Annotated in this window: 32 protein-coding genes; 19 read left to right on the top strand and 13 right to left on the bottom strand. The window is 68.6% G+C overall.

The window, feature by feature from the left end:
- Positions 1-219 precede the first annotated feature (219 nt).
- A complete protein-coding gene (locus tag ABZT93_RS37425) occupies positions 220-585 on the top strand; it encodes a hypothetical protein (protein WP_356113080.1) in 366 nt (121 codons plus the stop codon).
- Between the two features lie 195 nt (positions 586-780).
- On the opposite strand, the gene ABZT93_RS37420 is transcribed toward ABZT93_RS37425, so the two are convergent.
- Both ABZT93_RS37420 and ABZT93_RS37415 read right to left on the bottom strand, forming a co-directional pair.
- Complete coding sequence (locus ABZT93_RS37420; RefSeq protein WP_356113078.1) at positions 781-1,665, bottom strand: aldo/keto reductase; 885 nt, start codon at positions 1,663-1,665, stop codon at positions 781-783.
- 14 nt (positions 1,666-1,679) lie between these two features.
- A complete protein-coding gene (locus tag ABZT93_RS37415) occupies positions 1,680-2,621 on the bottom strand; it encodes an NAD-dependent epimerase/dehydratase family protein (RefSeq protein WP_356113076.1) in 942 nt (313 codons plus the stop codon).
- A gap of 70 nt (positions 2,622-2,691) precedes the next feature.
- On the opposite strand from ABZT93_RS37415, the gene ABZT93_RS37410 reads away from it, so the two are divergent.
- Together ABZT93_RS37410 and ABZT93_RS37405 are read left to right on the top strand one after the other, a co-directional pair.
- Positions 2,692-3,597, top strand: coding sequence for a LysR family transcriptional regulator (locus ABZT93_RS37410; RefSeq protein WP_356113075.1), 906 nt, complete (start codon positions 2,692-2,694; stop codon positions 3,595-3,597).
- 635 nt (positions 3,598-4,232) lie between these two features.
- Positions 4,233-5,441 carry a hypothetical protein gene (locus ABZT93_RS37405; protein WP_356113073.1) on the top strand — a complete coding sequence of 403 codons (1,209 nt, stop codon included), beginning with the start codon at positions 4,233-4,235 and terminating at the stop codon, positions 5,439-5,441.
- Positions 5,442-5,619: 178 nt separating this feature from the next.
- Here ABZT93_RS37405 and ABZT93_RS37400 read toward each other — a convergent pair whose 3' ends face one another.
- Positions 5,620-6,525, bottom strand: a complete 906-nt coding sequence (locus ABZT93_RS37400; RefSeq protein ID WP_356113071.1) for a LysR substrate-binding domain-containing protein — start codon at positions 6,523-6,525, stop codon at positions 5,620-5,622.
- Positions 6,526-6,643: 118 nt separating this feature from the next.
- On the opposite strand from ABZT93_RS37400, the gene ABZT93_RS37395 reads away from it, so the two are divergent.
- Positions 6,644-7,642 carry a DMT family transporter gene (locus tag ABZT93_RS37395; protein ID WP_356113069.1) on the top strand — a complete coding sequence of 333 codons (999 nt, stop codon included), beginning with the start codon at positions 6,644-6,646 and terminating at the stop codon, positions 7,640-7,642.
- Positions 7,643-8,741: 1,099 nt separating this feature from the next.
- On the opposite strand, the gene ABZT93_RS37390 is transcribed toward ABZT93_RS37395, so the two are convergent.
- Both ABZT93_RS37390 and ABZT93_RS37385 read right to left on the bottom strand, forming a co-directional pair.
- Complete coding sequence (locus ABZT93_RS37390; RefSeq protein WP_356113067.1) at positions 8,742-9,335, bottom strand: tyrosine-type recombinase/integrase; 594 nt, start codon at positions 9,333-9,335, stop codon at positions 8,742-8,744.
- An 846-nt stretch (positions 9,336-10,181) separates the two neighbouring features.
- Positions 10,182-11,030, bottom strand: a complete 849-nt coding sequence (locus ABZT93_RS37385; RefSeq protein WP_356113066.1) for a hypothetical protein — start codon at positions 11,028-11,030, stop codon at positions 10,182-10,184.
- Positions 11,031-12,780: 1,750 nt separating this feature from the next.
- Here ABZT93_RS37385 and ABZT93_RS37380 point away from each other — a divergent pair.
- Positions 12,781-12,990 (top strand): DUF6243 family protein, encoded by a 210-nt coding sequence (locus tag ABZT93_RS37380; RefSeq protein ID WP_356113064.1) that lies wholly within the window; start codon positions 12,781-12,783, stop codon positions 12,988-12,990.
- Positions 12,991-13,169: 179 nt separating this feature from the next.
- On the opposite strand, the gene ABZT93_RS37375 is transcribed toward ABZT93_RS37380, so the two are convergent.
- Complete coding sequence (locus tag ABZT93_RS37375) at positions 13,170-15,959, bottom strand: GH32 C-terminal domain-containing protein (protein WP_356113062.1); 2,790 nt, start codon at positions 15,957-15,959, stop codon at positions 13,170-13,172.
- A gap of 972 nt (positions 15,960-16,931) precedes the next feature.
- On the opposite strand from ABZT93_RS37375, the gene ABZT93_RS37370 reads away from it, so the two are divergent.
- The 5 genes from ABZT93_RS37370 to ABZT93_RS37350 all read left to right on the top strand — a co-directional run bounded on the left by ABZT93_RS37370 (position 16,932) and on the right by ABZT93_RS37350 (position 22,805).
- Positions 16,932-17,966, top strand: a complete 1,035-nt coding sequence (locus ABZT93_RS37370; protein WP_356113061.1) for a LacI family DNA-binding transcriptional regulator — start codon at positions 16,932-16,934, stop codon at positions 17,964-17,966.
- A gap of 138 nt (positions 17,967-18,104) precedes the next feature.
- Entirely contained in the window at positions 18,105-19,409 is a 1,305-nt protein-coding gene (locus tag ABZT93_RS37365) for a sugar ABC transporter substrate-binding protein (RefSeq protein ID WP_356113059.1), read from the top strand.
- Between the two features lie 86 nt (positions 19,410-19,495).
- Entirely contained in the window at positions 19,496-20,422 is a 927-nt protein-coding gene (locus ABZT93_RS37360) for a sugar ABC transporter permease (protein ID WP_356113057.1), read from the top strand.
- A gap of 1 nt (position 20,423) precedes the next feature.
- Complete coding sequence (locus ABZT93_RS37355) at positions 20,424-21,296, top strand: carbohydrate ABC transporter permease (RefSeq protein WP_356113056.1); 873 nt, start codon at positions 20,424-20,426, stop codon at positions 21,294-21,296.
- A gap of 45 nt (positions 21,297-21,341) precedes the next feature.
- Complete coding sequence (locus ABZT93_RS37350) at positions 21,342-22,805, top strand: glycoside hydrolase family 32 protein (protein ID WP_356113082.1); 1,464 nt, start codon at positions 21,342-21,344, stop codon at positions 22,803-22,805.
- A 917-nt stretch (positions 22,806-23,722) separates the two neighbouring features.
- Here the strand turns inward: ABZT93_RS37350 and ABZT93_RS37345 are convergent.
- From ABZT93_RS37345 to ABZT93_RS37325, 5 genes are read right to left on the bottom strand one after another with little or no spacing between them, the layout of a single operon-like run.
- Entirely contained in the window at positions 23,723-24,904 is a 1,182-nt protein-coding gene (locus ABZT93_RS37345) for a NosD domain-containing protein (RefSeq protein ID WP_356113054.1), read from the bottom strand.
- A gap of 47 nt (positions 24,905-24,951) precedes the next feature.
- A complete protein-coding gene (locus ABZT93_RS37340; protein ID WP_356113052.1) occupies positions 24,952-25,149 on the bottom strand; it encodes a hypothetical protein in 198 nt (65 codons plus the stop codon).
- Between the two features lie 60 nt (positions 25,150-25,209).
- Positions 25,210-26,109, bottom strand: coding sequence for a carbohydrate ABC transporter permease (locus ABZT93_RS37335; RefSeq protein WP_356113050.1), 900 nt, complete (start codon positions 26,107-26,109; stop codon positions 25,210-25,212).
- On the bottom strand, positions 26,106-26,981 hold the full coding sequence (locus tag ABZT93_RS37330; protein WP_356113048.1) for a sugar ABC transporter permease: 876 nt from the start codon (positions 26,979-26,981) through the stop codon (positions 26,106-26,108). The genes ABZT93_RS37335 and ABZT93_RS37330 overlap by 4 nt, the downstream gene beginning before the upstream one ends.
- Before the next feature lie 17 nt (positions 26,982-26,998).
- Positions 26,999-28,348 carry an extracellular solute-binding protein gene (locus ABZT93_RS37325; protein ID WP_356113046.1) on the bottom strand — a complete coding sequence of 450 codons (1,350 nt, stop codon included), beginning with the start codon at positions 28,346-28,348 and terminating at the stop codon, positions 26,999-27,001.
- A 443-nt stretch (positions 28,349-28,791) separates the two neighbouring features.
- On the opposite strand from ABZT93_RS37325, the gene ABZT93_RS37320 reads away from it, so the two are divergent.
- The 4 genes from ABZT93_RS37320 to ABZT93_RS37305 all read left to right on the top strand — a co-directional run bounded on the left by ABZT93_RS37320 (position 28,792) and on the right by ABZT93_RS37305 (position 33,896).
- Positions 28,792-29,796, top strand: coding sequence for a LacI family DNA-binding transcriptional regulator (locus ABZT93_RS37320; RefSeq protein WP_356113044.1), 1,005 nt, complete (start codon positions 28,792-28,794; stop codon positions 29,794-29,796).
- A gap of 98 nt (positions 29,797-29,894) precedes the next feature.
- Positions 29,895-31,274, top strand: coding sequence for a glycoside hydrolase family 172 protein (locus ABZT93_RS37315; RefSeq protein ID WP_356113042.1), 1,380 nt, complete (start codon positions 29,895-29,897; stop codon positions 31,272-31,274).
- Complete coding sequence (locus tag ABZT93_RS37310) at positions 31,267-32,718, top strand: glycoside hydrolase family 32 protein (protein ID WP_356113040.1); 1,452 nt, start codon at positions 31,267-31,269, stop codon at positions 32,716-32,718. Before ABZT93_RS37315 ends, ABZT93_RS37310 begins: the two co-directional genes overlap by 8 nt.
- A gap of 185 nt (positions 32,719-32,903) precedes the next feature.
- The gene (locus ABZT93_RS37305) at positions 32,904-33,896 is read left to right on the top strand and encodes a carbohydrate kinase (RefSeq protein ID WP_356113038.1); all 993 of its coding nucleotides are present in this window, start codon (positions 32,904-32,906) and stop codon (positions 33,894-33,896) included.
- Positions 33,897-33,914: 18 nt separating this feature from the next.
- On the opposite strand, the gene ABZT93_RS37300 is transcribed toward ABZT93_RS37305, so the two are convergent.
- Together ABZT93_RS37300 and ABZT93_RS37295 are read right to left on the bottom strand one after the other, a co-directional pair.
- On the bottom strand, positions 33,915-34,151 hold the full coding sequence (locus ABZT93_RS37300; RefSeq protein ID WP_356113036.1) for a dihydrofolate reductase family protein: 237 nt from the start codon (positions 34,149-34,151) through the stop codon (positions 33,915-33,917).
- A 32-nt stretch (positions 34,152-34,183) separates the two neighbouring features.
- Entirely contained in the window at positions 34,184-34,819 is a 636-nt protein-coding gene (locus tag ABZT93_RS37295) for a TetR family transcriptional regulator (RefSeq protein WP_356113035.1), read from the bottom strand.
- A gap of 155 nt (positions 34,820-34,974) precedes the next feature.
- Between ABZT93_RS37295 and ABZT93_RS37290 the strand changes: the two genes are divergently transcribed.
- The 5 genes from ABZT93_RS37290 to ABZT93_RS37270 all read left to right on the top strand — a co-directional run bounded on the left by ABZT93_RS37290 (position 34,975) and on the right by ABZT93_RS37270 (position 43,161).
- Positions 34,975-37,512: a glycoside hydrolase family 3 C-terminal domain-containing protein gene (locus ABZT93_RS37290; RefSeq protein WP_356113033.1), complete on the top strand. Its 2,538-nt coding sequence runs from the start codon at positions 34,975-34,977 to the stop codon at positions 37,510-37,512.
- A gap of 75 nt (positions 37,513-37,587) precedes the next feature.
- Complete coding sequence (locus ABZT93_RS37285) at positions 37,588-38,883, top strand: extracellular solute-binding protein (protein WP_356113031.1); 1,296 nt, start codon at positions 37,588-37,590, stop codon at positions 38,881-38,883.
- 52 nt (positions 38,884-38,935) lie between these two features.
- Entirely contained in the window at positions 38,936-39,913 is a 978-nt protein-coding gene (locus ABZT93_RS37280; protein WP_356113029.1) for a sugar ABC transporter permease, read from the top strand.
- A gap of 6 nt (positions 39,914-39,919) precedes the next feature.
- Positions 39,920-40,804 carry a carbohydrate ABC transporter permease gene (locus tag ABZT93_RS37275; RefSeq protein WP_356113027.1) on the top strand — a complete coding sequence of 295 codons (885 nt, stop codon included), beginning with the start codon at positions 39,920-39,922 and terminating at the stop codon, positions 40,802-40,804.
- Between the two features lie 107 nt (positions 40,805-40,911).
- Positions 40,912-43,161 carry a discoidin domain-containing protein gene (locus tag ABZT93_RS37270; protein ID WP_356113026.1) on the top strand — a complete coding sequence of 750 codons (2,250 nt, stop codon included), beginning with the start codon at positions 40,912-40,914 and terminating at the stop codon, positions 43,159-43,161.
- The last annotated feature ends 135 nt before the right edge of the window (positions 43,162-43,296 follow it).

Raw genomic sequence — 43,296 nt, 5'->3', positions numbered from 1 at the left:
GGCAGGGGGCCGTCTTCTGGGACGCGGAGCCGGTGTTGACCGCCATACAATGGAGATGCCCAGCTCACGGCCTTGTGCAACACCCTTTAGGACGTCAGCCGCCGTGACCCGGAGAACTGATGAAGTTACCCATCACTATCCGCCAAGCACGCCTCGGATCTGTGGAGTTCAAAGTCATCCGACCAGCCCAGCCCTTGGTCCACGCCGTGCTCGCCGACCATGATCGTCACCTGGACGCCTATCTCGATCAAGGTGCAGCACGGCGAATCGGCGCTCTTTGGACATTCGCAGCCCCTTCACCACGCTCGCTGGTCCACCTTCCGATGCGCGGCAACCGCCACCGCCCGCGAGTTGCCCGAAGACGGCAAGCATCAGCTTGATCTTGTGCTGCTGCATCTCTCGCTCCAGTTCGTGCCTTCACAGTGGAAGGAGGTTCGCGGGAGACTCGGCCCGGGCCGACCGCAGACGGTGACGCTGCCCGGCCCAGGAGACACAGGCGGGGCCGTGATCGACCACGAGGCACGGCACTACCGCGAGAACGGGACCTGTTCCACCAGCATCTCCACGCCGAGACCTTGTTCATGACCGGCAGCTAAAGGTGTTCAGGGAAACCGCCCGGCACTTCCTCGACGTCGCCCGAAACGGTCCCAGCTACGTCCCGGTCCATCCGAGCTACGCGTCAGCCTCTCAAGTTGCGTGCGGTGCAACGTCCCCAGGTGTCAGCCCACGTTGGTCACCTCCGAAAACCGAGTTACCAGGAGGCCGTCAAGTGGTGCCGGCTCAGCTGGTCAGTGCGTCTTCCAACTGCGTCTGCTCCGCCCCGCTGAGCACAAGCTCGGCCGCCTTGGCAGAGTCCTGGATCGATGCGGGGCGGCTGGCGCCCGGCACCGGGATCACCGCCGGGGAGCGAGTCAGCAGCCAGGCCAGGGCTATCCGCTGCGGGCTGACGCCGTGCTCGGCCGCGATGCGGTGGAAGGCGGTGCTCGCAGCGGTCGGGCCGGAGGGTCCGTCGAGGGAGCTTCGGGAGATGCCGCCCAGCGGGCTCCAGGGCAGGAAGGCCAGCCCGAGCTGCGTACTGAGCCGCAGCTCGGGCTCGCTGTCGCGGATTGCGGGGGAGTACTGATTCTGTACGGAGACAAGGCCGTCGCCGAGGATCGTGTGAGCCTCGCGGATCTGGCCGGTGGTGACGTTGGAGATTCCGGCGGCGCGGATGGTGCCGGTGTCGAGCAGCTCACGCAGCGCGCCCACGGACTCCGCCCAGGGCACGGCCGGGTCCGGCTTGTGCAGCTGGTACAGGCCGATGGCCTCGACGCTCAGGCGCTTCAGGGAAGCTTCGGCGGCGCGCTTGAGGTGGGCGGGGGTGGCGCTGACGGTCCAGCTGCCGTCGCCGGGGCGGCCTCGGCCGCCCTTGGTGGCGACGAGGAGGTGGGAGGTGTCGCGGCCATAGCGGGCCAGGGCGCGGGCGATGAGGAGTTCGTTGTGGCCGGCTTCGCCGGCGTGCCAGTGGTAGCTGTCGGCGGTGTCGATGAGCGTGACCCCGGCGTCCAGGGCGGCGTGGATGGTGGAGATGGCCCGCCGTTCGTCCGGGCGGTGCTCGATGGAGAGCGGCATGGCGCCCAGGCCGATGGCGCTGACGGTGGTGTTTGCGATGGTGCGGTACTGCATGGTGTGTCTGTTCCTCAGGCGGTGGAGGCGGCGGATGCGTCGATGGCTTCGGCGACGGCACCGGGGAGCCAGTCCCTGGTGTGGGAGAAGGAGAAGCCCAGTTCTTTCGCGCGGGCGTTGTCCATGACGTAGTGGCGGTCGAAGGAGAACGGCGAGGCTGGCTCGTCCGCGGCGGCGCTCCGGTACATGGCCTTCCTGCCTGCCTGCGCGGCGATGACGGCACCCAGGTCGTAAACGTCGAGTGGACCGTCGGAGCAGGCGTTGATCGAGCCGGTGACGTCGGTGAGCGTGGCTGCCCACAGCAGTAGGTCCGCCAGCTCCTTGTAGTGGATGAAGACCGTGGGCAGCGTCTCGGCGTGCACGGTTATCCGCGTGCCCTGGGTGACGTGGCCGACGTAGTGCGCGAGCCGGCCGGTGAACTCCGCCGCGCCGCCCCCGAGCACGTGGGCGCTGCGCACGGCGGCGAAAGCGAACCCCTGATGTTGGGCGAAGACGGCCTCCGCCTGGCGCTTGCCTTCGGCGTAGTGCGCCTCCAGGTACGCCGCGTCGTGCCACGGCAGGTCCATGGCCACCAGCCACGTGGACGGGTCCACGGCCTCCTCCGGCACCGGTGTGCCGGGTGGGACGGTCGGCAGTGAGGCGGTCACCGGGTCGTAGACCTCGATGGTGGAGGTCATGACGTAGCGCCGGGTGCGGCTGCTGAAAGCCCGGGCGGCGATCGCGGCCTGCACGGGGGTGTAGCAGACCTGGTCGACGACCACGTCGAAGGTGCGGGAGCCGAGCGCGGCGATCAGGGCAGCCTCGTCGTCGCGGTCTGCAACGAGGTGTGCGACGCCGGGTGGCGACGGGGTCGATCCGCGGTTGATCACCGTGACCTGGTGGCCGGCGGCTTGCAGGCGTTGGACCAGGAGCTTGCCGAAGTACCGACTTCCGCCGATAACGCAGATTTTTTGCATGCCTGCATCCTGGACATCTACAGTCATCAGCAGAAGTGCCTACTTACTGGATACGTATTAAGGAATGCTGTTGATCGATGTGCAGCGGCTGCGTGTCCTGCGGACGGTGGCGGAACACGGCAGTTTCAACCGGGCAGCGGCAGCCCTCCAACTCACCCCCTCGGCCGTGTCCCAGCACGTCGCTGCACTGGAACGCAGCCTCGGCGCCCAGGTCGTGGCGCGCAGCACCCGCGGAGTCACGCTCACCCCCGCCGGTCGGATTATGGTCGGGGCTGCCGAGTCGGTCGCCGCGGAACTCGAACACGCCAAGCAGCAGGTCGACCGGCTCGGTAGCGGCCGCACCCAGCTCACCATCGCCACCTTCACCAGCGGCGGCAGGCACCTACTACCCGGCGCACTGGCCCGCCTCACCACCGTCCATCCCGACACCGTGGTCCACGTCAGGGAGAGCGAGCCCGAAGACAGTCTGCCACTGGTCCGCCAGGGCGCCGTAGACGTCGCCCTCGCCTACCACTTCGACGGCCCGCTGCCCAGCGGGCCGGGCCTGAACTCCAGCGTGGCGTGGACGGCACTCATGGACGACCCTTTGCATGTCGTCCTGCCCGAGGCCCATCCCCTGTCCGGCCGCGAGACACTCGACATCGCTGAGCTGGCCGCCGAGCCCTGGGTACTCGGCTGCCTCAAGACCGAGACCTACCTGCGCCGCTACGCCGAACGTGCCGGCTTCGACCCGGAGGTGCGCGGCACGACAACGGACTACTTCTTCGCCCGCTCGCTCGTTGCTGCGGGCACGGGAATCTCGCTGATCCCCTCCATCGCGCAGACTCCGCGGGTAGCAGGACTACGCACCGTCCCGATCGCGCCGCCGACTCCGACCCGGCATATCGGGGTTGCCACGATCCTCAGCCGCAACCACGCCCAGGTCAGGACACTGATACAGGCCCTCCAGGTACAGGCAGCGGCGCTGGACGAATAGTGACCCACACAGCACGGTCCGGCCTCACACCGAGACCCAGTTCCAGCTGAGCATCGCACGGCCGGCGGAAGCATGCTGGAACCATGCCTTCTGGTTACACGACGAACTGACCGTGATCGGTGCCCGCCTCGCCGACCCGACGGGGCCGCACACGCCGCGCATGGATCTCCGAACTCGGACTTTGGTACGAGCGGCCCACCGACCTCGACGCTGGCTGCCCATCGTCGGGCCGATTGCCGCGCAGATCGAGTGTGAGCAGGGCACCTCCGGTGGAGACGGTTCTCTTGGTCGAAAACTCATCTACCAGGGCTTCACCACGTTGTCAGCTCAACTCTGTTGGTGGCTGGGATGGCCGAGTCGCCAGCGCGTCTGTTGACGACAGCCGAGGGCTCGACCACGGCGAATCACCTGCCACTTGTCGGTTCGAGTACGGTGTTGGCCCCTGCGTCGAGGCCCAGGAACGGCATGGCGGTGTTGGGGGAGGGGCTTGTCCGCGATCTCGGCATCAGAGTTCGTCCGTGGTACGTAGTTACCCCGATGTGGTGATCCCCCATAGCCACCTACGGTCGTAGGACACCCGGACGGCGCCTGGCACCTGACGTCTCCAGTTCTCGGTCACATGTCAGGGGGGATGCGTGGAACACCAAGAGCTGGCCGCGGCTGTGGTGAACCTGCTTCTGGGGGACGGCGAGGTCACGCCGAAGGCTATCGAGACAACCGCCCTCGAGATGGTCCGCACGGACCGGCTGAAGGTCGAACAGAAAGCCGACGGCACGGTGACCGTACGGCCGATTTCCGGGACGGTCGGCCCGGCGCCGATGCGGCCCTTTGAGGAACTCTTGGTCGAACGTGTCCGACACCGCTGCGGAAACGGCGTCGACCGCGTACCGATAGGCGCTCTCGGACCGGGGGACGGTGACGAGTTCTGGGTGTGGTGGCGCGGCTTTCAGCACAGCGTCCGCGAAGAGGCGATGGCCCTGAAGCTGATACGGCCGGCGCGCAAGAGATACCAGACGTTGCTGCTGCGGTGCGCCGTGCTCGCGGCCTGGTTCGGGCCCCTGTGCGCAGTCCTGCCGTGGTGCCCCTATTTGGTGCGGGGCATCCTCGTCATTGTCCTGGAACTGAGTGTGGTGGTCCTGGTGTGGTGGACCCCGTTCCGGCTCAGGTCCGGCCCCAGGCTGACTGCCGCCGGCCGGCTGGCCGCACAGGAGTGGCGCGAAGCCGTCGACGCCGGAGAGCATCGGCTTCCGAAACGGCAGGTGGGAGCGGAAGGTCCCGAGTCGGCGCTGCCCGTACGTGAGTCGCGCCGGATCTGGTCCTCGTACGGCAGATCGTGGCATGTCGTCGACACAGAGCCGCTGGATCCGCCGCGCTGGGGCCATACCTGGCAGTTCGTCATGCTGTCCCTGACCGTCTGCCTGGTCTGCACCGCCACGGTCATTGCGACCCTGACCGTCCACTTCCCCTACGGTGGAGCTCTCGCCGCGACTCCGGTTCTGGTCGGCGCGCTGCTGTGGGTCCTGTGGCTGCCGGCCCGCCGCCGTGTCCAGGCAGTCCCTGCCGAGTTGCGGTTTCACGGTGTCGTCATCTCCCGCTGGGACTACCACACGATCTACGACGACCCGATGAGGGATGTCACGCACTACTGCTGCGCCATCGAGGACCCGGTGTCGCAGAAGGCTTGGTCCTTCGAGGTCCACCAGTGGATTCGGCCGATGTTCACAGGCGATACGAACCCGGAGCTCAGGGACCGGTTCCGGGTGGGGGACGTCGTCGATGTCCACTGCAGTCCGCGCCGGCGAAAGGTCTATCAGATCAGCGTGGTCGAGGCCGTGCCACGGTGATGGTCCGGTGCCGGAGGGGCGCGGGACGCCGACGGGAGGCCGAGCCGGGGACTGGCCCTGCCAAGGCCCTGTCTGCCCGATGGCCGCGTCCGTGGTGACCGCAGGCGACACCTGGACGATCGCCTGCGGGATCCGGCCGCCAGGCAAGCGGTCCGCGACAGCCGAGGCGTATCGCGCCTCAGTCCGCACCGATCCGCGCCCGCTGTGTGGAGGTCAGTGCTGTCAGGACCGCGGCGATCGCGGGCTGTTCCTGGGCGCCCGTGCGTACGAGTGCCTCGATGACGCGTCCCTTGCCCGGTAGCGGCAGCACCGCCGCGCCGGGCGGCGGGCCGGAGCAGAGCAGGTCGGGCAGGACGGTCGCGGCCAGTCCGGTGGCGACGATGGAGAGCGCCGAGCGCAGGTCCTCGCAATCGTGCTCGATGCGCGGGGTGAACCCGGCGTTGCGGCAGGCGTGCAGGAGCACTTCGCGGCAGGTGCTGGGCTCGGGCGCGGAAACCCACGCGAGGTCGCGCAGGGCGGCGAGGCCGTCGCGGTGCACCGCCTCGCGCAGCTCGTCCGGGACGACTACGGCCAGCGGGTCGTCGAACAGCCCGATGGCCGACGTGCCGTCCGGCACGGGGGCGCCCAACAGGTGGTAGCGGTAGCTGATCGCAACGTCGAGCCGACGCTGTTTCAGCAGGAGCACGGCGTTCTCCGGTTCGGCCTGCACGATCCGCGGCCGCAGCCGGGGATGCCGTACGGCGAGTTCCGCGAGCAGCGGCGCCGCCACCGAGGAGAGCGCGCTGGGGGCGCAGCCGATGCCCAGCTCGCCGCTGAGGTCGCCGTCAAGGGCGCGTACGGCTCCTTCGGCGCGCTCCAGAGCGGCGAGTACGTGCTCGCACTCCGCGGCCAGGGCGCGCCCCGCGGCGGTGAGACGTACGCCGCGGCCCTCCCGGTACACCAGCTCCGCCCCGGCCTCGGCCTCCAGGGCGCGCAACTGCTGTGACACCGCCGACGGCGTCACCTGGTGCAGCTCGGCAACGACCGCCACCTTCCCGTGTTCGGCCAGGTCACGCAGCATGATCAGCCGCTTCACATCAAACATGAGTTGAGCTTAACAAATGCTGAAGCTTACGTAGCTTGACTTAATAATCTTCCCCGGTGCATCGTCACCGCATCAGGGCCACGCGAACGACAGGCCCCGTCACACACAGGAGCAACTGATGCGCGCCGTCCACTTCAAGATGGTCCTGGCGACCGTGCTGCTCGGCTCGTATCTCGTGGCGAGCAAGCTGATCCTGCGCGAGGTGCCGGTCTTCACCGCCACCTTCGTACGGCTGGCGACCTCGAGCGCGATACTGGGTCTCTACGTCCGGCTGAAGTCGCCGGGACTCCCACGACCGTCGCGCCGGGACAGCGTGGTGCTGATGGTGCAAACCCTCGTCGGCGTCTTCTTGTTCAGCGTCTTCGCCATGTACGGGGTGCGGTTCACGGGTGCCATCGAGGCGGGCGTGATCCTCGGCATGGTGCCGGTCTCCGTCAGCGTGGTCGCCCTGGTCCTGCTGCGGGAGTCACTTTCCCGGCGCCGGGGCGCCGGCATCGCGTTCGCGGTCGTCGGCGCGGCCGCCATCAACGTACTGAACGCCGGATCCTCGAGCACGCCCAACAGCCACGCCGCGCTCGGCGCTCTTCTGCTGGTGTGCGCGGTGCTGTGCGAAGCCGTGTTCCTGACCTTCGGGAAGCTGCTGAAGGTGGCCATAGAGCCGGTCAAGCTCTCGCTCATCCTGTCGGTGGCCGGTGCGCTGCTGTTCGCCGTGCCGGCGGCGATCGAGTTCGACTGGCACTGGATGTCTCAGGTCAGCTGGCAGACATGGGCGCTGATGATCTACACCGGGGTGGCCGTGAACGGGGTCGCCGTCGTGCTGATGTACGACAGCATGGACACGGTGGACACCACCACCGCGGCAGCGTTCACCGCGCTCACCCCCGTGAGCGGCACGATCTTGTCCATGGTGTTCATCGGCGAGCCGCTCCATCCCTACCACGTCCTCGGCATGGCACTCGTCGTCCTTGGCGTCTTCATCGTCGCCAAGGAGCCGCGGCCCGCGACTCCTGCGAAGCGGTGCCACCCTGACACCGTCGATCCGGGCGGACACCTCGCAAGCCAGTTCCGCGGACAGATATGTACCGTCACGGACGGGGTGGATGCCAGGCCCATTTGAAGGGCGGTAACTCGGTTGTCTCCCCGGCCGAGTTGCGAGGTGGTATCCCAGGTGGACCGTCCGCAGCCGGTCCGCCATCGCCGCCCCGATCGAGCGCGGTATCTCTCCTTCTCCGCACGACGAGCCGAGGCGAACCGGGCTCGTTCTGCAACGATCGGTCAGGTACGAGAGGCGAATACCCTTCCGGCGAGGATCGTGGTGTCGAGGCGCCGCAGTGAGCCGATGTCGGACAAAAGGTCTTCGTCGACGACGATGAGGTCGGCCTCGTAGCTCGCACGGATGCGGCCCTTCCGATCGCCCAGGCCTCGGCCGCGACGGAAGTCGCGGTCGCCAGGGCGTCGTCAGGCGACATGCCGCCGGACAACCAGATTGGCGACGGCAATAGGCAGGATGCCGTGCGGCTTGCCCGGGTTGATGCCTCCATCCGTACCTGGAGGCGATCGTGACTCCCGCCCGGTGTGCGTGAGCTACCTGCTCGGTGCGGGTCTCGATATCCATCCCAGCCTTGAGCAGACTGTGGCGCAGATTCGGCGACCGGGACAACCATCGCGCTGTTGCGAGCCAAGCCCACCTGGTTCGCACCTGCCGCCGTACGTACCGCTCTGCGTGAGTGGGGTTCAAGTGGCGGCCCGGTCCCGGAAGCGCAACCGCGGATCCTCAGCGGCGCCATGAAGTACGCGATGCTGCGGCGCATCCTGCGGGCCAATCCCTTCCCAAGGGCAAGGAGTTGCTGGCCGCCACGAAGCCAACGAACGCCGTGGACAAGCGGTCCTTGCTTAATCCCGAGTAGGCGGTGGCGATCCTCGACTGGATGCGGCGTCGGCTGCGCGGCGCCAAGCGGCTCCACGCCTTCTTCGCCACGCTCTACTACTGCGGCCCACGATCCGAGGAAGCTGTGGCCATGCGGGTGGAGGACGTGACGCGGTCCCAACCTGATGCCGAGGACCAGTGGTGCGAGTTGCCAGCGGCTTGAAACTGCCGGAGATCTCCCCGCCCCGGCGGCTGACTGACCCCTCGGCCCAACTTCGACACGTATTCGACACCGCCAACTGCGCACACCCGGTGACATCCGGTCAGCGTCGGAGCCTGCCCTTGATCATTAAGAAGGAGTCCGGGGCTTCATCGCGTCTACTGTCACCGGGCCTGAACAGCAAAAAAGCCCTCCCGGAGGGAGAGCGGAGACTGGCGCCCCCGGCAGGACTCGAACCTGCGGCCAAGCGCTGGAAGGCGCCTGCTCTGTGACTCTCGAAGCGCCCGCCGGTGTGTCGATGTGTGAGAACGCGGTGCCGAACACGGTGACTGTGACCTCCTCCACAGCGAGGGGCGGGTGGGCATACGTGTCCCAGGTCTCGGAGAACTTGGCGTGCCGGGAGAGTGCTTGGACGGTCTTCGGGTCGTGTTCGCCGGAGCCGCCGAGCGTGGTGGTGTAGAAGTGCTTGAGGTCGTGGAAGCGGGTTCTTTCAGAAAGCCCGGCTTGCTTCACTGCCTTTCGCCACTTCTGGTGGAAATCGGTCTGCAGTACGGGTCGTCCGAAGCGGTTCGTGACGATCAGGTCCTCGTCCGGCGGCTCGTCGTAGCCACGTGCCCGGCGGCGGAGTTGGGCGGCTGGTGAGACGGGCTCCGGCTCGCAGAATCGTGACCTGTTGGCATCGGCGTGGCCATGACGCCATTGAAGACTGTGCGGCCTGCCCATGTCAGCTGACGTCGACCGTCGTCGACAGGTCGTCAGCCACATCGCTGGAAGCCGAAGCGCTCATGATCCGCCGAACGCATCTTCAAAGGGGGCCGATACCGAGGATGCCGTCGGGCGGCAGCGATCTCCTCAAGAAGGTTCGTACGACGGAACCCGGGCTTGCTCAACTACTGGGTGCAGCGGCGGCGTGCATCGTGACCGACGGTTGTCGAGTCGCGCCTGGGGAGCACGTTCCGCAAGCGGTACGGCCTCCTCTGATGTTGGTTAGGGTCAGGGTGATGGCCGTGCTGCACCTGCAGCGACAGCGCCACCGGTCGGTGGTCTTCCCCGGATAGGGTTCCAACGGCTCGAACCCGGCGGCGTGTGCCTCCGCGGCGGCTGTCGCGGGATCGGTTCGGCCACCGGATCGGGGGCACTTCTTGCAGCCGGTGGTTCCCGACCGGACGGATGACAGGCGCGTCATGACCCCGTTTCCGCAGGAACAGCGGCAGCGCCAACGATCCGTGGATAGTCGGGGTACGGCTCCAGCGGCTCGAACCCGGCCGCTCGTACTTCGGTGGACGCACGCCCGTCGGTTGCCGAGTTGAGGGCACAGAACCGGCAGCCCTTCGAACCGCTGTTGACGTTGGAGTAGGTGGGGCTGGTTTCGAGACCGCATGTGGTGCAGCGGCACCGCCACGGTTTTTGGCTACCCGGGTAGGGTTCAAGCGGTTGGAGTCCGGCCGCGCGCATGGTTTCTTGGGCCTTCGGCGCGTTCGTGGCGGCGCGTTTCGCCTGGGTTTCCTTTGCCCGGCAGACGCGACAGCGCTGGCCCGCGTTACGGACGGCATTGAACGTCGGACGCCCCTAGTGCCCGCAGGTCATGCAGCGCGAGGGCCAAGTCGCGTTGGTGCGGCCGGGATACGGCACGAGTGGCTCGTACCCCACAGCCCGCATCTCAGCGGCTGCGGCCTCCGCGTTGATGAGGACCGCGGCGCGGGGTCGGCCGCCAGTTCGGGGCGCATAGGGTTTTTCTGCGCTCCGTGTCTCCTCATCGACCATGGCCCAGACCTCGGCCGCCGTGATGCGGGCTGCGGAGCAGGTCTCGGTCCAGCCGTTCGGCATGATGTCGCTCGTGAGGAAAGGAATGAGTCCGGCCTGATGCAGGCGGCCCAGCACGGCCTGCTCGACGTCGTAGGCGGCTGCGCCGGTGGTGTAATCACGGGCCTGATGCAGTTGCCAACCCTGGCGTTCGTGTTGGATGAGGCGAGAGGTGTAGCCGGTGCAGGCACCGATTCCGATCTTGACGGCTTTCCACTCCTGGTGGGTGATCACGTAAACCTTCGACGGTCCTGCGAGGTCGATGCCGTGGGTGGCACAGAACTTGCATCCTCCACCAGCACGGATCTTCATGAGCGTCGGGGAGACCTCGTTGCCGCAGGCTGTGCAACGGCACCGCCACGCAGTCACCGAGGTGACGTAGGGCTCCAGCGGCTCCAGCCCAGCCGCGCGCATGGCAGCCACCGCGATGTCCGGGTCGGTCTTTCTACCCGCTGCCGCCCTGACGTCGGCACAGTGCCGACAGCCGCCCTGGCCCGCCAGAATGCCGCCCAGACTCGGTGACGTCTCACGCCCACAGCCGTTGCAGCGACACCGCCACGCCTTGTCACGACGCCCGGCGTACGGTTCGAGCGGTTCCAGGTCAGCGGCACGCATGAGGGCCTCGGCTTCCTCCGCGGGCCAGCGGCGTCGGCCACCCAGGGAGGGAGGGCAGTACGGGCATGCCCGAAGGCCGCGCCTGAGGTTACTCAGCCTGATCTCGACGTCTCGGCCACACGGGAGGTGGCGGGAGTGCCACAGCCCGCTCGGTCCCGGGTAGGACTCCAGCGGCTCGAGGTCGAAGTCCTTCGCCTCAATTGCGGCCCGGTCGCCGTCCGCGCGGGGCAGTTCGCGGCGACGCGACCATGCCCGGCTGATGCCCTGCCCGGCGTTCTTGCGCCCGCACGGGCCGCAGCCCCCTTGTCCGCCCTTGACCGACCCATGAGTGGGAGTCCCAATCGTGCCGCAGGTTGTGCAGCGGCACCGCCAGGGGATGTCGGTTCCGGGATAGGGCTCCAACGGTTCCAGACCCGCCGACCTCATGAGCGCGGCGGCCTGGTCCGGATCGACCGGCGCGTTCGGCGCGCACCATCGGCACGGTCCCCCTCCGCGCTTGATGTACGAGTAGCGCGGCTTGACCTCCCGACCGCACGGCATGTGCCGGCAGCGCCAAGGGGGTGTCGCCCCGGGATACGGCTCCAGCGGTTCCAGGCCGGCCGAGCGCATCAACGCCACCGCCGCCTCCGGCGGAATCGGAGCCGTGCCTGAGCAGTACCGGCAGCCGCCCTGCCGGCCCGCCGCAATGTTGCCCAGCCGCGGTGACACTTCTCTCCCGCACGCTTCATGGCGGCAGCGCCAGGGCTTATCACTTCCTGGATAGGGCTCCAGTGGTTCGAGCCCGGCATCCCGCATAATCAGCACCGGATCGCGTGCATCCTTCCGCGGACGTCCCGTCGCCACCCGGCCTCCTTCTGAAGTGCCAACTTCCGGGGTGAGGGTCGCACGCGGCACTGACAACAGCCCTGTTCGCGTCGCGAGCTTGGGGCGGGCTTCCTCGCGGCGGCCTTCTTGCTTGGCCCTTCCGGGCTGTCCTGTTCGTGGCCTTCGGCAGCTTGTGGACGTTGGCAGGCCCGTTTTCGCCGCGAGGAGACTTCGCTCGGGTGGGGACTCGTTCAGGGCGGTCATGAGGTCCGATGAGCTCTCCCAGTCCTGTTGGCGGTTTGGGCGCTGCTTGCGGGTATCGGCGGGTCGCTGCGCTCGTGACCGGGCGGCTCGTGGGGTGATGTGCCGAGGCGCTACTTGGTCCGCGACTGCTCCGACGGGATCTCCTTTGGATGCCAGACAGTAGCTCGAAGAACCCAATTGATTACAGTGGGTACCTATAGTGTCGGGGCGCGTGGAGCGCAAAAATACCTCCAGGCAACCCGAATGCAGGCTCTAGAAGAACCCAAGCTTCTGAGGGCTGTAAGAACAAAGGACGTTCTTCGTCTGCTGGTGGTACATGCTCAACCCGTCTCCGGGCGTCCAGTTGGTCCAGGACGGGCGCGTAAGTCCAGGTCAGAGCACTGTGACGTGAGGGTGTCCGTGGGGTTCGTGATAGGGGCGTGACAGAATGGTGCTGCAGAACCCCCGCTGGCCCGCCTCCGCCCCGGGGGCTCCGTGATCGCTGAGGGCCCGGCCGGCGCCGGGACGGCGAAGAACTTGGTGTGCGGGGCCGACGGGACCGGGTAACGTCGTGGTCATGTTCTTCCAGACACAGATTTACGAGTGAGAGCGTGACGGGCCCCTGCTGATGTCCTTCGACGTCGCCGCGCCCGTCCCCCACCGATGAATCCGTAGATCACTTCACAGCATTCCGGGAGAACCCGTGAGCAAGAACATCAACAACCCCGTGGGCATGGGCGGCGGCCAGCGCAAGAAGCTGTCCCGCGCCGAACGGCAGAACAACGGTCCGCACCGCAACCTCGACCGCCAGGGTGCCGCCGACCAGAAGGCGGAGCTGGTGCGCAAGATGCGCGAGAAGGCAGGCGCAGCCGAGGGCGCCGGGCAGACGGGCCACGACACCGCACAGAGCTGACGCACCGCCGCCGCAGGGCGGCACCGCACGAGGCAGGGCCCGGGCCGCGACGCGTGGTCCGGGCCCTGCTGCCGTACCGGGGCCTGCTGTCGTAGCGGGTGCGGCGCCCGGCCCCGCTCAGCTCTCGGCCTGTGAGGGGTCCTTTGAGCGCGTCGGCGGGTGGCAGGGCACGTGCGATGTCAGTCGGTCATGCTGCCCATCTTCCAGACGGTCATGGACTTGACGACGCTGCCGTCGCCGAAGAGTCGCAGGCCGAGGGAGTCCTGTCGGAACGGGTAGGCGCGGGTGGTGATCGACTTGTGTGAGTTCGCGTATGCCTCGATCACCGAGCGGTCGACGAACACGTCCAGTGTCAGAGTGCCGTTCGAGAGTGTCAGCGGTCCCTTCTGTATGCCGAGGTTCGGCTCGGCGCTGGAGTTGTTCCCGGACCTCGTGCGGTCCACTCCCAGTTGTCCGGCGGGCGCGTCGTAGAAAAGGCGTGTTCGTTCTTCGTCCGCCGGGCTGCGCAGCACGTCGAGACCGAAGGTGTCGGCGCTGCCGCGCTCGAGTGTCAGCTTGATGTGGAGCATGTCCCCCTTGACGTTCGTCAGGCGCTCGTTCGCGTCGGTGACGGTCGTCGGGGTGCTGATGTTCACGAGGGGTTCGCCGACGTGGAGGCGAGAGACCTCCTCGACGGGGCTGAAGCCGAGGTCGCCGTCGGGCAGCATGGACAGTTCGATGGGGAGGCCGGCGTTGTGTGCCCATCCGGCGTCGTAGTGGGCGCGCTCGGTCCGCCGGTCCTGCGCGATGCTGAAGACCAGCGAGCGTCCCTTGTCGTCCACGGTTCCGCTGGGGCCGGTGAAGTGTTCGCCGTAGTCCATCAGCTTCGGTTCTGTGGTGTCGGGTGTCCAGCGGCGGGCCTGGGCGTCCCAGGTACCGACCCAGTAGTAGACGTACTTGCTGCTGTACTCGCCGGGGCCGGCGGGGAAGGCGGGGTTGACGAGCAGGGCCCGGCGCTCGCGGCCCTGGGCGTCCTTTCCGATCGGCAGGAACGTGGGCAGCTCCCAGACCTGGCCGGTCTTGGGGTGGGCCGCCACGTCACCGACCATCAGCGGTCCGGAGTACGTCCAGTCGGTGAGGTTCCTGGAGGTGTAGAGGAGGGCCGTGCCTCCGACGTCCCTGCCCTCGCTGGTCTGGACGCCGGAGCCCATCAGCTGGAACCAGGTGTCGCCCTCCTTCCAGACGAACGGGTCGCGGAAGTCCCCGAAGCGGACCTTTCGTCCGGCGCCGACATCGAGGTCGGCGGTCTGGCTGGTGACGAGGGTGGGGTGCATCTTCCACTCGACCAGGTCGGGATCGCTGGGGTCGACGGGGCGTGCGAGACCGGTCGCCTGGTTGGGGCGCAGGGAGTCGTTGCCGGCCGTGAACAGCAGGACGGGCACGCCGTTCTCGTCGAGGGTGGCATCGCCGGACCAGACCCCGTCGGGTGCCACGCTCCCGTCGGTGGGCGCGAGTGCGACGGGCAGGTCGCGCCAGTGCACCAGGTCCTCGCTCACCGCGTGTCCCCAGCTGATGTTGTGCCAGTAGGGGCCGTGGGAGTTGTGCTGGTAGAAGAGGTGGTACTTGCCCTTGACCTGGATGGGGGCGTGGGGCTCGTTCATCCAGTGGTTCGGCGCGGTGAAGTGGTAGCCCGGACGGTACCGGTCACCGTCGTAGCGCGAACGGTCCATGTCCATCCGGGCCTTGGGAGTGACCCCACCGGCGAAGGACTGCACATCCTTCTGATGTCCGGCCATGACGGATGCCGGGGTGAGTGCGCTGGTGTGGACCTTCACCTCGTCGATCAGTCCGTTGAACATGTTCACTGCGAATGTGCCGTTGATGATGGCGGGCTGGTTGTGCCGGCCGATGATCAGCGGAACATCGGCCTTGGCCAGCCGCGCGGTGGTGGGGATGGCGGTCTGGGCGACCTGCTCGCCGTTGAGGAAGAGCCTGATCGCACCGTCGCCCGGCGCGAAGACCGCCGAGAGGTGCGCCCACTTGCCCGCGGCCAGGGCCGCCGACTTCGGGACCGTCGTCTCGTACCACGCGTCGCCGGTTCCGACGCCGAACTGCCACATTCCGTGCCGGCCGACGCCGAGGGAGAAGCCTCGCTTCGCGCCCTTGTCCTGCTGGTTGACGACGGCGGACGGCTTGCCCTCGTCACCCCACTCGAACGCGCGCGGCGCGACCCATGCCTCGACGGTCATGCCGTCCGTGGGCAGCTGCGTCTGCGCTGCGGCACGCGTGACCCAGGTGGAATAGCCGTCGAACAGGAGGGCGCCGGAGAGTACGCCGTCCTCCTCGCGCTTCGGGCGCCAGAGCGGATCGCTGTCCGGCTTGTACTGAGCGTCGTTGAAGACATAGCTGATGGGGTCGGCGGCCTGGCTGATCCTTTCCCTGGTCGTGGTGCCCTGGCCGTCAGCGAAGTCCCAGTAGGCTGCGAGTCCCTTCTCGGAAGGGTCCGGCGCCTTGTCGACCCCCACTCTGACGTCGTCGAGGTTGATGTGGCCCCAGCCGCCGGTGGCCCGGTCCACGGCGGTGATGCGCAGCTGCTCGCCAAGGTGCTCACGTGCGTCCCAGGTAACTCTGCGGTACGCCTCGTCGTCGGTTCCGGTGGCTTTGTTCAGTACGGTTCCGTCGAGCGTGGTGAGGGCGACATACAGTTCGTTGTCGTTGCGGCCGCCGGACACGAGCGCGCTGACCATCCCGGTGCCGGTCAGGGTGAACGGCTCGGACGTGACGGTCCCGATGGGTGCGTCGCCGCCGGCGGCGAAACCCCACAGGTGGTAGGCGCCCTGCTGGTTGAAGCAGCAGCCCCATCCCCAGCCCGGCTTGTCGGTGACCGCTCCGTTGAACGCTGTTCCTGTAGTGGCCCAGCCGCTCAGGTCGCCGGTCTCGAAGCCGGGATTCGACAGAGTGCTCTCGCTGGCGTCGGCGTGTGCCGTCATCAGGGGTGACGTCAGGCCGAGACATAACGTGAGCGCGAGCAGCAGTCGCAGAACGTTGAGCGGGGGCCTCGTTGTGCCCCTCGCCGGCGAGCGTGTGCGCATGCATACCTCCGGTTGTGGGTGATGGGGGAGCAGGCATGTCGGGCGCTGCGGCCGAAGCCGTCGGCGCCCCGCGGCAGCGCCCGCCCCGCGAGAAGCAGTCGAAAGCCTCACCGCCTGGGGACAGAACCGGCGGACGAGATGACTGTGTCTCTGGTGGCGGCGGACAAAGCACGCACGGACGTGACCGCGTTCAGGTGTGGGACGGCAGCCCTTCGACATCGGCTCTCAGCGCTGCCTCGTCCGCGCTGCCTCGTCCGCGCTGGGCGGTTCGCGCCAGGGGCGGAGCAGGTCAGCGCGGCGACGTGGGCGGCGAAAGCGCAGGCGTCGGTGAGGTCTTCGAGGCTTGGTCCGTCGAGTCGGCCGCCGAAGTGGTCGATGGCGGCGAGTCGGTGGAGCAGGCAGGGGTGAAAGACGTAGGCGACGGGGTGGGCGGCGCTGGATACCTCCTCGCGAGTGACCGTGCCGCCCCGCTTGTCGAAGGCCCAGCGGGTGGTGGGGTTTCCGGACAGTGCCCTGCTCCGCGCGGCGGCGGGAGCGGCAGCGAACGAGAACGGCACGCTCGCGCCGCCCACGGTGGCCGACACGACACTGTGGGCCCTTCTTCTCATGGCTGACTCCTGGGACGGTGCGGCAGGGTTCGCCGTGCCAAATCGGTTTAACCACGTGGCTCGGCATCGTTCGCGTCCCGTCCCGGCTAACGCAAGAGCTAACGCAGAGCGATTTACCGTGGTGTTACCCAGGGGCCTGACATAGAGGTACAAAAGCCAGCCGTTGCGGGTTCGAGATGTCCAGGGTGTTGACGTCGAACGAAGATGGCATCACTCTCGTCGCAACTTGCTAATCCGATTTAACAACGGAGCTGAGCCGCTGATGCCCGAACGCCGCGTGACCATGGCCGACGTCGCCCGCAAGGCGGGCGTCTCGCCGACGACCGCGTCGTTCGCCCTGTCCGGCCGCACCGACATGCGCATCTCCGACGCCTCCCGCGCACGTGTGCTGGAGGCAGCCCGGGAGCTGGGCTACCGCCCCAACGTCACCGCGCGCAGTCTGCGGACGAAGTCGACCCAGACCATCGGGTTCGTCTCCGACCAGGTCACCACGACGCCCTTCGCGGGCGACGTGATCCGCGGTGCGATGGAGGCCGCCCGCGAGCGGGACAACCTGCTCTTCATCGCGGAGGCGGGCGGCGACCGTGATGCCGAGTCCTCGCTGGTTCACGCGCTGCTGGACCGGCAGGTCGACGCGGTGATCTACGCGTCCATGTTCACCCGGTACGTCACTCCGCCCAAGGAGTTGTTCGGGCGCCGGGTGGTGCTGCTGAACTGCCTGGCCCCCGGCTTCGACGCGCCGTCCGTAGTGCCGGACGAGCTGGAGGCGGGCCGGGACGCGGCCCGTGCTCTGCTCGCCGCCGGTCACACCGAGGGCATCTGGTCGATCGGCGGCCACCAGGCCGTGCCGGCCACGCCTGAGGGGATCATCGCCGGCAACGAGCGTATGCGCGGTCTGGAGGAGGTGCTGCGGGAGGGGGGCGCCCGCCTGACCGATGTCATCGAGTGCGACTGGGACACGCGCGACGGCTACCGGGAGGTGGCCGCGCTGCTCGCGGCGGGGCACCGGCCCCGGGCGCTCGTGTGTCTGACCGACCGGGTGTCCATGGGCGCGTACCAGGCGCTCGGCGAGGCAGGTCTGTCGGTGCCCGGCGACGTGTCGGTGGTCTCCTTCGACGATCAGGACATCGCGGCGGTCCTGCGTCCGGCACTCACCACGCTGAAGCTGCCGCACTACCAGCTCGGCCGCCTTGCCGTGGAGCTGATCCTCCGCACGGGGCCGCTCGAAGCGGTCGTACACCGTGTGCCCATGCCGCTGCAGGAGCGTGCCTCCATCGGCGCGCCCGCTGAGGGCTGACGCGGCACACCCGAAGACGGTTGTCCCGCCGCCCGGACGAGACCCGGGCGGCGGGACGACCACCAAGAACAGCGACCGTGGCAACCGGTCGCCAAGGCGGGTCCGGCAAGACCCGTCTCAGTGAGATGGAGGAACCTCGTGGTGTTCAGAACCAGGCGCCTCGCTGGTGCGAGTGTAGCCGTCGCGGCGGCGACCGCGCTGGTCGCCGGATGTGCGACCGGAAGTGGCGGCGGCTCGTCCGGCGCCGATGGCGACACGATCACCTTGTGGACGCACAACGCCGGCAACTCGGCCGAGCTCGACGTCGTCAAGAAAATCATCAAGGATTTCAACGGGTCCCAGAGCAAGTACAAGGTCAAGCTCCAGGCGTTCCCGCAGAGCGACTACAACAACTCCGTCGTGGCCGCGGCCTCGGCCCGCAAGCTGCCCTGTCTGCTCGACGTGGACGGCCCCAACGTGGCGAACTGGGCCTGGGGCGGCTACCTCGCCCCCATCGATGTCTCCGGCGCCGAGGTTCCACTGTCCGACCAACTGCCCAGCACGGTCGGCCGCTACCAGGACAAGGTCTACGGGTTCGGCTTCTACGACGTCTCGCTCGCCTTCTTCGCTCGCAAGTCGGTGCTGAAGGACAACGGCATCCGCGTCCCGACCCTCGACCAGCCCTGGACGAAGGATGAGTTCGACGCGGCGCTGGCCAAGTTGAAGAAGGGCGGGAAGTTCGAGTACCCGCTGGAGATGGGCACCGGCGGCAGCGGTGAGTGGTGGTCGTACGCCTACTCCCCGCAGTTGCAGAGCTTCGGCGGTGACCTGATCGACCGCGACGGCTACAAGACCGCCTCGGGCACGCTCGACGGCAAGAAGTCCGTGGAGTGGGCGACCTGGTTCCGCTCGCTGGTGTCCAAGGGCTACATGGCGAAGAAGTCCGGGGCCGACCCCAACAAGGACTTCCTGGCCGGCAAGAGCGCCATCCAGTGGGACGGCAGCTGGAACGCGGCCAAGAACGCCGACAAGCTCGGCGACGACCTGGCGATCATCCCGCCGGTCGACTTCGGCAACGGGCCGAAGATCGGCGGCGCGTCCTGGCAGTGGGCGATGAGCTCCAGCTGCTCCAACAAGGACGGGGCGCAGGCGTGGCTGAAGTTCTCCCGCCAGACGAAGTACTTCGTCGATTACGCCAAGGCCACCGGCACCCTCCCCGGTACCGAGGCCGCAGCGAAGCAGGTCGACGGCTATCAGCCGGGCGGGCAGTTCAACGAACTCGTCGCGTTCGCCCGGAAGTTCGCGGTGGTGCGCCCGGTGACCCCGGCCTACCCGTACATCTCCACCGAGTTCGAGAAGGCGGCCCAGGACATCCTCGCCGGCGCGACCCCCAAGACGGCGCTCGGTCAGGCCGCGAAGGACATCGACACCAACCTCAAGACGAACAACTACGACGCCGGCTGACCCGCCCCGGTCCGGTTCGGGCCCCGACCGCGCTCTCCCCGCGCGCCCGAACCGGACCGGCTTCCCCTGGAGCTACCGTGACCACCATGATCGCAGCCCTCGACCGGCTGCGTCCGGTCCGGCGAACCCGAACGACCAACGCCCGCCGCCGTGAGAGCCTCACCGCCCTCGGCATGGCCACCCCGGCCGTCGCGCTGCTGATCGTCTTCCTCGTCGTACCGGTCGCCCTCGCCTTCGCCCTGGCCTTCACCGACGCGAGGCTCATCTCACCCACCCCGGCCCGCTTCGTGGGGCTGAGGAATTTCACCCAGCTCTTCGAAGACCCGGTCTTCTACAAGTCCCTGCGCAACACGGCGTACTTCGCCGCCGTCGTCGTCCCGCTCCAGGCCGGGCTCGCCCTGGTGCTGGCGCTGCTGGTCAACGCGAAGGTGCGCGGAGTCAACTTCTTCCGCACCGTCTACTTCCTGCCGGTCGTCACCTCGATGGTCGTGGTGTCCCTGCTGTGGACCTTCCTCTACCGGCAGGACGGCCTGGTCAACCGGGTGCTCTCGGCGTTGACCTTCGGCCACGTCCACGGCCCGGACTGGCTGGGCGACCCGGCCACCGCCATGCCCGCCATCATCCTGATGTCGGTGTGGCAGGGCGTCGGCTTCCACATGATCATCTGGCTGGCCGGGCTCCAGACCATCCCCGCCGAGCTGTACGAGGCCGCCGACCTGGACGGGGCCACCCGCTGGCACCGCTTCCGCCATGTCACGTGGCCCGGCCTGCGCGCCACCCGCACGTTCGTGCTGGTCACCATCACCATCGCGGCGTTCAGCCTGTTCACCCAGATCCGGGTGATGACGCAGGGCGGCCCGCTCGACTCCACCACGACCGTGGTCTACCAGGCGGTGCACACCGGCTACGACCAGCAGCAGACGGCCTACGCGGCGGCGATCTCGCTGGTGTTCTTCGTGCTGGTGCTGTCCGTGTCCCTCGTCCAGCGTTTCCTGACCCGGGAGAAGGACTGACATGACCTCCGTCCTCAAGCACCTCGGCGGTCACGTCGGCCGCATCGTCCTGGCCCTGGTCTTCGCGCTGCCCCTGCTGTTCATGCTGGTGTCGTCGTTCAAGCCGGACGACCAGATCTTCAGCGACCTCGGCTCCCTGCGCGCCTTCCTACCGGTCGGCGCCCTGTCCCTGGACAACTACACCGGCGTCTTCGAGCGGGTCCCGGCCGCGCGGTTCCTCTTGAACTCCGTGCTGATCTCCTCGATCACCGTGGTCCTCGGCATCATCGTCAACAGCCTCGCCGCGTTCGCTCTGTCCCGAATGCGCTGGCCCGGCCGCAAGGCTGTCCTGACCGCCGTCATCGCCACGCTCATCGTGCCGTTCGAGACCTTCGCCCTGCCGCTGGTGTGGTGGGTCAACCAGCTGCCGCTGCTCCGCGTCAACGGCTTCCACCTGGAGTGGACCACCGGCTGGATGGACACCTACCAGGTCCAGATCGTGCCGTTCGTCGCGAACGCCTTCTCGATCTTCTTCTTCCACCAGTACTTCCAGAGCGTCCCCAAGGAACTGGACGAGGCGGCCATCGTGGACGGCGCCGGCTGGTTCACGATCTACCGGCGTATCGTCATGCCGCTCTCGGGTCCGGCCGTCGCCACCGTCGCGATCCTCACCTTCCTGCCCGCCTGGAACTCCTATCTGTGGCCGCTGATGGTGGTGCAGAGCGAGGAGCTGCGGCCGGTGATGGTGGGCATCTCCTACTTCTTCCAGCTGAACGTCGGCTGGGGCCAGATCATGGCGTACTCCTCCATGATCACCGTGCCGATCCTCGCGCTGTTCGTCGCCTTCCAAAGGTCGTTCGTCAACAGCATCGCCTCCACCGGCGTCAAGGGCTGACCGCGCTCCACCGACCCCCACCGAAAGGACCCCTGCGTGTCCGTCATGCCCGCAGACCCCCACCTGCCCGTCGCGCACCTACGCCCTCCCCGGAACTGGGTCAACGACCCCAACGGGCTGGCCTTCCACGACGGCCACTACCACGTGTGCTTCCAGTACAACCCGTACGGACCCGAGCACGCGAACATGCACTGGGGCCACTTCCGCAGTCCCGACCTACTGACCTGGGAGGAACTCCCGGTCGCGCTGGCCCCCACACCGGGCGGCGAGGACGCCGACGGCTGCTTCTCCGGCAACGCCGTCTCCGACGGCGACCGCATGGTCGCCTTCTACTCCGCCTTCCGCACCGACCGCTGGGCACAGCCGGTCACCACCGCCGAGTCCTGGGACAACGGCGTCACCTGGACACCGCGCGGCGGCCTGCTGATACCCGACCTGCCCGAGGGCGCCACCATGTACCGGGACCCCTACGTATGGCGCGAGGGCGGCAACTGGCGCATGCTGGTCGGCTCCGCACAGGCGGACGGCAGGGCGGCGGCCCTGCTGTACGAGTCCTCCGACCTGGAACAGTGGCACTACCGGGGTCCGTTCCTGGACCGGGCCCCGCAGCCGGTGGCGCCGGGTGCCGACACGGGGCTGGGCTGGGAGTGTCCCCAGTACCTGCACGCGCAGGGCGGCCGCGGCGCACTGATCGTCAGCACCTGGGACCCGGAGCTCGGACCGCGTCGGACGGTGGTCTACCCGGGGCGCGAGCAGGAAGGCCGCTTCCTCGCCGACGCCCCCGTCCTCCTCGACCACGGTCCCGACTTCTACGCGCCGGCGCTGCTGCCCGCCCCCGACGGCCGGTGGCTGCTGTGGGGCTGGTCATGGGAGGCCCGCGACCCGCAGTGGGTGCGTGAGGCCGGCTGGGCCGGGCTGCTGACACTGCCGCGCGAGGTGACACTCGGCGAGGACGGCTCCGTACGACAGCGGCCGGCCGCGGAACTCCTCTCGCTGCGCGACGGACGCGCGGTGACGGCTTCCGGCGAGACCGCCGGAACCGCTGTACTGGGGACGGTGAGCGCGAGCTTCGATCTGACCGCCCGTCTTGAACTCCGCGCTACGGGAACGACAGGAGGACTACGACTGGTGACCTCTTCCGACGGCACCGAGTACCTCGACATCAGGATCGACTCCGCCACCGGCGAGCTCGTCGTGGACCGGGGCCATGCCTCACTCGACCCGCGCGCGCACGGTGGCAGGTACCGCGTCCCCTGCCCCGAGGCGAAGACGGCGTTCGGCGCCCCGATCGAACTGCGTCTGGTGGTGGACCGTTCCGTCGCCGAGCTGTACCTGCCGTCGGGCCGGACGCTGACCTTGCGGTTCTACCCCACCGGGGACAGTCCCTGGCGGATCGAAGCCCGCGCGGCAGGAGTGGGCCACATCGGCTACACGGTCGGGGCCTGGAACCTGCGGCCGTACACCATGCGGTGCGCGGCAGACGTGAGTGCCCAGTCCGCACTCACGTGAATCGCCTCGTCCGTCCCGAGACCTGTCGCCGGTCGCGGGTCGCCCAGCCACGAAGCTGGGCGGCTGCCATGAGTCCCGCGTCCCGGCTGCCGCCGGCGGCAGCTCAGCTCCGTGGAGGGCAGGCCGGCTGACCGGGGTGCGTCGCCCGCGAAGGCATCGACCGCCTGGATACGGGTTCGCAGAAGGTGTGCTCGGCCCCGTCACTTGGTCGGGTGGCGTCCAGCGCGGCGCGCAGCTTGTCGGCCGACAATGGCGGGGGCGGGGGCGGGGGCGGGGGCCTGGAGGATGGGCTCGGCCGGGTTCGAAACGCCAGCTTTTGTTCAGTGTTCCGGCGCCGACGGTGTCGCAGCAGAGCCGGCCGATCAGCGAGCCGCTCCCGCTCGCCGAGACGGGCGTTACGCCAACGACACCGTGGTCGCCCAGGCGCGCACCGCCCACACGGGCGAGGACCGCTAGGCGGCCGAACTCCTCAAAGCACGCCCTCACAGCCGGACCTGACCACCGGACCCGCCCGCCTGCTGCAGGCCGACGGCACGTTCTGCTGGGCGTCAGGTGCGGTTCGAGTGCTGATTGGGCGCCATATGAAGCCGTAGCTCGACGGATGGCTCTTGGGGCAGGCAGCGTTCACCGACGGCTACGCCGACCAGTGCGATGTTCATGCCGCGCTGGGTGTGCGTCATGGCGAGCCACCCGGTCGGGCGTGCCGACCGGCATCGGCGCCCCCGTTTCCAGCAAGCGCTGCATCAGAGCTGGTAGGCGTGGTGCAGGACTCGAGGGGTTTCCCATCACAGGCGCAGCTTCAACAAGAGGGACCCCAAGGGGGCTCACACGGTTGGGCCGATTCCCCGCGCGCGAGAGCCTGCGCGGAACCGCAGGGCTGCTTTCGCGTCCTGTGCCCGCGCAGGCATCCCGTCCGCTCAAGGTGTGGCTACGAGTGAGTAGTTGTCGGTGTACGAGTTCAGCTCGGAGCTCTTGGCGCTGTAGAGGATCTTCGTCTCGGTGGAGGAGGAGTCGAGGACGACCTTGACGTCGAGGTTGGCCTTGATGTTGTTGGTGGCCAGGAAGTTGCGGGCGCCGCCGGCGATCAGGATGAGAGTGGGGTCGGCCCCGGACGGGGCGATGTTCGCGGCCGGCACGGAGAAGGAGAACTGGTTGCCGGTCACCGCGTTGTCGCTGCCGTTGATGTGGACGAGGCCGAAGAGATCGTCGTAGCGGGTGCTGGTGCCGTCGCCGTAGACGCGGCGGAAGTGGTTCCCGGAGATCAGGTTCTCCGAGCTGCCGTTCGTCAGGGCGATCATGCTGGGGAAGTTGCTCAGCAGCTTGTTGGCGGAGATGTTGCAGCGGTTGGAGTTGATGAGGGTGATGTTGCAGGCCCACAGGATGGTGTTGCCGGAGATGAGGATGCCCTCGGCGTTCTCCGCGAAGACCGAATAGCCGGCCCAGGCGCTGATCAGGTAGTTGTTGGTGATCTTGGCGACCTGTGAAGCACCCGTGAGCGAGATCGAAGTGCCGCACTCCGCGACGAAGTTGTTGGTGAAGCTGCACGCGTCCGCGCCCTTCACCACCATGGCCTGGGTGAGGTAGACGAAGCCCATCCCCTCGAAGCGGAACGAGTCGTTGTCCGACTGGACCGAGATGCCGATCTTGTGGTTGCCCTCCACGTACGGCTTGGTGTCCGCCACGCCGTCGATGCAGAAGTCCTGGAAGACGACGCCGTTGAGCCGGCCGATCTCGGTGGGCGAGCCGTCACGCTGGACCAGGAACGCCTCGTTGTTGCCGTCGGTGTGCACCACCCGGATGTGACTCGAGCCGGGCTGGATCTCGATCCACTTGCTGGTGTCGGAGGTGTCGTCGCGGATGGCCTCGGACATGAAGCCGTGCCCGGAACCCTTGATCGTCAGGAAGCTGATGTCTATGTGGGCGCGGGTGCGCAGGTCGTAGTGGCCCGGCGGGATGTAGATGACGGCGCCGGGTCTGGTCTTCTGGGTGGTCTGCCGGGACTTGATGTCGGCGATGATCTCGTTGATCACCTTGCCGATGTCGCGGTGTGGGGAGACGCTGCCGTTGAAGGTGGTGACGTCGTAGACGGTGTGGGCCACGGGAGGTCCTTCCGGTTGAAGGTTTCTTCTGGGCTGACGGGTTCGGCTCAGAGGAGGCCGACGATTGCGGTGTATGACGGATGCCGGCCGGCCTGGGGCTCGGCTGCTTCGGGGTGTTCCGGGACGGCCGCGGCGGCCGGCTGTGGCGGTGCGGCGGCCAGCAGCCCGGCGGTGGTCAGCGCCGAGAGGGCGGCGCCTGTGAGCAGGGTGCGACGGGACGGGGCGGGTGGCTGGGCAGCCTCCATGACGGCTCCTCGCGAACTCGGGAACGGCGGGAATCTCGGGAGTGGGATGAGGCGGGCGGGTCAGCGGACGGCGCCCGCGGTCATGCCCGCGATGACCTGCCTCTGGAAGGCCGCGTAGATCGCCAGCTGCGGCAGCAGGACGAGGGTGGCGGACGCCATCATGGCGCCGTAGTTGACGCTGTAGACGCCCTGGAACTGGGAGACCCCGAGAGACACGGTGGTCATGTTCGGGTCGTTGATGAGGGTGACCGCGAAGGGGAACTCGTTCCAGACGTAGATGACGTTGAGGATCGCGAGGGTGGCGATCACCGGCCGCATGAGCGGGAAGACGACCTTCCAGGCCATGCGCCACAACCCGACACCGTCCATCACCGCGGCCTGTTCGATCTCTTCGGGGAAGTCCCGCAGGAAGCCGGTCAGCAGCAGGATGTTGAAGGGGATCGATACGGCGATGTACGGCAGGATCAGAGCGAAGTAGGTGCCGAACAGGCCGAAGGTGATGTCCAGTCGGTACACCGGGAACAGCAGGATGTAGACCGGGATGGCGAGACCGGCCAGGAAGTAGAAGCGCAGGGTGTTCTGCGTACGGCGCCTGCCGCTTCGGAAGGCCATGCGGGTGAGCGCGAACGCGGCCATGTAGGAGATGACCAGCCCGACGGTGACCGAGACGACGGCCAGGATCAGGGTGTTCTTGTACATCACCAGCAGGTTGAGGGTTTCCAGCGCCTGCGAGTAGTTGGCCGTGGTGAGGTCCGACAGCGAGAACGGGTGGTTGAGGATGTTGTCGTTGGTCTGGAACGACAGCAGCACGATCCACAGCAGCGGGAACAGGATCACGAAGGTGATCAGGTAGGCGGCCGCGGAGACGATGATCCGGCCGCGGCGGCGTGGCCCCTGCGGGGCGTCCTCCCTGGGCGGGGCGGCGGCCGTCTGCGGGCGGACGTCGGTGTGGGTGCTCAACTGGCTTCTCCCTTACGGCGGTTGCCGAGGAACGTGGCCGCGGAGGCGAGCGAGCCGACCACGAACACCACCACAGCCAGGGCCATGCCGTAGCCGTACTGCTGGGTGGTGAAGGTGATGTGGTACATGTAGCTGACCATGACCTCGGAGAGGTGGACCGGACCGCCGCCGGTGAGCGCGTAGACGAGCTCGAAGACCTTGAAGACGCCGGTGACGACGAGGGCCGTGACGATGCCGAACGTCTCGCGCATCATGGGGATCTGGATGTGCCGCAGCTGCTGCCAGCGGCTCGCCCCGTCGAGGCTGCTGGCCTCCATCACGTCGCGCGGCAGCATGCGCAGGCCGGCGTAGAAGATGGTCAGCACGAAGCCGATCTGCTGCCAGAGGTAGACGAGGCCGATCGAGTACGGGCTGAGGGTGGAGCCGCCGATCCACTGCGGGTGCGCGGGTACGCCGATCGCCAGTAGGAAGGCGTTCACCAGGCCGATCTTCGGGTCCAGGATGAAGATGAAGATCAGTCCGACGAGGATCGGCGCGATGATGGCCGGAGCGAAGACGAGCGCGCGCAGCGCCCCGCTGCCCCGCACTCGGCCGCTGAGGAGGATCGCGAGCAGGAAGCCGAGCGGGATCAGCAGGAACAGGGCGATGCCGAGGATGATCCCGGTGTTGCGCATCGAGGTCCAGAAGGCGTCGTCCTGGGCCATCTGCTGGTAGTTGTCGAGGCCGGCGAAGCCGTTCGCGGAGACGCCGTCGAAGTTGGTGAAGCTGTAGTAGAGCGAGTACAGGATCGGGTAGATCATGTACAGGCTGTAGATGATGAGGGCCGGCGCGACCATGAGTGCGAAGTGCCGCCGTGTGGTGAGCCAGTTCATGGGATGACCGCCGACACCTACTTGATGGTCTTCTGGACGTTCTTCACGGCCTCTTCGGGGCTGAGGCTGCCGCCCATCACGCCGTACAAGCTGTCGTACATGGCGCTCGCGGTGGCCGCGGAGACCACCAGGTCGGGCTGGGCCTTGGGGCTCTTCCAGCCGGGCTTGGAGGCTTCGGCCAGGACAGCGGCGAAGACCGAGTTCTTGGTGGCGTCGACGTCCGGCTTGTACGTCGTCACCGGTGGCTGGGCGTTGTCGACGAGGATCTTCTGGCCCGCGTCGCTGTAGTAGAACTGGATGAACGCCTTCACCGCCGCGTACTTCTTCTTGTCCTGCTTGACCTTGGCGCTGACGACGAACGGCGCCGAGGGGACGTTCATGACGAGCTTCTGCTCGCCGACGCCGTCGGAGAAGGTGGGGCCGGCCCAGAAGCCGGTGTCCTTGCCCACCGCGGTCTTCTGGATCTTCGCCGCCTCCCAGACGCCCGCGTCGAGGAAGGCCGCCTTGCCGTCCGTGTAGGAGGCGACGGCCTGGGCGTAGGTCTGGGTGTTCATGTTGGAGGGGAATGCGCCGGCCTTGGCGAGCTTCTCCACGTGCTGGTACAGGCGGAGGAAGTCCGCGTTGTCGTAACTCGCCTTGCCGGACAGGATGTCCTGGTACTTCGACTCGTAGCCGAAGCGGTCGAGCATGGTCAGGAACGCCCAGACGCTGAACGAGGAGTTGTTCGCGCCCTGCGCGATCGGTGCCACCCCGGCGGCCTTGAGCTTCTTCACCGCGGCGATCAGATCGTCGAAGGTCTCCGGGACGGCGATCTTGTGCTCGTCCAGGATGGCCTTGTTGTAGTAGAAGCCGGTGACGAGCGCCTGGTACGGGAGGCCGTACTGGACATCGCCCTGCTTGAACCCGGCGAGCATGCTCGGGGCGAACTTCGACTTGAGGCCGTTCTCGGCGAGGATCGGGTTGAGGTCCAGCAGGTTGCCGTTCTTGACCATGGTCTTCGCCAGGGAGTCGTAGACCCAGAAGATCTCCGGCAGGGTGCCGCTCTGCGCGGCGATGGTCATCCGCTGCTCGTGCTGGTCGACCGGCTGGCCCTCCAGCTTGATCTTCATGTCGGGGTGCTTCTTGTTGAACTCCTGCACCAGCTGCCAGGTCGCCGGGTCCTGGGTCTTGCTGTCCGGGTTCTGCATGGACAGGGATATCAGGCCGTCCGAGGACGAACCGTCCGCCGTGTTCACCGCGGAACCGCAGGCCGTGGCGGTGGCCAGCAGGGTGCTCGCGGTCGCGGCGATCAGGAGACGGCGCGAGATGCCGGAGCGCTGTCTCGACGACGAGGGCGATGAGGGCGCGGGCTGAGGGGAGGTCGCCATGGTGCTGCTGCCTTCCGGGAACTGGGTGTTGGCAAGACCGGCGGGGGAGTGACGGACGCTCGGGCGCCGTGATCGGTCCTGGGCCGCCGGGTGCCGGGTGGATGTCCGGTGCGCTCGGGCTGCGGCGTGGGGGACGGCCCTGTTCGGCCGTGACGCAAACGTTTCGATGAAAGGTGCCCTCGAACGGCTTGTGGTGTCAATACCGTATGTCCGAGAAGTTTCCAAAGAGTGGCCGATCGCTGCCGCTCACAGGCATTGACGCACGTCGACAGAGCGTGCAATGGTCGGCGCAATCGTTTCGATGAACCTTCGGAGCGTGAGGGCGACTCAGCGTCCGTCCGACTGGCCCACGGGCCACGCGGACCGACACGGTATCCCTGGAACACACCGGCCCGGAATGCCTGATTCCGGCGCTGATCACACGAGGAGGCGGCGAAGCAGCAGTGGCCACGATCTCCGACGTTGCACGGATGGCCGGAGTGTCCACGTCCACCGTGTCGCACGTCATCAACGGCACCCGGCCGGTTCGCGACGAGACCCGCACTCGGGTCGAGGAGGCGGTCAGGAGTACGGGTTACCGGCGCGACGGCCTGGCCCGGGCGATGCGCCGCTCGCGGACCGACTCCATCGGACTGATCCTCACGGACGTGTCCGAGCCGGCCTTCGCGGCGATGGCCCGCGGGGTCGAGCGGGAGGCCATGGACGCCGGCCTGACCGTGCTGCTGGCCAACTCCGGCGAGGACCCGGAACTGGAGGCCAGGGCGCTGGAGGTGCTCGCCGAACGGCGGGTCGACGGCCTGCTCATCGCTCCGGTCGCCCGGTCCCACCGCGAGGCCATCGCCGCGGTCATCGACCAGGGCACCCCGGTCGTCCTGATCGACCGCCTCGGCGGCGTCCGGGCGGACCAGGTGGGCGTGGAGAACACCGCGCCCGTGCGGGAGCTGGTGCACCACCTGGTGGAACACGGCCACCGGCGGATCGCGCTGGCCGCGGGCGACATCGATGTGCCCACCCTCGCGGAGCGGCGGCGTGGCTACCTCGAAGCACTCGGGGAGGCGGGCATCGCCGTCGACGACGCGCTCGTCGTCACCGGCAGCGGCCGCGCGGACGACACCCGCGAGCGGATGGTGGGCGTGCTGCGGCAGTCCGAGCCACCGTCGGCGGTGGTCGCCGCCAGCACCGAGACCGCGGCGGGGGTGCTGGAGGCGGCGAAGGGTCTGGGCTTGACGACCCCGGACGACTTCGCCTTCGCGACCTTCGACGGCTTCCCGCACTCGGATCTGTTCCGGCCGGGCATCACCACCGTCACCCAGCCCGCCCACGAGATCGGTGCCACCGCGATGGAGCTGCTGCTCAGTCGCATCGACGGCAGCCTCACGTCCCGTCCGCGCACCGTCCGCCTGGAGCCCGAGATCACCTACCGGGAGTCCTGCGGCTGCCCGGCCTGAGCCACACGACAAAAGGGGGCGGCGGGAGAGGTCGAGTCTCCCGCCGCCCGAGTTCAGCGACGCACCAACATGCACGAACACTGAAGGGTCAGTCTCCCATGTCCACATCTGCTCTCGAACACCTCACGCGCCCGACGACGGCCCGCACCGCACGCGTCTCCAGCTGGGACCAGCGGGGCCGCAACCAGGACTACTGGACCACCCCGGCCCACTCGTCCCGGGTGCTGGCCGACCTCGAGGGTCCGGGCCGGATCACGCACATCTGGATGACCCAGTTCTGCCGCAAGACCCTCGGCCCCGGCCTGATCGACCCGCTGGAGGCCGACACCGTGGCCCCCGTGATGGAGATCCACAACGCCCTCGGCGTCAACTGGGAGGAGCCGGACCCCGACTACTACCGCAAGGTCCTCATCCGGATCACCTGGGACGACGAGGAGGAGCCGGCCGTCCTGGTCCCGCTCGGCGACTTCTTCGGCATCGGCCACTGCATGCCCAACAGCTACCAGTCGGCCCTGTTCACGGTCTCCGCCAAGCCCGAGGAGTCCCTGATCTTCGGCGGCAGCGCGGCCCTCAACAGCTGGGCGCCGATGCCGTTCAACAAGCGCGCTCGCATCGAGCTGGTCAACGAGAACGACCTGCCCATCCAGCAGTACTTCTACATCGACTACGAGCTGTTCCCGGACCCGCTGCCGGACGACACCCTGTACTTTCACGCCCGCTGGAACCGCAGCAACCCCTGCAACGGCTGGGCGCCGGACATCCAGACCAACAGCCCCGAGGTCAACATCGTCGACCTCACCGGCGAGGACAACTACGTCATTCTCAACACCGAGGGCAAGGGCCACTACGTCGGCTGCAACCTCTCCGTCCACCACAGGCAGGGCAGCTGGTGGGGCGAGGGCAACGACATGATCTGGATCGACGACGACTTCCTGCCCGACGGCTCCACCAGCTGGCCGCCGTCCCTGCACGGCACAGGTACCGAGGACTACTTCAACCACGCCTGGGGCATGCAGAAGAACGCCTACCTCTACCACGGCGCGATCCTCCACGAGGCCGACGTGCCCGGCTACTCGGTCAACTACCGCTTCCACGTGGCCGATCCGATCCGCTTCGAGGAACGCATCAAGGTCTCCATCGAGCACGGCCACGGCAACCACCTCGCCGATGACTGGGCCTCGACCGCGTACTGGTACCAGACCCTGCCCTCGCCGAAGGCGACCATCCTGCCGCTGGAGCAGCGCCTTCCGGTGCGCCCGGCCGGGCAGCCGATGCCGACAGCCGCCCCGCGTTCCGGCGCGGTCGCCGAGGAGATCGCGGTGATGCGCGAGCGCTACGCGGCCCGCTTCGAGCGCCACATGAACAACCTCGCCGAGCGCACCCGGCAGCGTGGCGAGCGCTCGCTCCAGGAGTCCGAGGCGAACATCAAGCAGGCCGCGGCCGTGCGCCGCCGCTACGACGAGCGCGCCCATGGCTGAGACCCAGGCCATCGCCGTATCGCTGGACACGCACTTCCCGGCGGTCCACCTCCGCCCGCCGCGGCACTGGATCAACGACCCCAACGGCCTGGTCTTCCACGACGGCCACTACCACGTGTTCTTCCAGTACAACCCGCACAGCGCCCGCCATGCCGACATGCACTGGGGCCACTTCCGCAGCCGCGACCTGATCCATTGGGAGCTGCTGCCGGTGGCCCTGGCGCCCACCCCCGGCGGAGACGACGAGGGCGGCGTCTGGTCGGGCAACGCGGTCTCGTACGACGGCAGCCTCACCGCCTTCTACTCCGCCCGCCACCCCGACCGCCGGCACCAGCCGGTGACCTCGGCGGTCTCGGACGACGGCGGTACGACCTTCACCAAACGCGGCCGGCTCCTGATCCCGGACGCGCCCGAGGGTACGACGATGTTCCGCGACCCCTATGTGTGGCGAGACGGGGACCGGTGGCGGATGCTGGTCGGCGCCGCGCTCGCCGACGGCCGGGGAGCGGCCGTGGAGTACACCTCGGACGACCTCGACGCATGGTCGTACAGGGGTGTCTTCCTGGCCTGCCCACCCCAGCCGTTGCCCGACGGACGCAACACCGAGGAAGGCTGGGAGTGCGCCCAGTACGCCGCCTTCGCCGACGGCACGGGGGCCGTCCTCGCCAGTGCATGGGACCCCGAGGAGGGGGCCAGCTGCACGGTCTACTGGCCGGGCTGCGAGGAGGACGGCGAGTTCCGAGCTACGGCGGCGCGACTCCTCGACCACGGGCCAGACCTCTACGCCCCCGCCCTGCTGCGGGCTCCCGACGGGCGCTGGCTGATGTGGGCCTGGATCTGGGAAGCGCGGGACGAGGAACGCGTGGGCGCCCCCAGCACGTGGACCGACGAGGTCGGCTGGGCCGGCATGCTGTCGCTGCCCCGCGAACTGGAACCGGGTCCGGACGGTGGGCTGATCCAGCGACCGGCCCGTGAACTGCTCGCCCTGCGCGGCGAACGCCGGATCGCCGCGTCCGGCCAGGCTGGCCCAGAGCAGCCGGTGGACCTCGGCGAGGTGTCCCGGGCGACTGACCTGACGGTGAGCCTGGAACCCGGAGCCCGCCTGCGGCTGCTGACCTCATCGGACGGTTCCGAGTACCTCGACATCGTCCACCAGCTGGTCAGCGGCAGGGTGGTCGTCGACCGCGACCACGCCTCGCTCGACTCCCGGGCCAAGGGCGGCCGCTGGCACCTCCCCCCGGAAGGGCACACCGCGACTCTGCGGATCCTGCTGGACCACTCGGTGGCGGAGATCTTCACCGGGTCGGGCCGCACGCTGACCTTGCGTCTGTATCCCATCGGCGACGGTCCCTGGCGGCTGCAGATGAGCAGTGCGGGCGCCGCGTCGGCCGCGTATGCGGTCGCGGCATGGGATCTGACCGCAACGGACCGGCCTGAGGCCTGACCCGGGTCCCTTGGCACGGCCGCAGGCCCTGTTCGGCCGTGCCAAGGGCGGGGCGACCGGCCTCCGGCGCCGTCCACTGGGCGAGGTCGTCTCCAGTGGACGATCCGCGGACAACCAGTACTCACCGCACGTGCCACGCGGCCTTGCGGCAGCTCGTGCGCTTCCCCAGAGAGACAGAACCCACCATGCCCACACTCGAATCTCCCGGCACGGTCACCGTCATCGGCGAGTGCGTCGCCGACGCCTTCACCGACCCCACCCGATCCGGTGCGGACGAGCTCGCCCTGCGGGTCCTGCCCGGCGGCGGCCCCGCAAACACCGCCGTCGCCCTCGCCCGGCTCGGCACTCCCACCCGCTTCCGCGCCCGCATCTCCCAGGACGCTTTTGGCGCCCTCTTCCGCAGCCGTCTCACCGACTCAGGCGTCGACCTGACCGGCAGCGTGACCACCTCTGAGCCCAGCACCCTCGCCATCGCCACCCTCGACGACACGGGCCAGGCCACCTACAGCTTCTACGCCGACAACGCCGCAGACTGGCAGTGGACCTACGGCGAACTCGCCGCCGGCGTGTACGACGACACCGTCTGCCTGCACACGGGCTCCTTGGCGCTGATACGCGACCCCGGCGGCAGCCGCGTCGAGGACCACCTCGCCCAGGTGCGCGAGCGGGTCACCGTGTCCGTCGACCCGAACGTCCGCCCCCTGCTCGTATCGCCCACCGCCTATCGCGAACGTATCCCCCGCTGGTGCGCCCTCGCAGACATCCTGCGCCTCAGCGAGGACGACCTCGCTGTGCTCCTCCCCGGCACGGGCCCCGAAGAGGCGTGCGATACCTGGCACGCGGCCGGTGCGCGGCTCGTGGTCATCACCCTCGGCGAACGCGGCGCCCTGGCCTCCCTCGACGGCCGCCGCATTACGGTGCCCGCCCCGCCCGTCGACGTCGCCGACACCGTCGGCGCGGGCGACTCCTTCACCGCCGGCCTGCTCCACCGCCTCGCCGCCCTCGGACACCTCGGTGGACGACTCGACGGGCTGAACCTCACGGACCTCACCGACGCCTGCACCTTCGCCGCCCGCGTCGCCGCCCTGACCTGCTCAGTCCCCGGCGCGAACCCGCCCCGCGCGGGCGAGGCGGCGCTGGAGGCAGACACCGGCCTTGTGCTCAATCCCTGGTCGTGACCGAGCGGTAGCGCAGGTTCACCGCGGCGAACGGTTCGTCACCGCCGAGCAGTTGGAGCCGGACGGGCCGCCCCCAGGATTGTCGAAGAGGCGGATGCCGTCGCCGAGCAGGACCGGCACCATGTGGAGGTCGATTTCGTCGATCAGTCCACGCTTGAGCAGCTGTCCGCCGATGGTGGGCGAGAAAACCTGAGGGCATGGTCGATCCTCTCGTCCGACGTCCTTGCCCTCGTTCGATCCGGCCCACGCAGCCAACTCATCGCCACGGGGCGGTAGGCGTCTGGGCGTCAGGTGGCTTTGCCGGTGAAACCGGCCAGCAGCGCGGTGATGACCCGGTCCGTGGAGGCGGCCATGTCGACGGAGTCCGGGGCGAGCAGCCACTGGATCTGGAGGCCGTCCATGACGGCGATGATCGCGGTGGCTGCCTCTTCGAGGTCGAGGCCGGGCCGGGTCTCGCCGAGTTCGGACGCTTCGGCGAGGGCTTCGGTGACGAAGGCGCGCAGGCCGGCGTAACGCTCACGGAAGTAGTCCTGGGCGGGGTGGCCTTCGGTGACGCTTTCCGCCGATAGGACCGCGTACAGCCGGACGATGCCTTCGCGTTCGGTGTTGCGGCGGGCTGTGTCGACCAGGTGGCGCAGGAAGGCCAGGCCCCGGGGGCGCTCGGGGCCGAGCTGCTCGATGTCGCTTGCGTCGCGCAGGTCCAGGACGCTGGTGAGCAGCTGGGCCTTGGAGCGGAAGTAGTGCAGGACGCCGGCCTGGGTGATGCCGGCCCGGTCGGCGATCTCCTGCAAGGAGGCGTTGTTGTAGCCGCGCGCGGCGAAGGTGTCCATGGCGATCTGCAGGATTTCCTGCCGTCGCTGCTGGGCCTTGAGGCTCTTCCCGGCGCGGGGCTGCCGCTCCCCGTTCGGCCTGCTCTCGCTCATCGTGCGGAGTCTACGGGGCTGTCGATCAGTGGTCACCTTCCGATCAAACCTGAAGAGGAACTTACGCACAAGGACTTACTAAGTACTTAGTAAGTGTGCTTTTCTGCTCTCCGTTCCACCCGCTTCGTGCCGCACCGCGGCCTGGAAGGACGAGCATGAGCCGCCCTGCCCTCCCCGATGACACCGAACTCCGTGACCGCATCCGCGCCCTGGACCTTGACTCCAAGATCCGCCTGCTCACCGGCATGGACCTGTGGAGACTCCCGGCCGAGCCCCGGCTCGGTCTGTCCGCGGTGACGATGTCCGACGGCCCGCAGGGTGTACGGGGTACCGGTGACGATCCCGACGAGACCGGCCTGCTGGCCCCCGCGCCGAGCGCGCTCGCCGCGGCCTGGGACACCGGCCTCGCCGAGCGGCTGGGGGAGCTGTTCGCCGTAGAGGCCCGCCGCAAGGGCGTCGGCGTGGTGCTGGCCCCGGTGGTCAACCTCCAGCGCACTCCGGTAGCCGGGCGGCACTTCGAGTACTTCTCCGAGGACCCGCTGCTCACCGGCACCCTGGCCGCCGCCGTCGTACGCGGCCTGCAGAGCCGCGGCGTGGGCGCCTGTCTGAAGCACTTCGTCGCCAACGACTCCGAGACCGACCGCACCCGGTACCGCGCCCGGCTAGACGAGCGCACGCTGCGGGAGGTCTACCTGGCCCCCTTCGAGCAGGTCATCGCCGAGGCCGAGCCGTGGAGCGTGATGGCCGCGTACTCGGGCGTGGACGATGGGACCGAGTCGGCGCCGATGACCGAGAACGCGCGGTTGCTGCGTGAGCTGCTGAAGAAGGAGTGGGGTTACACCGGGCCCGTGGTCAGCGACTGGGCCGCGAACCGCTCCACCGTGGCCTCGGCGGTCGGCGGTCTGGATCTGGTGATGCCCGGGCCCGACGGCCCCTGGGGTGACGCCCTCGCGGCGGCCGTGCGAGCCGGCGAGGTGGACGAGGAACTCGTCGACGACAAGGTGCTACGGCTGCTGCGCCTGGCCCGGCACGTGGGCGCCCTCGACCAGCCGGGGCCGGCCCCCGTCCCGGCGGAGCCCGCACCGGAGGAGTTCCTACTGCTGCGCGAGGTCGCCGCCCGCGGCACCGTGCTGCTCCGCAACCAGGAAGACCTGCTCCCGCTGGCGCCGAACGGCCTCCGCAGCGTCGCGCTGATCGGCCCGAACGCCATGGCGCCCTACCTCCAGGGCGGCGGCAGCGCCTACGTGCCGGTGGTACGCACCGTGTCGTACGAGGAAGGACTGCGCGCCGCACTCCCCGACGACGTGCGACTGACCGTGCACCGGGGCGGCGATGCCCGCCTGCGCCTGCCGTACGCCTCCGCCGAACTGCTCACCGACCCCGACACCGGTGCGACCGGCATACGCGCCGACCATCTGGACGCCGACGGCAAGCGGATCGGCGGCGAGGTCGACGCGACCGGCGACTGGACCATGTACGACGCCTTCCGCCCCGAGACTTCCCGGGTCCTGCTGCGCACCCGGTTGACCCTCACCGAACCGGGCACGCACCGCTTGGAGTTCGGCTGCGCGGGGCGCTTCAGCGTCAGCGTCGACGGCGAGCAGGTCCTGGCCGGGGATGACGACCGGGGTGTGGAGCTGGTGCTCGAGTCCAGCCACAGCCATCCGCCCCAGCGGGGGATCGACATCGAGGCGGGGCCGGAAGGGCGCACACTCGCCCTCGCCCTGGAGCTGACCGTCGTCGACGGCGGCGGCTACGGCCGCTTCGTCACCGCCCAGATCCGGCACGCACCGCCCGGCCCCACCCCGTACGAGGAGATCGCCGAAGCCGCCTCCGCGGCCCAGGCCGCCGACGTGGCCGTCGTCGTGGTGGGCACCAACGAGGAAGTGGAGTCCGAGGGCTGGGACCGCACCGGCCTCGACCTGCCCGGCCACCAGAACGACTTGGTCCGCAAGGTGATCGCCGCCAACCCGCGCACCATCGTGGTCGTCAACGCCGGCGCACCGGTGCTGCTGCCCTGGGCCGACGAAGCCCCCGCCCTGTTGTGGGCGTGGCTGCCGGGCCAGGAGGCGGGGCACGCACTCGCCGACGTGCTCCTCGGCCAGGCCGAACCGTCGGGCCGCCTGCCCTGGACGCTACCCGCCCGCGCCGAGGACGTCCCCGTCCCCGACGCCCGCCCCCACGACGGCATCGTGGACTACACCGAGGGCGTCCACGTCGGCCACCGGGGCTGGGACCGCGCCGGACTCGTTCCGGCCTTCCCCTTCGGCCACGGCCTGGGCTGGACCCGATGGACCTACGAGTCCGTCACCCTCACCCCGACTCCCGTCTCCGCCGCCTCCCTGACCAGCCCCGCAGGCGGAGACGGGCTCAACCTGACCGTGGCACTGACCAACACCGGCCCCCGGGCCGGCCGCGAGGTCGTCCAGGTCTACCTGGAGCCGCCGCAGGACGGCCCCGACCGGCCGGTGCGCCTGCTCGCCGGCTTCGCCACCGTCCACGCGGCACCCGGCGCCCGCGTCACCGCCGACGTGCGCGTACCCGCCCGCGCCTTCCAGATCTGGGACGTCGAGGCGAGCGCGTGGCGTACTCCGCCCGGCCGCTACCGCCTGCACGTCGGACGCTCCAGCCGTGATCCGCATCTCACCGCCGAGGTGACCGTCGACGACGGGCGCTTGCACCCCGTGGTCTGAGCCAACCCGGCTCGCCCATCCCTTTGCCCCGCCCCTGCCTCACCCTCATCTGCACGACCGCAAGGAGCCGCAACCATGAGCATCCTCCGTCCCACGGCCAGAACCGTCCAGATCGCCTGCGCCACTGTCGCCGCGGCCCTGTTGGCCACCGGCTGCGGCCGCAGCGCCGACTCCGCCACCGACAACGCCCCGGCGAAGATCGGCAGCGGCAAGGCCAAGGGCAAGCTGGTCATGTGGTCCATGGGCGACAAGGCCGACAAGGACCTGCAGAGCCTGGCGCAGAAGTTCGAGCAGCAGAACCCGGACGTGACGGTGCAGATCACCGCGGTGCCGTGGGACGCCGCGCACGAGAAGCTGACCACCGCGATCGCCGGCGGCAACACCCCTGACCTGTCCCTGATCGGCTCGACCTGGATGGCCGAGATGGCCGCCATGAAGGGGTTCCAGGCCACCCCGGCCTCGTTCAGGTCGTCAGCGTTCTTCCCCGGCCAGTGGGACACCACGAAGTACAAGGACACCTCATACGGCGTGCCGTTCATCGCCGACACCTCGGTGATCTATTACCGCAGCGACATCACCAGCAAGGCCGGCATCAACGGCACCCCGGCGGATGACTGGGCCGGCTACCTGAAGGACCTCAAGGCCATCCAGGCCACCTCCGGCAAGCAGAATCCCAAGCTGCGCCACGCCACCCAGCTGCAGACCGGCTTCAACTCCTGGCTGTTCTGGCTGCCGATGGTGTGGCAGCAGGGCGGCGACATCTACGACGCCTCCGCCAAGAAGTTCACCTTCGACTCGCCCGCCGTCACCAAGGCGCTCGAGTACTACAGCGGGATCTTCAAGGACAAGCTGTCGCCGAACGACAAGACCGACTCCGGCCAGAACTTCCAGAACGGCCTGATCGGCACCGTCCAGCAGGGCGCCAGCACCGGCGGAAACCTGCACCTGAACGCCCCCGCGTTGGACAGCAAGTGGCAGACGATGCCGCTGCCCAAGGGCACGACGTCGGCCGGCCTGGCCGGCGGCAGCGACCTGGCCGTCTTCAAGGACGCCAAGAACGCCGACGCGGCCTGGAAGTTCGTCAAGTTCCTCACCGAACCGAAGAACCTGGCCACCTACGGCGAGGCCACCGGCAACCTGCCCGCCGCCGTCCAGTCCTGGTCGGAGGGCAAGCTGAGCCAGAACACCAAGATGGCGGCCTTCGAGTCCCAGCTGAAGGTCACCAAGGCCCCGCCGGCCATCACCACCTGGCAGCAGGTCGCCGACGCCATCGACTCCGAGCTGGAGAAACTCGCCTACGGCAAGGCCAGCGTCGCCGACGTGCAGAAGACCCTGCAGTCCAAGGCCACCGGCATCGGCACCGGCCGCTGAGCGCCGCCGCCCGCATCCCTCGTCCCCTTCGCCGTATGGACGGATGACAACCATGCCCACGAGCACCATCACCGGGCAGGGCACCCAGGAGCGCGACGCCGCCGGCCCGCAGCCGGCGGCGGCCCGCCGCCGCAGCCCCCTGAGGCGGCGTACCGCACAAGGCCGCCAGGCCCGCGCCGCATGGGTCCTCGCCGCCCCCTTCCTCGCCCTGTTCCTCGCCTTCATGCTGCTGCCGGTCGTCTGGTCGATGCTCATGAGCCTCACCGACACCCGGAGCGCCGACCTGCGCACGCCGCTGAACGTGTCGTTCACCGGCCTCGACAACTACGTCCGGCTCTTCCAGGACCCGCAGTTCTTCACGGCCCTGCGCAACACCGGCGTATTCGTCCTGGTGGCGCTGCCCCTGACACTCGCCGCCGGGCTTGCCGCCGCGGTTGCCCTCGACAGCGGCATCCGGCGCTTCCGCGCCCTGTTCCGGGTCGGCTTCTACCTGCCGGTGATCACCAGCGTCGTGGCCGTCGCCGTGGTCTGGAAGACCCTCCTCGAACCCCGCGCGGGCCTGGTCAACACCGTCCTCGCCTGGTTCGGCATCGACGGCCCGGCCTGGCTGGCCGACACCCGCTTCGCCCTCCCCGTCATGATCGTGATGGCGGTGTGGCGAAACCTCGGCACCGTCATGATCATCATGCTGGCGGGCCTGCAGTCCGTGCCCCAGTCCCTGATGGAAGCGGCCGAACTCGACGGCGCCGGAGCCTGGCAGCGCTTCTGGCGCGTCACCTTCCCGCTCCTGCGTCCCGCCCTGCTGCTCACCGCCGTCACCACCGGCATCGGCTACCTGCAGTTCTTCGACGAACCGTTCGTCATGACCGGCGGCGGCCCGCTGGACTCCACCCTGTCGGCCACCCTGTACGCCTACAAGCAGTTCGGCAACGGCAACTACGGCGTCGCCTCGGCCGCCGGCTACGTCGTCTTCGTCCTGATCATCGCCCTGACCGTGCTGCAGTTCCGCATGCTGCGGGACAAGGACTGATGCCCCATGACCACGATTGATTCCCTTGGCACGCGATCGTCGACGGAGAAGATCCTGCGCCGTCGCCGCATCCGGCAGGAGTGGGGCCGCCCCTGGCTCTACCTACCGCTCAGTGCCCTGCTGCTGCTCATGGTCACGCCGTTCCTGTGGATGCTGTCCGGGGCGTTCAAGTCCGAGGGCGACATCCGCAAGATCCCGCCGGACCTGATCCCCGTCAGGCCCACCGTCGTCAACTACCGCGAGCTGTTCAGCAGCCTCGACTTCGCGAGCATGTTCGCCAACTCGGTGATCGTGGCGCTGGCCGTCACCGCCGGAAACCTGATCTTCTGCTCCATGCTCGGCTACGCCCTGGCCAAGCTGGAGTTCCGTGGCCGGCGCGCGGTGTTCGGTCTGGTCATGGCCACGCTGATGGTGCCGGGCCTGGTCACCTTCGTACCGCTGTACGTGCTCGTCGCCAACATGAAGCTGACCGGTTCCCTGCTCGGTCTGATCCTGCCGTTCCTCGCCACCCCGTTCGGGGTGTTCCTGATGCGGCAGTTCATCTCCACCCTGCCCGACGAACTCATCGACGCCGCCCGCGTCGACGGCTGCCGCGAGCTGGCCATCTTCTGGAAGATCATCCTGCCGCTGACCAGGCCTGCCCTCGCCACGCTGGGGATCATCACCTTCCTCGGCTCGTGGAACAACTTCCTGTGGCCGCTGGTCGTGGCCCAGAACGAGAGCCAGTACACCCTCCCCGTCGGCCTCGCCCTGGCCAGCAGCGGACAGGACTTCACCCGCTTCGGCGTCCTGCTCGCCGGAGCCGTCGTCGTGCTTCTCCCGGTGACCATCGTCTTCCTGCTCTTCCAGCGCCACTTCGTGGCCGGCATCGCCACCACCGGTCTGAAGTGACCGAAGCTCCGGCGCCCTTACCGGGCCCCCACGCGCCGGTTGCGCACCACCCCTGTCATGCACGCGAGCCGCCGTGCAGGACCGTCCTGCCCGCAAGGAGCCGCACCATGCGAACCACCACCCGGCAATGGCGCCGGACCGCCTTGGCGACCACCGTCGCCGCCCTGCTCGCGACCCTCCCGGCGCTCCCGGCCTCCGCCGCCGCCGTGTCCGGCAACGCGCTGGTCTGGCTCACCAACCCGTCCACCGGCACCTACCTGTCCAAGCAGGCGCCGGTGACCTGGAAGACGGGCTCGGCAGCCGCGGGGTCCTCGACCATCACGGTCGACACCACCCGCAAGTACCAGCAGATGACCGGCTTCGGGGCCTCCTTCACCGACTCCTCCGCCTGGCTGGTCGGCACCAAGCTCACCACCAAGCAGCGCAACGCCCTGATGCGCGACCTCTTCAGCCGCAGCGACGGCATCGGCCTGAGCTTCCTGCGCCAGCCCATGGGCGCCACCGACTTCACCGTCAACGGCAACTACTCCTACGACGACATGCCGGCCGGCGAGAGCGACCCCACGCTCGCCAACTTCTCCATCGACCACGACCGTGCGTACACCATCCCCCTGCTCAAGCAGGCCCGAAAGCTCAACCCGCAGCTGACCGTCATGGCCACCCCGTGGAGCCCGCCCGGGTGGATGAAGACCGGCGACACGATGAACGGCGGCCAGATCAAGCCCGCCGCCTACCCGCAACTCGCCGACTACTTCGCCAAGTTCCTCAAGGCGTACAAGGCGGCCGGGATCCCGGTCCGCTACGTCACCCCGCAGAACGAGCCGCTCAACAACACCTCCGCCTACCCGAGCACGAGCCTGACGGCGGACCAGGCCAAGACCTTCATCAACGACTACCTCGCCCCGACCCTGCGCAAGCAGCACCTGAAGACGGGCATCCTGGGCTACGACCACAACTGGGACGTCACCAGCTACCCCGAGTCTTTGTACACCGACGCGGCGAGCGCGAAGAACGTCGCCGGGACCGCCTGGCACTGCTACGCCGGCGACGTCTCGGCCCAGACCGTCGTCCACAACGACTACCCGAACAAGCCCGCCTTCCAGAGCGAGTGCTCCGGCGGCACTTGGGAGGGCACCGGTCAGAGCACCACCTTCGCCGGCACCATGGACAACATCATCAACGGCCCGCGCAACTGGGCCCAGAGCATCATCCGCTGGAACATCGCCCTCGACGGCTCCAGCGGCCCCACCAACAACGGCTGCCAGGGCTGCCGTCCGGTGGTGACGGTCTCCCAGAACGCCGACGGCACCTACTCGTACAAGCCGACGGCCGACTACTGGGGCCTCGCCCAGGCAAGCAAGTTCGTCCAGCCGGGCGCGCGCCGGGTCGCCTCCAACAGCTTCGGCAAGGGCGACCTCGAAGACGTCGCCTTCACCAACCCCGACGGCTCCACCGCGCTGATCGCCTACAACTCCAGCACCGCCGAGCGCACCTTCACCGTCCGCTGGGGCAACCGCACCTTCACCTACACCCTCGCCGCCGGAGCGGCCGCCACCTTCACCTGGACCGGCACCCAGCAGGGCAGCACCGCCCCGTCAGCCATCGGCTCGGTCGACATTCCCTTCCGTAACTCCGACGGCAGCCGGGCACTGATCAGCTACGACAGCAGCCTGCTCGCCCAGCAGCCCCAGGTCCGCGTCGGCGACCAGTGGCTCGGCTACACCCTGCCCACCGGCGCCTCCCTCACCGCCCCTACCGGCGAGACCGCCCTCTCCCGCGACGGCTGGCAGGCGACAGCCTCCGCGAGCAGCTCGGACGACCCGCCGTCCAAGGCGATCGACGGTGACGCGTCCACCCGCTGGAGCTCGGGCCACGGGATGCAGCCCGGAGACTGGTTCCAGCTCGACCTCGGCTCCACAGAGACCTTTGACCAGCTCGTCCTGGACTCCACCGCCTCGTCCGGCGACTTCGCCCGCCAGTACGAGGTGTACACCTCCGACGACGGCACCAACTGGGGCGAGCCCGTCGCCACCGGCCCCGGCAGCACCATGACCCGGATCCTGTTGCCCAAGTCCACCGCCCGCTACATCCGCGTGGTCAACAAGGCCGGCTCCGGCAGTTGGTGGTCCATCCACGACGTCTCCGTCCTCGCTCCGGACGGGAAGGCCACTTCGTCCACGGGCAAGGGCTCCGGCCTCCAGCGCAAGAGCGCGACCCTGCCCGACGGCACCCGACTGCAGGTGGCTTACAACTCCGGCACGAGCGCTGCCGTGTTCGGCATTCCGTGGGGCAGCACGACCTACACCTACCGACTGCCCGCCGGCGCCGCCGCGATCTTCACCACACGATCCGCCTGAATGAGAACCGGACCGCCGTGTAAAGCCTGAGAGCTGTCGGGGCGCCGTGAAGAGGATTGGGGTGCCCGCGCTCGCGGGGGCGGTCGGCATGGTCGTCGGCACGTATGCGGGGGAGTCAGTGGGGGCCGTGACCCT

Source organism: Streptomyces sp. NPDC005303, assembly GCF_040607335.1.
In the GTDB taxonomy this organism is placed as follows: Bacteria; Actinomycetota; Actinomycetes; order Streptomycetales; family Streptomycetaceae; genus Streptomyces.
Note: the sequence above shows the minus strand (reverse complement) of the source record. Positions and strands in the feature narration are given on the sequence as shown.

What these genes read in the sequence shown, in the direction of transcription:
- ABZT93_RS37290 (WP_356113033.1), top strand. Translation starts at nt 34,975, where the DNA reads ATGAGCCGCCCTGCCCTCCCCGATGACACCGAACTCCGTGACCGCATC.
- ABZT93_RS37420 (WP_356113078.1), bottom strand. Translation starts at nt 1,665, where the DNA reads ATGCAGTACCGCACCATCGCAAACACCACCGTCAGCGCCATCGGCCTG.
- ABZT93_RS37375 (WP_356113062.1), bottom strand. Translation starts at nt 15,959, where the DNA reads ATGACGGCACACGCCGACGCCAGCGAGAGCACTCTGTCGAATCCCGGC.
- ABZT93_RS37360 (WP_356113057.1), top strand. Translation starts at nt 19,496, where the DNA reads ATGATCGCAGCCCTCGACCGGCTGCGTCCGGTCCGGCGAACCCGAACG.
- ABZT93_RS37280 (WP_356113029.1), top strand. Translation starts at nt 38,936, where the DNA reads ATGCCCACGAGCACCATCACCGGGCAGGGCACCCAGGAGCGCGACGCC.
- ABZT93_RS37330 (WP_356113048.1), bottom strand. Translation starts at nt 26,981, where the DNA reads ATGAACTGGCTCACCACACGGCGGCACTTCGCACTCATGGTCGCGCCG.
- ABZT93_RS37395 (WP_356113069.1), top strand. Translation starts at nt 6,644, where the DNA reads ATGCGCGCCGTCCACTTCAAGATGGTCCTGGCGACCGTGCTGCTCGGC.
- ABZT93_RS37400 (WP_356113071.1), bottom strand. Translation starts at nt 6,525, where the DNA reads ATGTTTGATGTGAAGCGGCTGATCATGCTGCGTGACCTGGCCGAACAC.
- ABZT93_RS37425 (WP_356113080.1), top strand. Translation starts at nt 220, where the DNA reads ATGATCGTCACCTGGACGCCTATCTCGATCAAGGTGCAGCACGGCGAA.
- ABZT93_RS37355 (WP_356113056.1), top strand. Translation starts at nt 20,424, where the DNA reads ATGACCTCCGTCCTCAAGCACCTCGGCGGTCACGTCGGCCGCATCGTC.
- ABZT93_RS37275 (WP_356113027.1), top strand. Translation starts at nt 39,920, where the DNA reads ATGACCACGATTGATTCCCTTGGCACGCGATCGTCGACGGAGAAGATC.
- ABZT93_RS37340 (WP_356113052.1), bottom strand. Translation starts at nt 25,149, where the DNA reads ATGGAGGCTGCCCAGCCACCCGCCCCGTCCCGTCGCACCCTGCTCACA.
- ABZT93_RS37285 (WP_356113031.1), top strand. Translation starts at nt 37,588, where the DNA reads ATGAGCATCCTCCGTCCCACGGCCAGAACCGTCCAGATCGCCTGCGCC.
- ABZT93_RS37295 (WP_356113035.1), bottom strand. Translation starts at nt 34,819, where the DNA reads ATGAGCGAGAGCAGGCCGAACGGGGAGCGGCAGCCCCGCGCCGGGAAG.
- ABZT93_RS37310 (WP_356113040.1), top strand. Translation starts at nt 31,267, where the DNA reads ATGGCTGAGACCCAGGCCATCGCCGTATCGCTGGACACGCACTTCCCG.
- ABZT93_RS37270 (WP_356113026.1), top strand. Translation starts at nt 40,912, where the DNA reads ATGCGAACCACCACCCGGCAATGGCGCCGGACCGCCTTGGCGACCACC.
- ABZT93_RS37385 (WP_356113066.1), bottom strand. Translation starts at nt 11,030, where the DNA reads ATGCGTGCCGCTGACCTGGAACCGCTCGAACCGTACGCCGGGCGTCGT.
- ABZT93_RS37325 (WP_356113046.1), bottom strand. Translation starts at nt 28,348, where the DNA reads ATGGCGACCTCCCCTCAGCCCGCGCCCTCATCGCCCTCGTCGTCGAGA.
- ABZT93_RS37370 (WP_356113061.1), top strand. Translation starts at nt 16,932, where the DNA reads ATGCCCGAACGCCGCGTGACCATGGCCGACGTCGCCCGCAAGGCGGGC.
- ABZT93_RS37305 (WP_356113038.1), top strand. Translation starts at nt 32,904, where the DNA reads ATGCCCACACTCGAATCTCCCGGCACGGTCACCGTCATCGGCGAGTGC.
- ABZT93_RS37415 (WP_356113076.1), bottom strand. Translation starts at nt 2,621, where the DNA reads ATGCAAAAAATCTGCGTTATCGGCGGAAGTCGGTACTTCGGCAAGCTC.
- ABZT93_RS37350 (WP_356113082.1), top strand. Translation starts at nt 21,342, where the DNA reads ATGCCCGCAGACCCCCACCTGCCCGTCGCGCACCTACGCCCTCCCCGG.
- ABZT93_RS37315 (WP_356113042.1), top strand. Translation starts at nt 29,895, where the DNA reads ATGTCCACATCTGCTCTCGAACACCTCACGCGCCCGACGACGGCCCGC.
- ABZT93_RS37390 (WP_356113067.1), bottom strand. Translation starts at nt 9,335, where the DNA reads ATGGGCAGGCCGCACAGTCTTCAATGGCGTCATGGCCACGCCGATGCC.